The sequence below is a fragment of the Spongiactinospora sp. 9N601 genome, from assembly GCF_044326295.1.
GTDB lineage: Bacteria > Actinomycetota > Actinomycetes > Streptosporangiales > Streptosporangiaceae > Spongiactinospora > Spongiactinospora gelatinilytica.
In genome coordinates this window covers 56,934-114,604 of the sequence record NZ_JBIRBB010000001.1, presented here as the reverse complement: position 1 = coordinate 114,604, position 57,671 = coordinate 56,934, and the positions used below count along the sequence as shown (strand labels likewise).

Genomic DNA, 57,671 nt, shown 5'->3' with positions numbered 1-57,671 from the left:
GCGTGGAAGCGCTGGCCGAACTGGAGGACATGGCCGGATACGCCTGCCGCTACTACCCCGGCATCAGCCGCGCGGACATGCGCTGGGTGCTGGTCGAGGCCACCGGCCGCATCCTGCCGGAGGTCGGCGAGGAGATGGGCCGCTGGACGCTGGAGCAGCTTCGCGCCCGTGGCATCGACGTCCGCCTGGACACCCGCGTGGACACCGCCGAGCACGGCGACATCGTGCTCAGCGACGGCGGCCGGTTCCCGTCCGGCACGCTGGTGTGGACGGCGGGCGTACGGCCGCACCCGCTGATGCGCGCCACCGACCTGCCGGTGGACGACAAGGACCGGCTCAAGGTCACCCCGCGGCTCAACGTGGAGGGCAGGAACGACGTCTTCAGCGCGGGCGACTGCGCGGCCGTACCGGACCTCACCAGGCCGGGGGAGTACTGCGCGCCGAACGCCCAGCACGCCGTTCGGCAGGCGCGGCGGCTGGCCGGCAACATCATCGCCACCCTGCGCGGCACCCCGCTCGCCGACTACCGGCACGCGTACGCCGGATCGGTGGCGAGCCTGGGGCTGCACAAGGGCGTCGCCCAGATCTACGGGCACAAACTGCACGGCCCGCTCGCCTGGTTCGTCCACCGGAGCTACCACCTGTCGCGGGTCCCGACGGTCAACAAGAAGGTCCGGGTGCTGAGCGACTGGACGCTCGCGCTGTTCTTCCGCAGGGAGATCGTCTCCTTCGGCGCGATGTCCCGGCCGCGCGCCGAGTTCGAGTTCGCGGCCCGGTCCACCGTCCACGCCGGCCGCCTCAACGGTGACCTGCCCCCGACCTGACGCCCGATGACGTCCGATGACATCCGAAAGGGCCGCCCTTCCTCGATGGAAGGGCGGCCCTTTCGCGGGTCCTTCGCCTGGGGTCAGCGCCTGGCGCGGCCACGCCAGTTTCCGCCCCAGCTCCGGGCGCCCGCCGTACCCACGCCCGCCTGGTGCAGGGCCAGCAGGAGCAGGCCGAGCAGCATGAACGTGGTCGCGTTGATGCCCGCTCCGAGCTCGACCCCGACGAGGTCGAGCAACAGGCCGAGCCCGAAGACGATGGCGGCGACGACTGCCAACACGGGGTCACCTCTATTTCTGGTCGGTCAGGTGGAGCAGGTGTTCGAGCGTGGCGCGGTAGTCGCGCAGCGCCAGCCGGAGCCGCTCGGTGTCGGATTCGGCGGTGTTCGTCCACTGTTCGTGCAGCCGGTCGGCGCGCGAGTCGAGCGCCTCCCGCATCGCCGCGACCACCTCGCCGAACAGCCCGTCCGCCCGCTCCACGGCCAGCCGGGGGTCGTCCACGAAGGTCGCCTGCACGTCGCGCCAGCGCCGCTGGATCTCCGCGGCGTCCTGCCCGAACAGGTCGGCGGCGGTCAGCCCGGCGGCGGGCTGGCCGTGCTCTCCCGGTTCCGCGGGCTCGGGGATCTCACCGTCCTGCCCGGACGTGTCCGCCGGGCCCATCGCGTGCGCCCCGGGCCGCGGCTCCTCCCCGGGCACCGGCACCCCCGTGTCCTCACCCGCGGTCTCCTCGCGGCCGGGGGCCTCGAATCGGCCCGGTGGGACCTGGGTCTCCGGCTCGACGCCCTGGCGGACCTCGCCCGGGGCGTCCCCGGGCAGACCTCCGGCGTCCGCCTCGGGCCGGTACACCGGCCCCGGGCCCTCTTCCCGCCTGGCCCGCTCGGCGGCCTCCGGCGGGAGGTCGTCACGCTGCCTGGGCACCAGCGGGTCTTCCTTCTCGTCGCCCACGAGCGGGGCGTTCCTGTCGTCGTATCGCCTTTCCACGATCGTTCACCGTCCTCGTGATTCGCGGTTGGCCGTGCGCTCGGCGATGAAGTCGTCCGGCTCGGCGTGCCCCCGGCCTTCGGAATGGCCGCCGGAACGACCGCCCGCCGCGCTCGGCTGCTCCTGCTGGGGCCGTCGCTGCTGGGTCGGTACGCGGGGCCGGTCCGCGGTGCCCTCCGGGTTCCCGGTCGCCTGCCGGCCGTCTTCTGAGAGCAGTTCGTCGAACAACGCCCGGTAGTGCACCATCGCCTGGCGAAGCTCCTCCGTGGACGCCCTCTGCTTGGCGGCCCTGCCGCTGATCTCGTGTGCCTCGCGGTAGTGGTCGAGGGTGCGGCCGTGCGTGACCGAAAGGTCGGAAAGCCGCTGCTCGAACCGCTCGGTCGGGTAGCCCCGATCCCGCATCACGGAGGTGACGAGCTGGTCGGCCGCCGTCACCGCGAATCCGGGGGAGTCGACGAAGCGTTCCTGCACCTCGGCCCACTTCGCGGCATATCCCTGACGGGCCTCCGGAGTGAGTGGACGAATGTCCAGTTCGGCGACGCGTTCTTCGCGGGCGCGCAGCTCCCGCTCGGCGTCGCGCCTGCTCTCGCGCTCGGTGATGGTCCGTTCGTATTCGGGGCCGAAGCGTTCGCGCAGACGGTGCCGGCGCTGGTGCTGCAGTACGACGTAGCCGACTGCGACGATCGCCACCACCACGGCGACGACGACGGCCACCCAGATCAAGGTCTCGGTGGACATGTCCTGCCTCCGGGTCGATTTCTGCCTTCGTCCGGCGCACTGCCCTGGGGTGGAGGGTCGAAACCGGGTCAGGTCACGGGGAGGTCACGGGCGCGTAATCAATCGATCGAGGGGTAGAGGGTTCGCGCGTCGAAGTAGGAGGGAGTCCGCGATGGGCTTTGGAGCCGCGCTGACCTTCATTGCGATAGGGGCGGTGCTCGCCTTTGCCGTCCGCTGGGACGTTCCTGGCATCGATCTTCAGATGATCGGCTGGATCCTCATGGGAGTGGGCGTCGTCGCCGGAGTCATCACCCGTATGTACACCCGCAAGCCAGGTGAAGAAAGCGTCGAGATGGTGGAGCCGGACATCGTCTACACCACGGATCCCGCGCCGGAGAGCGACCCGCACCACGTCCATGTCCACGACCGCAGGCAGGCACCGGTGGAGGAGCCGCGCGGCGAGGACCCGACCCGCCCGCACCACCACCTGTACCGCGACGGACCCGCCTGACCCAACGCACAGTTCAGGCGCCCCGCGTGCCACCGGAAAGGGCCTGTCTCGCGCGGGCCAGGACGCCCGCGATGTGCGAGTCCTCGGGCGAGGCGGGCACCTCGGTGAAACCCGCCTCGGGGTCGTAGGAGACGTCGGAGCCCGCGTCGATGAGGCGCTGCGCCCAGCGCAGCGCCGTGTTCACCTTCTCCGGCGGTACGCTGCCGCCCTGCGCGACGGCCGAGAGGTTGCGCAGGTTGGTGGCGGGGCCGGACTGCACGTGCTCGCGTTTGACCGTCCACGGGATCGCGGCCCGGTGGTCGAGGGTCGGCCTGGCCAGCCCCGCGGCCCGCTTGGCCTGGAGCACGCCCGACTCCGAGACCCCGAAGTGCTCGGCGATCCGGCGCACCGTCCAGCCCTCGGCGACGAGCCGGGCCAACTCCTGCCGGTCGATCTGCGCCCTGCGCCCCGCCACGCTCGCCTCTCGTCCTTGCCCGCGACCCCGCAAAACCGCTCCCAATATAGCGAACCTTCCCGATCTCAAGTTCCCTGCTCAGGGACGGTACGCGGGCGGGCCCGCCGGTGGCCCGCGCCCTGGTGGGCGCGAGCCAGATCGGGTGCTCCGCCGCCCGTGGTAGGGTTTCTAACGCGCGCCAGGGGGAACACCTCCGCACCGCGCGGCGGGACGTGGCCTAGTTTGGTTAGGGCACTTGACTGGGGGTCAAGAGGTCGCCGGTTCGAATCCGGCCGTCCCGACGGTCACCCGGATCGTGAGCAGCGGTCCGGGTTTTTCATTTCCGGGCTCCGCCGGAGTGCGGTCACGGCTTGGCGAAGTACCGCTCGGCCCCCGGGTGCAGCGGCACCGGCGTGGTCTTCTGCGCCTCCGCCCTGACGATGTTCGCCGCCTCGGGGTGCACCTTGGTCAGGTCGGCCCGGTGGTCGAAGAGCAGCGCCGTCAGGCTGGTGGCCAGGGCGTCCGGCATCTCGGTGGAGACGATCAGCAGGTTCGGCACGGCGATGCCCGGCACGTCGGCGGGCGTGTCGTAGACCTCCTTCTTCAGCGGCGCGGCCTGGTAGACCTCCCCGTACTGCGCGCGCAGCCGGGGCAGCAGGTCGTCCAGCGGCACGAAGCGGACCTTGTCCCCCATGCTGACGGTCAGGTCGGTGACGCCGCCGGTGGGCAGCCCGCCGGACCAGAAGAACGCGTCCAGGGTGCCGTCCTTCATGCCCTGCACCGTCTCGGGCAGCGACAGCGACTGGGCCGCGATGCCGGTCCGCGGGTCGATCCCGGCGGCGGTGAGCAGCCGCCGCGCGATGACCTCGGTGCCGGAGTTGGGCGAGCCGATGGAGACCCGCTTGCCGCGCATCGCGGCCACCGAGCCGATCCCGGCGTCGGTCCGGGCGATGACGTGCGTGTGGTTGGCGTAGAGGCGGGCCAGGGCGCGGATGGGCTGCGGGCCGGAGAACCCGTTCTTGCCCTGCACGGCGTCCGCGGCGGCGTCGGCCAGGGTGAAGGCGATGTCGGAGTCGCCGCGCGCGACCCGCTGGATGTTCTCGACCGAGGCCGCGGTCGTCTCCGCGGTGGCCTGGTAGCCCGGCACGAACCTGCCGACCAGGTCGGCGTACCCGCCGCCGAGCTGATAGTAGACGCCGGTGGTGTTACCGGTGGCGATGGACAGCCGGCCGCCCTTGTAGAGGGCGGCGCCGCCCGTGCCACCCGTGCCGCCTGTACTGCCGCAGCCGGTCACGAGGAGGGCGATCACCGCGGCGATCAGCATCGGCGGGCGGAATGAGAGTTTCATCATTGTCCCTTCTGGTCGTGGTGGGCACGCCGGAGCGTGAGGTGGATCAGTACGGCGAGGCCCAGCAGCGCCAGGCCGATGGCCGCGCTCGCCGATTCGAGGTACAGCAGGAAGACCGCCGCGAGCGCGCACAGCACCCGCTCCGGCCACCGGGCCGGGCCGATCAGCCACCCGCCGGTCGCCGCCGCCAGCGCGGCCACGGCGACGGCCGAGAGCGCGAGCGCCACCAGCACGGCGGGCAGCGGGGCCCGCCACAGCAGCGCCTCCCCGGCGGGGGCGAGCACGAAGGCGAACGGCACGAGGAACGCGGGAAGCGTGTACTTCCAGGTCTGCATCATGGTCGAGAAGGCGTTGGCACCGGTCACGGCCGCCGCGGCGACCGCCGCCAGCGCGGTCGGCGGCGTGACCTCCGACAGCACCGCGTAGTAGAAGACGAACATGTTCGTCGCCTCCGGCGACACGCCCAGTGACTGGAGTGCGGGCCCGATGACCACCGCGGCGATGATGAACGACGCGGTCACCGGTACGGCGAGCCCGAGCAGCAGTACGGCCACCGCCGCCAGAACGGCCGTCAGCGCGGGGACGCCGCCCGCCAGGTCCACGATGATGCGCGAGGTCTTCAGCCCCAGCCCGGTCAGCGTGACCACCGCGACGATGATCCCGGCCGCGGCCGTCGTGGCCGCGACCGGCAGCACGCCGACCGTCCCCTCGGTCAGCGCCTGGGCGAGGCGGCGCGGCCCGAGCCTGCGGCGGCGGTCCAGGAACGACAGCACGGCGGCCATGACGGTGGCGTAGACGACGGCGCGGAACGGCGAGACGCCTGCCATCATCAGCACCACGATCGCGATCAGCGAGGAGAAGTGGTAGCCGGACCTGGCCAGCAGCCGCCAGGCGGAGGGCAGGTCCACGGCGACCGAGCGGGTGCCGTACCTGCGGGCGTCGATCTCGACGGCGAGGATGATCCCCAGGTAGTAGAGGATCGTGGGCACGACCGCGTACAGCAGCACCGTCACGTAGGAGACCTGGAGATACTCGGCGATGATGAAGGCCGCCGCGCCCAGCGTGGGCGGGGAGAGCAACGCGCCGATCCCGGCCGCGGCGAGCACCCCGCCGCCCTGCGCGGGCGGGTAGCCGGCCCGCCGCAGGATCGGCCAGGCCACGCTGCCCAGCGACACGGCCGTCGCGGTGCCGGACCCGGAGACCGTGCCCATCAGGAAACCGGCCAGTGTCACGGTACGGCCGGGGGCGGCGGTCGAGCGGCGGAAGGCCGCGAACGAGATCTCCACGAAGAACGCCCCGGCGCCGGAGTGCTCCAGCACCGCGCCGTAGATCGTGAACAGCACGATGTAGGTCGCCGCCACGTCCAGAGGGACGCCGAACAGGCCCTCGGTGCCCATGTAGAGCTGCACAAGGACGCGGTCCAGGCCGTAGCCGGGATGGCCGAGCAGCGAGTCGATCGGCAGGTTGCCGCCGAGCAGGGCGTAGCCGAGGAACATCACGCAGATGACGGGGAGGGCGAGCCCGACCGTGCGGCGGGTGGCCTCCAGCACCAGCAGCACGCACGCGCCGGCCATCACCAGGTCGAGCGTGGCGGGGTCGAAGGTGCGCCGGATGAACTCGTCGAACGACAGCAGCGGATAGGCGCACACCACGGCGGACGCGGCGGCCAGCGCCCAGTCGGCCACGCCCGGGCGGGCGATGCCGGCGTGCGCGGGGCGTACCCGGGGACGGTAGACCAGGAAGGTGAGCGGCAGGACGAGTGCCAGGAAGCTCATCCGGTACGGCAGCACCGGCACCGGGCTGAAGACCACGTACAGCGCGTACACCGACACGCCGAACGCGACCACCGACACCACCCGCGCCGGCCCCCCGCCGAGCCGCCGTGCCACCCGCTCCCCATCCTGCGCCCCCACCGTCGGGGGGACCTCGGGCTGTTCGCTGGGGGGTGCGGGGCCGGAGGGCCCAGCTGGGGCGGGACCGGCCTTTTCGTGCTGGGGAAACGTCACGGCTGCCTCCCGGCTGTCCAGGCCGCGTCGCGGCCGGCCGGCGCGGTCGCACCGGTTGCCGGAAACGTAGGCGTGACCTGGGTCACCTCAGAAGGCGTGGCGGGGTTTCTTGATGGGCGCTTAACGAAGACGCCAGGGCGCGCGCCCGGTCCCCGGGGGAGGGCCGCAGAAGTCCAGTGTTAAGCGGCCATCAAATCCGCGCCACGCCCTGGGTGGCGGCGCTTCCCGCGGCTTACCATGCCCCTATGCAAGGGAGCGCCCCACCGGGGCGGACGCGCGTGCTGGTCGTCGAAGACGATCGCGGGGTGGCCGAGGCTCTCGTCTCCGGGCTGCGCCGCCTCGGTTTGCAGGTGGTCCCCGCGCACAGCGCGGCCGAGGCGCTGGCCGCGCCCCCGGCCGACCTGGTGCTGCTGGACCTCAACCTCCCCGACGCCAAAGGCGTGGACCTGTGCCGCAGGTTGCGCGCGAAGGCGGCCGACATGGGCATCATCGCGGTGACCTGCCTCGGGGAGACCCACCACCGGATCGCGGGCCTGCACGCGGGCGCCGACGACTACGTGGTCAAGCCGTTCTCCCTCGCGGAGCTGTGCGCCCGCATGGAGGCGGTGATGCGCCGGGTGCGCCCCCGGCCGGAGGCGCCGATCGTGCTCGGCGGCCTGCGGATCGATCCGGCCATCCGCACTGTGACCAGGGACGACCGGCCGATCGGGCTGGCGCCCAAGGAGTTCGACCTGCTGCTGTGCCTGGCCCGCGCGGCCGGTGCCGTGGTACCGCGCAAGCGGCTGTTCCTGGAGGGATGGGACGCGATCGGGCAGGGGACCGGCCGCACCCTGGACGTCCACATCGCGACGCTGCGCGCCAAGCTCGGCGAGCCCCCGCTGATCGAGACGGTGCGCAGCATCGGATACCGGCTGCCCTGCCCCGGCGACTGAAGGCGACCGTGCCGGTGGCGCAGGCCCGCATCCCCCGGTGGCGTACGGCGGTCGTGCTCGCCGTACTGACCGCGATCGTCACCGCGTGCGCGAACACCGGCCTGCCCGCCGCGCCACGGGGCCCGGTCCGCATCGCGTCCGGCAGCGCCGGGGGCGTCTACGCCCTGTACGGCGGTGCGCTGGCGCACCTGGTCAGGCAGCGCTTCCCGGAGACGGCGGCCGAGCCGATCGCCACCGTCGGCAGCGTCGAGAACATCGAGCTCATCACCGCGGGCAAGGCCGAGGCCGGATTCGTGCTCGCCGACATCGCCGCCGACGCCCTCACCGGCCGGGGCGCGTTCCCCGGCGGGCGCCCCCTCGTCGCCCTGGCCCGGCTGTACGACAACTACGTGCAGCTCGTCGTACGCGCCAACGGCCCGATACGCACCCTGGCCGACCTCGCCGGGCGGCGGGTGTCGATCGGCGCCAAGGGCTCGGGCACCGCGGTCGTCAGCGAGCGCGTCCTGCGGCTCGCCGGGCTGTACGACGACGTCGTGCTCGACCACCAGGAGATCAGCCCCTCCGCGCGCGCCCTGGAGCTGGGCGAGCTGGACGCCTTCTTCTGGAGCGGCGGCCTGCCCAGCGAGGGCATCACCGGCCTGCGCGCCTCGACCGCCGTGCGGCTCATCGACCTCGGCCGGGTCGCGGGCAGGCTCACCCGGCAGTACGGCGAGCTGTACACCGAGACGACCGTGCCCGCCTCGGTGTACGGCCTGGCGGACGAGGTGGGCACCGTGAGCGTGCCCAACTACCTCGTCGTTCACCGCGACCTGCCCGAACCCGTCGCCTACTGGCTCACCAGGACCCTGTTCGAGGAACAGCCCCGGCTCGCCGAGGTGCACGACGAGGCGCGCCGCCTGGACCCGGGCGCGGCGATCATGACCTATCCGCTGGACCTGCATCCGGGGGCGGCCCGGTGGTATCGGCAGCAGCATCGCTGAGCGGCAGCCGGAGCAGCGCCTGCAATCCGCGTGGCCGCAGCGGCGTCAGCTCCAGCGACCCTCCGCTGCGCTGCGCGAGCGTGCGGGCGCCGGCCAGGCCGAGGCCGGTGCCGGGCGTGTTCTGGTGCCGGGGGCTGCGCCAGAAGCGGCCCCCGGCCTGCGTGAACTCCTCTTCGGTCAGCCCGTCGCCGCGGTCGCGCACGGCGATCGTGACCCAGCCCGCGCCGGGCTCGCCGTTCTCGGTGCCGACCGACACCTCCACGGGGGCGCCGCCGCCGAACTTCAGCGCGTTGTCCAGCAGCACGTCGAGGGCGTGGCCCGGCAGGTCGGGCAGGCACAGCGCGGTGACCCGATCGGGGGCGTCCACGGTGAGCGGGGTCGCCGCGCTCCGGTAGGCGGCCCGCCAGGCTTCGGCGCGCCGCCGTACCTCGGCGGAGACGTCGACCGGCTCCGGCCCGGCGTCGAGGGCCTCGGCCCTGGCCAGGCGCAGCAGGCCGTCCACGGTCACTCCGAGCCGGTCGGTCTCCTCCAGCGCGCGGCTGAGGTCCTCGCGGCCGTGCTCGTCGGCGGCGAACGCCTTGGCGTTCTCCAGCCGCAGCCGCAGTGCCGTCAGCGGGTTGCGCAACTGGTGGGAGGCGTTGGCGACGAACTCCCGCTGCGCCCGCGCCGCGGCGGCCAGGGCGTCGGCCATGGCGTTGAAGCTGGCCGCGAGCCTGCGCAACTCGGGCGGGCCGGCGCGGTCGGAGACGTGCGCGGCCAGCGAGCCGGAGCCGACGGCGTGCGCGGCCTCGTCGAGGTCGTGGACCGGGCGCAGCACCCACCGGACCAGCGGCACGGCCACCGCGAGGGCCACGATGACGAGCGCGAGCAGCCCGCCCGCGGCGAGGTAGCCCAGCCGTACGGCCAGCTCGCCGCGCGCCGCGCCGGTGGGGGAGACGGTCACCGCCGCGCCGAGCACGCGGTTGTCCCTGACCACCGGCTCCACCACGACGTAGGGCCGGCCGTCCCACGGCCACAGTACGTGCGGGCGCTGCGGCGGCCGGCCCGCGAGCCCCCTTTGCAGCGGGCGGGCCACCTCGGGGTCGTCGACCGCGACCGCCGGGCGCGAGGCGGCGAAGACCTTGCGGTCGGCGTCCACGACGAACGCCGGGCTGTCGTAGAGCTCGTCGTAGCGGCGCAGGTCGGCCTCAAGCCGCCGGACCCGGCCGGTGGACAGGGCCGACTCGGCGGCGTCGGCGAACCGGCCGGTGTCATCGGCCCGGCTGATGAACACCGCCTGCGAGGTCTGCTCGGCCCCGGTGATGGCGAGCGGCAGCCCGAGCGCGGCCACCAGCCCGGAGACCAGCGCGATGACGATCACCAGCAGCCGCCTGCGCACGACGCCTCACCTCGCGCCAAGCGTACGAGCCCCCAGCCCCCCGCGCACCCCCGCCGCCGCCCGCGTATCGCGGTGGGTTCCGTTGTGCATCCTCGTTGGCCGAGCGTGCGTTGCGGTCGGGTAGCCGTGCGGCCCGGTCAGGCTGCGGCGGGCGGGCCCTTGCGGACGCGGACGTCCTCGGAGACGCTGCGGAGTACCAGGCTGCGCTCGCTGCGCGGTGCGTCGCGCACATCTGAGCGCGGTGTGCCGTGCCGTGAGGTCGCCTTGACCCGGTAGGAGCCGTCGACCTCGGGGACCGTCGTGACGACCCTGCCGTGGGTGGACAGCGCGCGGACCTCGGCCGGTGGCGCGGCGAAGGACAGGTCGATGTCGCCGCTGCCGGTGCGGGCGCGTACGACGCCCGAGCGGGCCTTGACCATGGTCAGGTCGCCGTCGGCGCTGTTCATCCGCACCGTGCCCGTGGCGCTCTCGACGTGGATGTTCCCCGAGTGGGTGGTGATGTTGAGCTCGCCCGTCAGGCCGGTGACGCGTACGTCGTCGTCGCTGACGTCCACGTTCAGCTTGGGCGTGCCGGGGACGCGCACCACGTAACGCGCGCCGCAGTCGCCGAAGACCATGTTGCAGTCGGCGGCGAGAGTGAGCGTGCCGCCGCGCAGCGACCAGGTGGCCATGCCCTCCCCGGCGGCCTTGCCGCGCACCCACCGCTCGACCCGCAGGGACGACCCCGTGCCCGGGACCACATTGACCCGGACGCCCGATTTGATGGTCAGTGCCTGAGTCCGGCTGTCGAACGGGAAGTCGCGCACGTCGTGCCGCTCCTTGGCGTCCAGTTCGACCCCGCAGGACGCCAGGGCGGCCACCGCGGTGAGCGCGCCCGCCAGTACCAGAATCCTCATACCGCTGAGCATCCCGCGCGCAGCGGCCGGGCGGTATCGTCCAGCGGGCCGATCGTCCGGTCGATGGCATCGGCCGATCGGTTGATCCTCGCGAATCGCCGGTGTGGAGACCGTTATGTGTCGCCGGGCCGGTTCATCCCGGCCCGTTCGTCAGCGCGTCATCCCTGTTCCGCGAGGCGGAAGGAAGGACTGCCCTGGGCGTCCACGTCGGCGTCGAGGGACTTGGTGTCCAGGGCGTCGGCCGCAACCGGGTCCAGGAACACGCGAGCGCCTTCGACCTCGATGACCTGGTCCTGGGTGGCCGGGCCTTCAGAGATCGACAGGACCAGCGAACCCGCCTGGTCGGCCTGGGAGGCGATGCGGATCCCCGTGTCCTGCGAACCGCTCGACTGCGCGGTCAGGTCGCGGATCACCTGGACGGCGTTGTCGGTCAGCGTGAGCACTATGACTCCTCGTCAACTTGATTGAGGTACCCGACCCGCCCTGCCCGCTTCGGCCGGGCTCAATCGTTGCGGCCTCGGGAAATCTCGGTTTTTACGCTCGCCGGTCCCGCGAGGGGGCTTCAGGCGTGCTTGCTCAGCCAGCGGGCGCGGTGCCGGGAGGCCGTACGCCGGGCGTGCCGCAGCGCGTCCGCGGGCACCGGATCGTCCCGCCAGGAGTCCAGTACGGCGCGCATCTCGCTGACGAACTCCGTGCCGACCGCGGTGAGCCGCCCCGAGCCGAGCAGGACCTCCGACACCTCCGCCGCCGCGTCCCGCCACCGGGCATAACCGGCGTGCGCGTCGAAGGCCGCGCCGGGATCGCGCTCCAGTTCCCGCTGCCGCCGCCAGAAGCGGGCGATGCCGAGGTGGGCGTACGCCCCCTGGAGGAGGCCACCGGCCGGGCGCGGGTCGGGCCGCCAGGGGGCGTAGAAGCCGTCCGCCGCGGGGCCCCGCTCGATCAGGTCGAACATGTCCATCAGCGCGGCCAGCTTGACGTGCTGCACCTCGTGCGCCAGTGCCTCGGCGACCTGCACCGGCCCGGGCGGCGCGGACATGGCCAGGCAGCCGCAGGCGGCCCGCGAGGTCGCGCTGCGGTAGCCGGACGGCGGGGCGGCCAGCGGGACCAGCACGGTGAACGCCTCCGCGCACTCGGCCGCCGCCCAGCCGTGGTGGCGGGACAGGAGCAGCCAGCCCGCCTGGAGGCGTTCGTGCCAGGTGCGCAACTCGGCGAGGGGGAGCCGGGGGAGGCGTTCCAGGGCGCCGGGGAAGCGATGCGGGTCGAGGTCGTCGGCGAGCAGGTTCATCCGGTGCCCGGGGGCGCCCAGCGGCAGGCGGCGCAGGCCCTGCCAGTGGGGGGAGTCCTGGTAGGGGTCGGGCGGCAGCGCGACGTGGTGGCGGCCCGCGGACAGCCGGGCCGGTTCGCCGCCGGGGCCGTTCGCCCGGAAGGTCACGGGTCCGGGCGGGAGCCCGGCCCTGCCGAGTCCGGGGATTGTCAGGCCCTCGGGGCCCGCCGTCAGCTCCAGTTCGGCCGGGACGTGGCCGAGCGCCGCCGCGCCGGCGGTGATGGCCGCCAGGTGTCCGGGGCGCGCGTCCGGGCGGCCGTGGATCATCTCGTGCAGCGTCGTCAGGGCCCACGAACCCACGGCGGGGTTGCGCAGGACCGTCTCGGCGGCAATGGGGGCGGCCCGCCGTACGGTGTGCAGCGCGGACAACGCCGAAGCGGCCCGCCGTGCCTCCGGGTGACCGCGCTCGGCGGCCTGGTCCACCACCGCGGTGAGCAGCAGCAGATGCTTGCTGAGCCGCACGGGGGCCAGCTCCCGCAGGGCGGCGGCCCCGTCCTCCCCGCGCGCCATGGCCACCAGCGTCCGCCGCGCCAGCCGGTGCCCCTGCGCCACGCTCACGCGCCGGGGGCGCGGAGGGCCGCGATGTCGCCGGACACGCGGGTGCGGATGTGCCCGATGAGCCGGTAGAGATCGCGGCAGTACACCGACGGGTTGGCGAAGCCCGTGCCCTCCCGGTAGCGGTGCGCGTAGTGGCCGCCCCCGCAAACCCGGCCCACCGGGCAGGCCCGGCAGCCCGGGGCGAGGGCCGCCGCGCCGATCTGCCTGGCGGCGATCCCGGGCACCAGCAGCGCCGTGTCGAACGGGTCGCGGGCCACGTGCAGCCCGGTGCGCGCGGCGCCGTCGTGGACGGACTTGAGCGCGTCGGTCTGCTCGATCGTGCCATCGGTCTCCACGACGGCGACCCCCACGGGCGTGAGCCCCAGCCCTTCGGTACCGGCGTGCCCGCCGAGCAGCAGGTGGATGATCTCGTCGAAGAGCCGGATGGAGGTGGGGCGCGGCGCGGCGCCGTACCACTCCTCGAAGATCGCGGTGAGCCAGTCCGCGTACGGTGTGCCGCGCCCGTCGTCTCCGGGAGGGGGAGCGGACCAGTTGGCGTGCGGCAGCAGGAAGTCCACCACGGGCGGGGCGTGGCGCAGCAGCTCCCGGTAGACGGTGAGCGGGTCGGCGCGCACGTCGATCGTGCACAGCAGCCCGCTGAACAGCGGGCGGTACGCCGTGCCGCCCAGCCGCCGCAGGGCCGCCGCAACCGGTGCGTGGCTGCCCCGGCCCGCGGCGGTGCGCCGGCGCCCGTCGTGGACCGGCGCGGGGCCGTCCAGGCTGACGCCGACGCCGACCCCGAGGTCCTTGAACAGCCGCAGGTACGTCTCGTCCAGGCGTACGCCGTTGGTCTGGACGGTCACCGACGCGCGTACGGGCGCGCGGACGGCGGCCCGGATCTCCCGCACCAGCGTGGCCATGTGCCCGGGCGGGCACAGCAGCGGCTCGCCGCCGTGCAGCACCACCTGGACGCGCCGCAGTCCGTGACCGGTGGCGTGCTCGGCGATCCGCGCCGCTGCCTGCGCCGCCACCGCGGCGGACATCATCCTGGGCCGGTCGCGCCAGGAGCGGTCCGGCCCGGAGTAGACGTAGCAGTAGTCGCAGGCCAGGTCGCACCGGCTGTGGATCTTCAGCACGAACGTGCGGAAGGGCCGTGGCCGCCAGCCTCCGGCCAGCAGCGCCGCCACGTCGCCCGAATCAGGCCATGGCCGCGCCGCATCGATCGTGCGCCCGCCCTCGCCCCCGGGCCGGTCGGCCGGTCGGAAAAGGTCCGGCGGGGCGGGTGGCATGATCCGCACCTCACATGAGGAGGAATATGGAATGTCTAGGATCATACAGGGATGTGGTCGCCTGGGAAGCGGCTCGTTAATATAAGAACATTGATCGGAGTTATCCGGTGATATGGGATATAACACCGTATTGCCCGAGTTAATCGGAGGAAGCAGCGGCTGTGACTGACGCGGCGGAAAACGGCGACGAACTTCGGTCCGACCTGATCGACATCGGTGGCATCGATCCGGCGGCCCTCGACTCCCTGCCGCGGGACGGCGCGCTCGCCATCGCGCTGCGCCGCCTCTACCGGGACGCCCAGGAGCCGCCCGAGCTGTACTGCTCCGGCTTCGAGTCCGGCATGGACGGCTCGGATGAAACGCATGACTGATGCCCGTTCCGGGTAACTCCGCGCCGCGCCGCGCTTGGCGAACAACCGTATCCGGGTGCGCCCGAATGTGGCAGAGTGGGGGCCGGGCGGCTGTCGCCGTCCGTTGGTAGCCAAATGGGGCGGCGATGAACGGCGGATCCAATCAGCCCGGAATCATCATCACCTTCCATTCGCTGCGCGGGGGCATCGGCAGCACCATGACGCTGGCCAACGTCGCCGTCATTCTCGCGACCGCGGGAAAACGCGTCCTGGTGGCCGACACCGGGCCCTCCGCACCGGCGCTGCGGCGCTATCTGCTGAGGTTCCAGCCGGCCGCCCCCGAGCCCGGCGCCGCGCCGATCCGCCTCGACCTCGGCCCGCTCACCGATCAGGGCGGCTGCCTCGACCTCGCCGTCACCGTGGACGACGAGGCCGCGGGCCCCGCCGGATGGGGCGAGCCGGCCACCGTGCGCAAGCGGCTGCGCGACAGCGGATACGACTACGTGCTGGTCCGGGTCCCCACCCGGACGGGCGCCGCGGCGCTGCGCTGGTCGGCGATGCTGTCCGACATCGCCGTCATCGGCTTCCCGCTGAGCCCGTCGGCCATCGCCGAGGTCGCCGACGCCGTCGCCCAGATCGGCACGACGGGCGGCGTCGCGCGGGTGCTCCCGCTGCCGATGATGGTCGACCGGAGCCGCACCGCGCAGCTTGCGGCGGCCCGGCGGCGGCTGCGCGAGGAACTGGGGGAGTCCGAGCTGGTCATCGACACCGACGTGGAGATCCCCTACAGCGGCGACCACTACTTCACCGACGCGCTCGCCGTGCTCAGCGAGCCCGCGGGCGGCGGCGGCCTGCGCGACGCTTACGAGGGCGTGGCCGGGCGGATCACCGGCGGGCTGGTCACCGGCGTACGCCGCGTCTCGGTCGTCTACACCGCCCGCTACCGCGCGTGGGGGGAGTGGCTGGCCGCCCAGATCGCCGGGGCCGGCCTGCGGGTCAGGGAGATCCCGCTGCGCGGCCTCGCCGACGAGGCCCCCGACGGCCTGAGCGACGACACCCTCGTCCTGGTGGTCTCGCCCACCCGGATGAGCCTGGACGAAAGCGACCGGCTCGACGCGCTGGTCGGCCTGTGGCGCGACGGCGGGGGCGAACACGCCGAGGGCGGCCTGGTCTTCGTCAGGGTGGACGACCACACGCTCGCCGGCCCCCCCGAAGGCGTGCAGGAGCTGGACCTCCGGGGCGAGGAGGAGGCCGACATCAAGGCCGACCTGCGCCGGCGGCTGCGCATCCGCGACCCGCTGCCCGTCGGCGCCGGCGGCACGCGCTTCCCGCGCCTGCCCACGACCCACAACCTGCCCTCCGCCGAGCGCGACTTCGTCGGCCGGGAGCGGCTGCTCCTCCAGTTACGCGACCGGATGCTCGACTCGCCCGACGGGCGCTGCGTGATACACGGCGGCCCGGGAGCGGGCAAGAGCGAGCTGGCGCTGGAGTACGCCGAGCGCTTCCTCGGCGGCTACGACATCGTCTGGTGGATCCAGGCCCGCAACGAGGACAAGGCCCGCGAGGGCCTGAGCGCCCTGGCCCACCGGCTGGAGCTGTCCGAGGGCGGCGACGCGGTGGCCGCGGTGCTGCGCTATCTGACCGCCGCCGCCGAGCCGCGGTGGCTGCTCGTCTACGACGACTTCGGCCAGGACGAGGAACTGCCCGGCCTGGTCCCCGACGAGGGCGGGCACGTCATCTTCACCACCCGCACGCGGCCTCCCGCCGACCGCCCCTCCCATGTGCAGGTCGGCCCGCTGTCCCCGATGGAGAGCGCCGCGCTGCTGCGCCGCGGCGACCCGCACATCACCACCGACGACGCCCTCCAGGTGGCCGGCATGCTCGGCGGGATGCCGCTCGCGATGGAGATGGCGCGGGCCTGGCTGGCCAGGGCGGCGAGTGATCCGGGCCGCGCCCGCGTGCCGCTGCGCGACCGCGCCGCCCAGGCCGTCGCCGAGCTGCGCTTCACCTACGGCAGGGTCATGGCGGGCCTGGAGGCGGACCGCGGCGCCCGCGCCGAGCCCGGGACCACCCCCGATCCGATCGCCTCGCACGAGGCGATGGTGGGCGCCGCCCTCGCCGCCCTCGACCCGGCCGAGCTGTGGCTCATGCAGGCGTCCTCGTTCCTCAGCCTTGACGGGGCCTCCCTCGACCTGCTGCGCTCGCCCGCCTTCCTGGGCGAGCTGTACGGCGAGGGCGGGCCGTTCGCCGACCCGCTCGACATCGACGTGACGATGGAGAGCCTGCGCGGGTACGGCCTGGTCAGGATCGAGCACGGCCGCGCCGGTGCGCTGCGCACCCACCGGCTGATCCGCGACACCGTCCTGGCGTCCATGCGCGGCCCGACCCTGGAGCGCCGACGGGAGGAGGTCCTGCACGGCCTGGCCCGGTTCGCCCCCGCCGAGAACGAAGGGCCCGACGACCTGCGCGCCCGCAGGCTCGCCGAACTCAATCGGCATGTGCTCACCAGCGGCGCGGTCAAGTGCCCGCACCTGCCGGTGCGCCGCTGGGTGATCGGCCAGGTGCGCCATCTGTACCAGCTCCAGGACTACAGCGCCTGGCGGCGGGCCCGGCGGCTCGGCGAGCAGGCCCTGGCCGAATGGAGCGCGAGTCCCGACCCCTCGCTGATCCCCGAGCTGCGCGTGCAGCTCGCCAATGTGCTTCGCGAGCTGGGCGACCACACCGCCGCGGCCCGGCACGGCGAGGCCGCGCTCCGCATGCTGGTGCGCCGCGGCGAAAAGTCGGTAAGGGCGCTCGACGCCGCCATGGCGCACGGCGCGGACCTACGCGCCAAGGGCGACTTCGGGCTGGCCTACCTGCGCAGCAGCGCCGCCTGGTCCGGCTTCGAGCGGCTGCTCGGCGCGCAGAGCCCGCACACCGGGCGGGCCCTGAACAACCTCGCGGTCTCCGCCTCGCTGGCCGGCAAGCCGTACGAGGCGGAGGAGCTGGCCCGGCGCTGCCACCTCGACCGGCTGTCCCTGTACGGCGAGACCTCCCCCGCCGCCTGGGGGACCGGCTGCAACCTGGCCTACTTCATGCGCGAGCTCGGCGACGCGGCAGGCTCTCTCGACCTGCTGCGGCGCGGCCTCGGGCTGCTCGCGCCGGTCCAGGTCAAGGCGGCGGGCCCGCGCAGCCTGCTGCTCCTGCGGATCGAGTGCGGAATCGCGGTGTGCGAACGCAGGCTCGGCCGTTCCTTCGAGGCGCTGAGCCGCGACACCGAGGCGCTGGAGGAGCTGTGCGAGGTGGTCGGCGAACGGCACGCGGCGACCGTGCTGTGCTCCGCCGCCGTCGCCGCCGACCTGCACGCCGAGGGCGACCACGCGGGGGCCGTTATCCGTGCCCAGCGGGCGTTGGCCGGCTTTCGCGACGTGTTCGGCCGCGACCACCCCCATGGCTACGCGCTGCAGGCCAACCTGGGCGCCTACCTGCGCGCCGCGGGCGATGCGGAGGAGGCGGCGCGGCTGGGCGCGGAAAGCTGTGCGGTGCTGGCCGACCGGCTCGGCCCACGCCACCCCCTGACGCTCGCCGCCGAGGTCAACCACGCCAACAGCCTCGCCCCCAGGGACAGGAATCTGGCCGTCGACCGGATGGCGACCGCCCTGGAACGCCTGCTGTACTTCTACGGACCTGGCCATCCGCATGTGCGGATCTGTGAGCGCAACCTCGCCGACCTGCGCAGAGAGGGCCTCGGGGGACGGCGCGACCCCAGTCGCCGGCGTGACATCGACATCGAGGTCATGCCGTACTGAGCGGCACTGACGGAAAGGACGGAGATGACCGCGAAGGAGGACCCGCCCGCGTGCGTGATCCGGCGCTCCTCGTACGGCGGCGCCGCCTACGAGAACATCATCGCGTTGTGCGAGGACGAGTTCCGCGATCCGCAGGGCCTGCACACCGTGAGCTACTTCGACCACGGCTTCCACGGCTTCTCCGCGGACCTGTTCCACACGATGCCCGGCCGGTTCGGCGAACGCGACGCCGAGGCGGTACGCGAGGGCTACGAGAACGCGTTCCATGAGTTCGTCATCAACGTCGAGCGGATGGACCGGCTGCTCGCCGACCTGGAGACCGGCGACCTCATCCGCACGGTCGTGGAGACCTCCGACGGGGCCATCCACTGCGACTGGGTCTACTCCGGCGAGTACATCGTGGGGGCGACACTGGACACCACCGCCGTGGAGTCCATGGACCGGAAGATGTCCGCGCTGGCGACCCGGATCAGGAAGCTGGCGTTCAACCAGCCCGGCCGGATGCCCGGCGGCGACATCGAGGCGGAGCCCGCCGGGCTGGCCGAGCCGGTCACGCCCTACCTCGCGCGCGGCGAGCTGCTGGGCGAGGCCGCCGCCCGCGCGCTGCGCGAGGTCTGCGTTCCCCGGCTCACCGCGGGCGACCTGCACTACGTGGCCCTCCACGTCGACTGGGAGTTCCGCTTCTCCGCCGACGTCTTCGACAACCCTGCCCTGGACTCCTGGTTCCACCGGCTGACCAGGGACCTGCGGCGCAAGCAGTACCTGGAGGTGGCCCGGCGGCTGCAGCGCGACCTCGCGGAGCTGACGCACGCCCTGTGGAGGTTCACCCACGAGCCGTTCCGGCGCGTGGTGCTGGACGTGGAGTCCGGCGCGATCTTCGTCTACCCCTTGAACCGCAGCGGCGCCTTCCTGCTCGGCGTCACCCTGTTCCAGCCATTGGTGCCGCACGCCGAGGACCGGATGCGCGAACTGCTGCCCGACGTGGAGCGGGTGCTGGATGAAACGCCACCCTGAGGACCACCCTTTTGACGAGGTCCGTTCCGGCCTGCGGCGGCCCAGGGCGCGCCCGCGGCTCTCGCCCGCCGCGGCCCGGCTCGCGGTGGCCGTCACCGTGGTCGCCGCGGGCGCGGCGTCGGCCGGCGCGGTGCCGGGCGTCGCGCAGTCCGTCGGGTCGCCGCTCTACATGTACGCGGTGACCGCCCTGCTCTCGATCGGCCTCTACAGCAGTGCCCATGGCATCTCCCGCGAGGTCACCAAGGATCTGCGCACGGTGGTGCTCGCGGTCACCGTCGGGGTGCTGCTGAAGGCGGTCCTGATCGGCGGGGTGATGTACCTCTCCTGGCCGCGGGCGGAGGCACTGCTGCTCGGTGTGGCGGTCGCGCAGATCGACCCGCTGTCGGTGGCCGCCCTGATCGGCAGCTCGCGCATGTCGGCGCGGGCGAAGAACCTGCTGCTCGCGTGGGCGTCGTTCGACGATCCGATCACCGCGCTGCTGACCGTCTACTTCACCGCGATGTTGCTCGGCGGGCGCGGCGGTGTGGGCGCGTACCTGACGACCACCTGGGGCAACGCTCTGCTGGCCGGGGTGGTGCTGCTCGGCTGGGCGGTGGCGAAGTGGGCGGCGGGCCGGTACGACTGGCCGGTCCTGCACGACCCGCCGACCAGGCGGATCACCGGTGTGGCCGTGCTGCTGGCCGCTCTGGTGGTGGCGGTGCAGCAGTTCCTGGTGCTCGGCATCGCGCTGATCGGGCTGTTCCTGCGGCCCGGCATCGAACGCGCGCTCGGCCGGGTGCTGTCCGTCGCCTTCCTGGTCGCGGCCTTCGCGCTGGGGATGCTGCTGCCCGGCGGCGTCGAGCCGGTGCGCGGCGCGCTGCTCGGCGTGGCCGCGTACGCCGCGCAGGTCATCATCGGCGGGCTGATCCCGGCGCGCGGCCTGACCGGGGTCGAGCGGGTCTATCTCGCCCTCGGCCAGCAGAACGGCATCACCGCGATCATGCTGGCGCTGGCGCTGCTGCCCAGCGTGCCGGACGCGGTCGCCGTGATCGCCCCCGCCATCCTCACCGTGAACCTGCTGCACCTGATCGCGAACACGCTCTGGGAACGGCTCGACGCCGCAGGGCAGGAGCGCATGGCGGAAAAGATCAGCCAGGTGCGGGTGGGCGCCAAAAGGTAGAGGTGCCCGGTCGCCGGGGCCGTCACGCCCGGTTCGGCTGCTGGCTGAATCTTGCCCGCCGCATCCGGCGCGCCCCTAAAGTTATGGGCAGGCGGAGCACCCGCCGGCGCCCATTGCGATCGCCCACGCCGGTTCGCATACGAAGGCCAAGAGTCCCCGACTCAGTGCGCGCCGGCAGTTGCGCGGCCTGATCGTGCCGCCCCGATCGGTGGGATGCGTGGGGCCCGTCGGAGGGCATGATGGCCGACGATCGGCACATGGTGAGCGACGACCAGCACGACCCGTGCGGGGATCGGCGGCGAAGAGCCGTGCCCGGCAGGGCGCGCAGACGCGCCATCAGGGCCCGCGCCGCGATGTCGGGCGTCCCCTATTCGGTGGCTGCGCGCTGGCCCGAGGCCTGGCCCGGCCAGTGCGAGACACCGGCCAGCCGTGGCCGCACGATCTACCCGGCGGGCACCGACGGGCGGCGGCGCCGCCTGATCGGCCGCCGCGCCCGGCGCACCTTCCACCAGCGGGTGCAAGACGCCCGGATGGCCGCGGACCTGCCCCGCGGCCGGGCCAGGCACCTGGTCGAGCGGTTCCCGCCGGCCCGCGGCGACAGCGGCACCGGCGTGGGCCCGCTCTACCACGGCGAGGCCCGCGAAGACGTGCTCGCCTTGGCCTACTTCACCGTCGCCGCCGAGACGCGGTCCATCGTGCCCGCGCCCGGCGAGCTGGCCTGGACGGCCGAGCTGGGCGAGGAGACCGCGGTCGACACGATGTGCGCGCTGATCGACCGCATGGTCCGGCTGGCGCTCGACGCCGAGCCGGCCACACTGCGCCACCGGGCCGCCGCGGCGATCCTGGCCGGGGCCGCCCACCGCGGCTTTCGCACCCGCGACGAGGCCGCACGGCTGGCGGCGGCCATCGCCCCGCACGATCCGGCCCGCTGGGCGGAGCTGCCGTTCACCGGCGCGCGGCAGATCCTCGACGCGCTGCTCGTGGTCGCCGAAGACGGCCACGCCCCCGGCACCCGCGTGCGGATCACCAACGGCCCGCGCGCCGGGTCCGGGGCGACGATCGTGGGTGCGATGTGGGGCCTGACCGGCCCGCCGCTCGCCTACCGGGTGCATCCTGACCGCTCCCAGACGGCCATCGTCGCCGATCCCGACGATCTCGTCGTCCTCACCCGCGACAGCGGGCCGTCCGCAGTGCCCCCTCAGGAGGTGTGATGTTCGAAAGGTTCACCGATCGCGCACGGCGGGTCGTCGTCCTGGCCCACGAGGAGGCCAGGGCGCTCAACCACAGTTGCATCGGCACCGAGCACATGTTGCTCGGGCTGATCCGCGAGGGCGAAGGCGTCGCCGCCAAGGCGCTGGACGGCCTCGGCCTGGGCCATGAAGTCGTCCGGCGGCAGGTCGAGGAGATGATCGGCAAGGGCCGGTCGGCGCCGTCGGGGCACGTTCCGTTCACCCCGCGCGCCAAGAAGGTCCTTGAGCTGTCGCTCCGTGAGGCTTTGCAACTGGGCCACAGCTACATCGGCACCGAGCACATGCTGCTCGGGCTGATCCGCGAGGGCGACGGCGTGGCCGTGCAGGTGCTGGTCAGGCTGGGCGCCGATCTCGGCGCGGTACGCGAGCAGGTGCTCCGCCTGCTGCACGGCCTCCAGGCCGGCGACCCGGCCGGCGCCGGAGGCAGGGAGGAGTCCGTCCCGGCCTCATCCGCGGTGCTCGACCAGTTCGGCCGCAACCTGACCCAGGCCGCCCGCGAGGGCAAGCTCGACCCGGTCATCGGGCGCGAGAAGGAGATCGAGCGGGTCATGCAGGTGCTGTCCCGCCGTACCAAGAACAACCCGGTCCTGGTGGGCGAGCCCGGCGTGGGCAAGACCGCCGTGGTCGAGGGGCTGTCCCAGAAGATCGTCAAGGGCGAGGTGCCCGAGACGCTGAAGGACAAGCAGCTCTACACCCTCGACCTGGGCGCCCTGGTGGCCGGGTCACGTTACCGCGGTGACTTCGAGGAGCGCCTGAAGAAGGTGCTCAAGGAGATCCGCACCCGCGGTGACATCATCCTGTTCATCGACGAGCTGCACACCCTGGTCGGCGCGGGCGCCGCGGAGGGCGCGATCGACGCCGCCAGCATCCTCAAGCCGATGCTGGCCCGCGGCGAGCTCCAGACCATCGGTGCCACCACGCTCGACGAATACCGGAAATATCTGGAGAAGGACGCGGCGCTGGAGCGCCGGTTCCAGCGCATTCCGGTCGCGGAGCCGGGGCTGGGTCACACGATCGAGATCCTCAAAGGGCTGCGCGACCGCTACGAGGCCCATCACCGCGTGATCATCACCGACGGCGCGGTGGAGGCGGCGGCACGGTTCGCCGACCGCTATATCAGCGACCGGTTCCTGCCGGACAAGGCGATCGACCTGATCGACGAGGCGGGTTCGCGGATGCGCATCCGGCGGATGACCGCGCCGCCGGAGCTGCGGGAGTACGACGAGAAGATCGCTAACGTCCGTTACGACAAGGAGTCCGCGATCGACGCGCAGGACTTCGAGAAGGCCGCCGCGCTGCGCGATCGGGAGAACGAGCTTCAGCGGGGGCGCGAGCGGCGCGAGGAGGAGTGGAAGGCCGGCGACATGGACGTGGTGGCCGAGGTCACCGAGGAGCTGATCGCCGAGGTTCTGGCGACGGCCACCGGCATCCCGGTGTTCAAGCTCACCGAGGAGGAGTCCCAGCGGCTGCTGCGGATGGAAGATGAGCTGCACAAGCGGATCATCGGGCAGGACGATGCGATCAAGGGCCTGTCGCGGTCGATCCGGCGGACGCGCGCCGGGTTGAAGGACCCGCGGCGTCCGGGTGGGTCGTTCATCTTCGCCGGTCCGTCCGGTGTGGGGAAGACCGAGTTGTCCAAGGCGCTGGCGGAGTTCCTGTTCGGTGACGAGGACGCGCTGATCATGCTGGACATGTCGGAGTTCATGGAGAAGCACACGGTCTCGCGGCTGTTCGGCTCTCCTCCGGGTTATGTCGGGTATGAGGAGGGTGGCCAGCTCACCGAGAAGGTGCGGCGCAAGCCGTTCTCGGTGGTGTTGTTCGATGAGATCGAGAAGGCGCATCCGGACATCTTCAACTCGTTGTTGCAGATTCTGGAGGACGGCCGGCTGACCGACGCTCAGGGCCGGGTGGTCGACTTCAAGAACACGGTGATCATCATGACCACCAACCTGGGCACGCGGGACATCTCCAAGGGCATCGGGGTCGGGTTCGCGCGTAACAACGACGCGGAGAGCAACTACGACCGGATGAAGTCGAAGGTGCAGGAGGAGCTGAAGCAGCACTTCCGGCCGGAGTTCCTGAACCGGGTGGATGACACGGTGGTGTTCCGCCAGCTCACCAGAGACTGGGTGCTGCAGATCGTGGACCTGATGCTCGACGGGCTCGCCGAGCGGCTGAAGGACCGCGACCTCGGGCTGCGGGTCACCAAGGACGCCAAGCAGTTGCTGGCCGACCGGGGCTACGACCCGGCGATGGGCGCCCGGCCGCTGCGGCGGACCATCCAGCGCGAGCTGGAGGACACCCTGTCGGAGAAGATCCTTTACGGCGAGCTGCGCCCGGGTCAGGTCGTCAAGGTCGCCGTGAAGAACGACGCCCTCGTGATCACCAGCGAGCCCAAGCGCACCCACCGCCGCACACCGGATCCATCACTTCTCTAGCGGTTTCTGGCGTGGCCCCTCCGACCTCAAGAAGGGAGTCCGGAGTACTGGATCAACATGGCGGTCCGGTAGGGGTTCCGCCGGGTATGTCACTTTCCGCGGAGGCGGCGGTGAATGACCGCTCGTGGGCCGGTCCCGCCGCTAACCCCGGGGCCCGCCCCGCACAAGGTACTGAACCGCTGTGGCGGCGCTGTGTGTGAGGTGAATTCCCGGGGTGTGTTGGGGGAGGCGGCCTGAATCGCGCGGCAGCGCTGTGCGGTTTGTATCGAGTCATCGAACACGCTGGAGGCCGTACCGAAGCGCGCCGCTGCCCTATGCTCCGAACCCCGGGACGCCCCCTGGCATGCGGCCGTACAGACCCACGCCGACTCGTGTCACCGGGCGTCAGAGGTGTTTGACCTTGCCGGTGGCCGGGTCGCGGTGCAGGTGGATCAGGATCGGCCCGTAGGCGTACTCCGGGCGGCCGTTGGGGTGCAGGCGGGCCGGGCGCATGATGGCGCGGGCCTCGCCCAGGCAGGCGCGTAGTTCCTGGACGAGGTTGACCAGGGCGTTCGCCGGGTCGTCGGTCACGCCGGACACATGGTGGCCGGGCTCGCGGACCTCCCAGACCAGCAGCAGGGTCTCGCTGAGCGGGCGGCGGTGAGCGCACGGCTGGTTCATCGCGGGTCTCCTCGTGCGGTGAGTCGCGCGGACTCGGGGAGCGAAGTGGCGGCCATGGCCCCGGGGCACGACGGTCCGAGGCCATGGCCACGGGATCTGTGGCCGGTGGGAAGAGCCGGCCGGGACCGGCGTGTGGGGTGATCTGAGCCGGAGATCCCGTGCAGCGCTGGCTGCCCTGTCATAGTGGTCCCGTGACTCTCCGCACACCAACGGTTACCTGTCGCCGGATGGTCCGGCGACAGGATTGGCGACAGGAGGCGCGGCATGCCTGACCAGAATTCGCCTGATGTCGCCCGGTTGCTGGCCGACGAACTGCGTCGCCACCGTGGCGACACCACCCTGCGCGAGGTGGCCCAGGGGGTTCGGACTCACCACAGCGTGCTGTGGCGGTATGAACAAGGGTTGCGGATTCCGCCACGGGACACCGTTGCCCGGCTGGACGCGCTGTACGAGGCCAAGGGCGAGTTGATCCGGCTCCGTGAGGCTGCGGCTGATTTAAGGAATCAAGCTCGCAAAGGCGGTAAAAATCACGAAAACGGTGATTATGAAGATATGGAGCGCCGCCGTCTTATTCAGGCCGCCGCAGTGGGTGTCGGTCTGACCGCGATGGAAAATCATGAGCGGGTACGGCAACTTCTCTCGCTGGACCAGGACGATGACAGTCGCAGCGTGGAGGAGTGGGAGAGTACCTGCGAAGACCTGCTGCACGGGCTGCGTGTACGGCCCGCCGCCAGGATTCAGCAAGCGATCGGCATCGAGCTGGACGCCCTGCTTAGGGAACGTCAGCGAGCTTCCCCGGCGCGCAGGGAGGATCTGCTCAGGATTCAGGCGGCTCTCGCAGCCCTGTATGCAAACGCACTGGGGCGGCTGAGCGAGCATGAGGCCGCTTTGCGTTGGTGGCGTACGGCCCGCCGGGCGGCCGACGCGTCGAAGGATCAGTACTTGGCGATCGGGATCCGGGCGACCGAGGCCGGGAATGCCCTCTATGGCCAGCGATCTTCCGGCGTGGTGTTGGAGCTGACCCGGACGGCTCATGGGCTCGCCAAAGGGGTGCCGAGCTGGGGTCTGGTCTATGTACTGTGCGGGCAGGCCCGGGCGGCGACCGTACTCCAGCGTCATGACGAGGCATTGGCCGCGCTACGCAAGGCCGAGGACTTGGCCGGCGGTGCCGAACTCCCCGCGCCAAGCGTGATGCCCTCGTATTGGAATGGGGGCCAGGCCACGGAGTGGACGTCCAGCATGGTCTACGCCGGGGCGGGTGATGAGGACCGTGCGGCGCGGGCCACTGGCATGGTGATCGCCAACAACTGGGACTATCAGCATCGAGCCGCCGCGCGGCTGCACACGGCGCTCTGCACGGTGGCGAACGGCGGGATCAAGGAAGGGCTGACCGCCGCGACGGAGATCATCGGCGCCGCGCCCCCCGGTCATCGCACCAATGTGGTGACCCACACCGCCCTGATCGTGCTGAACGCTGTACCACCGGAGCACAAAGCCTCACCCGCCGCCGTAGAACTTCGTGCGACCCTCGGGATGGATGTCTGAGCGCTACCTTGGTACGGACTCGTCACTTCGCCGGAATGGTGAAAAGCGTGATGGCGGAAATGATGAGGATATGGAGCGCCGCCGTCTTATTCAGGCCGCCGCACTCGGTGTCGGTGTGACCGCAATGGACGATCATGAGCGGGTGCGGCGGCTTCTCTCGCTGGACCGGGACGATAACGGTCGCAGTGTGGAGGAGTGGGAGCGTACCTGCGGAGACCTGCGGTATTGGCTATGTACGCGGCCTGTTGACAAGGTTCGGGATGCGATCGGCGTCGAGCTGGACGCCCTGTCGAGGCAGCGCCAGTGGTCTTCTCCGGCACGCTGGGAAGATCTGCTCAGGATTCAGGCTGCTCTGGCGGCCTTGTACGCGAATGCGCTGGGGCGGTTGAGCGAGCACGAAGCCTCCCTGCGGTGGTGGCGTACGGCCCGGCAGGTGGCCGACGCGTCGAACGACCAGCACTTGGCGATCGGGATCCGGGCGACCGAGGCAGGTAATGCCCTCTACGGTCAGCGATCTCCCGGTGTCGTGTTGGAGCTGACCCGCGCCGCCCATGGGATCGCCAATGGGGTGCCGAGCTGGGGTCTGGTCTTCGTGCTCTGCGCGCAGGCCCGGGCCGCCGCCGTACTCCAGCGTCACGACGAGGCATTTGCGGCGCTCCGTCAGGCCGAGGCTCTGGTCGGCGGGGCCGAACTCCCCGTGCCCAGCGTGATGCCGTCCTACTGGAGCGACGCCTGCCCCGCCGAGTGGACCGCCAGCCTGGTCTATGCGACGGTCGGCGATGAATCCCGTTCGGCGCAGGCCAGGACAACGGTGTTCAGCCATAAGGACTACCAGTACCGTGCCGCCGCCCGGCTGCATGGGGCGTTGGCCACGGTGGCGAACGGTGGGATCAAGGAAGGGCTGGTCGCGGCGACGGAGATCATCGATGGTGTGGTGCCCGGCCACCGGACCAACACCGTCACCTACACCGCCCTACTCGTCCTGCAGACCGTTCCGCCGGAGTATCGAAGCTCGCCCGCCGCCGCAGACCTCCGCGCGGCGCTCGGCGAGGACGCCGGCCGAAAACGCGCTATCGAACAGTAAATGGACTGGCGTTTGGACATCGCTCGGCCGCAGAGTGCAACGTCGGCGAGCTGTTAAGGAGAGCGATAGTCCATGCGTGCGGTGATGAACACTGAGGACGGTATTCGTACGGTCGACGTGGAGGAGCCCGATGGCGACGGGGTTCGGCTCTCGGTCGTCAGCGCGGGGATCTGCGGGACCGATGTCAACTTCGCCGCGCGCGGCGTCACCGGCTACATATACGGCCACGAGTTCGCCGGAGTCGCCACCGACGGTCACCCCTATTTCGTCGAGCCCACCATCTACGGCGGTCGCTGCGAGGAGTGCCGCGCCGGCAACGTCCAGCGGTGTACCGAACCCGGCCACGGCAATCTCGGAGTCTTTAGCGACGGCGGGATGGCGGAAGCGGTCGTGGTCCCGGAGTACACCTTGCTGCCTCTGCCTTCCGGGTTGCACGTCAAGGACGCCTGCTTGATCGAGCCGGGCGCGGTGGCCTGGCACGGGGTACGGCGGGCACAGGTGCTGCCGGAGGAGCGGGTCTTGATCATCGGAGGTGGCGCGATCGGGCTGCTGGCGGGGGCGACCCTCCAGTGGCAGGGGCGGGATGCGGACCTGAAGGTGCGCCACGATCACCAGCGGGCCGCCGCCGAGCGACTGGGCATTGGACGGCCCACGGGTTCGTACGACGTGGTGATCGATGCCGCGGGGGGCGAGTCGAGCCTGGTCGATGCCGCCGAAGCCGCTCGCCCGGGAGGCCGGGTGGTGTCCCTGGGGGTGTACAGCGACACCATGCAGGTCCCGGGCGCGCTGAGTCTCACCAAGGAGCTCACCTATGTGAACAGCATGGCCTACGGACGTCACCATGGCATCCGTGAGACCGTGGAGGTCGCGTCCATGCTGGCCGACCGGCCGGAGCTGACAGAGACGATCATCACGCACCGGTTTCCGCTTGAGGATGCCGCCGAGGCGTTCCGCGTCGCCGCCGACCGGAAGTCCGGAGTGATCAAGGTGGTCATCGAACCCTGATCGGCGAGCGAGGCGTTCCCGGTCGGCGGAGGTTCGGCGGAGGTTCGGCGGAGGTTCGGCGGAGGTTCGGCGGAGGTTCGGCAGAGGCCAGGTCAGACCGGCTCTGTCCTGCGGCCGAAGCCGCCGGGAGGCCCCGGACGGCAGGACAAGCTCAGATGCAGACCACGATCTTTCCCCGCGTGTGTCCGCGCTCGGCGTATGCGTGCGCTTCCGCGATCTGCTCGATGGGGTACGTCCGGTCGATGCGCGGTGTGTAGCGGCCCTGCCGGCCGAGTTCGCCCGCTGCGGCGAGGAGCGTGGAGTCGTTCTCCGCGTTGGCCAGATGCACGCCCAGGCGCTGCGCGTTGGCGTGGTCGGCGACCGTCGAAACACGAGCGGCGTCGCCCACGATCGCGATGAGGTCGGTCAGGGAGCCGGAGGCCGCGGTGTCGAGCGCGATGTCGACACCGTCCGGAGCCAGAGGGGCGAGGCGCTCCGCGAGGCCGGTGCCGTAGGTGGTGGGAACGGCTCCGAGGGAGGCCAGGAACTCGTGGTTGCGTTCGCCGGCCGTCCCGATCACGGTTGCGCCCGCAGCCACCGCGATCTCGACCGCGGTACTGCCCACGCCTCCTGCCGCGCCCTCGATGAGAAGGGTGCGCCCACGCAGCGGACCGAGCGCCTTCAGCCCGCCCAATGCGGTCACGGACACCAGACCGGCGCCGGCGGCCTGCTCGTCGGTCCAGGTGGTGGGCGCGTGGGCCCAGGCCGAGAGCACGGCCAGCTCCGCCGTCGCGCCGGTCACGCCGCCCAGCCCGAAGACACGGTCGCCGATGCTCACCCCCTGTACGCCCGCCCCGATCTCATCGACCACGCCGGCGGCGTCACGCCCGGGAATGGCGGGCAGGTCCACGGGAAGCACCTCGCGCGCCGCACCGGAACGCACCTTCCAGTCGATGGGATTGACGGCGGCTGCCGCGACGCGGACACGGATCTCGCCGGGCCCGGGATGCGGGTCCGGCACCTGCTCGACCACGAGGGTCTCCACGCCGCCGTACTCGTGATACCGGACTGCGCGCATGACGTTCTGCCTTCCGCGTAGGTGAATGTTCGGCGAGCGCCGACGCGCACTACGCTAGAACCTGACGTTGGCGTCAGGTGCAAATCGGGCTGACCGCCCGGACGGAGGAGGACCGATGCGCATCGGTGAGGTCGCCGCGAAGGCGGGAGTGAGCGTCCGGGCGCTGCGCTACTACGAGGAACAGGATCTGCTCCAGGCCGATCGCAGCCCTGGCGGTCAGCGGCATTACCCCGACACCGCCGTCGGCCGGGTCCGGCTGATCCAGCAACTGTATGCCGCGGGTCTTCCGAGCAGAGTGGTCCGCCAGGTGCTGCCTTGCGTGGACTCGGGTGAGGCGGAGCCGGCACTTTTGGACCAGCTCACGGCCGAGCGTGTCCGCATCGACCAGCGGATCATCGACCTGCTCGCGGTACGCGACCGGCTCGACGACGTGATCGCCATCACGCGAAACCCTGAATCCGCCGACTGCTCTCACATGCAGTGAACCCTTTTCAACCGGCTGCTTGCACCAGGTCAGGGGTGCCTCCGTCGAGCTGGGGGCGGGTCTGATAGCCCGGCAGGACGCCTGGTCATGCGGGTACGGCATCTCGCTTACCGCCCCTGACCAGGGAGCTTGAGGATGAAAAAGGCTCAGTGAAGATCACTGCGGAAGCCGTCGTGTATCTCCCGGACGAAGCCGGCGCAGGTGGGCGAGGGCGCGTTCTACGCTCCGCTGCTGGGCACCCAGGACACCGGGCACTGCCGGATCGGTAAATCGGAGCAGCCGGCCGGTCCCGTGAATCGGTGCTGTGGCTGGCGATCATCGGTTACCCGCCGAGGCCCCCGGCCAGTCGGCGGTGGTCAGTCGATGGAGCCGCGGCTGCCGGAGAGGACCAAAGGGCGGATGTCGGCCGGGAGGCTTTCGCCGACCTTGTCCAGCACGCGTCCCGTGGTGGCCTCGCCCGCGACCTCCATCACGACCCGTACGAGGTAGGCGGCCTGCGTTTCCTTGACGCCCGCCCGGTCGGCCACGCGGCGGATGAACTCATGCCGGTCGAAGCCCATCCCGCTGCCCATGCCGCCGTGGACCTCGGTGCGTCTGAGGTTCTCCCCGATCTCGTGCGGCAGTTGCGCGGCGAGGTTGTCGGCCAGCCCTTCGGGCACTCGTTCGCCCAAGGTCTCCAGCGTGGCCCGGCAGGCGCGTTCGGCGTGCGCGCGGTCGGGCAACCGGGCTCGGGCCTGGACCTGCCCGATGAATTGGTCGTGCCGCATGATGTCCTCCTCCTCGCTGATCCATACCTTTCGAGCCCATGTATCCGGGTTAACCGCCTTCTAACCCGGCCCGATGGTCAGGCGCGGAGGCTGGCTCCGCCGTCCACCAGCAGTTCGTGCATGGTGATGTGCCGGGCGTGGTCGGAGGCCAGGAAGAGCACGGCCTCGGCGACGTCCTCCGGCAGCGCGACCCGGCCGAGCGGCACGCCGACGCGGAAGGCGGCCGGGTCGCCCGCCAGCACCGCATCGAACGCCCCCGGTTCCTCGCCGCCGGGCAGCCCGCGGAGCATCGGGGTGTCGGTGGAGCCGGGGGACACCACGTTGCAGCGCACGCCGTGCCCCGCCAGTTCCAGCCCCAGGCAGCGGGTGAACATCACGGCCGCCGCCTTGGAGGCCGCGTACGCCGCCATGCCGATCCGCGGCACCGAGGCGGCGTTGGAGCCGACCGTGACCACGACGCCCGAGCGCCGCCCGGCCATGTGCCGGGTGACCGCCCGCGACAGGTTGAACACCCCGTCGGCGTTGACCGCGAACGACAACCGCCAGGTCTCGTCGTCGGTCTCGCGTACCGAGGCCGCCCGCAGCACCCCCGCGACGTTGACCAGGATCTCGATGGGCCCCAGGTCGCGTTCGACCGCGGTGACCGTCTCCTCCACCGCGCGGGCGTCGCGCACGTCGAGGAGGTAGGAGGCGACCCCGGGCTGCGCCGACGCCTGGGTGTCGGCGGCGGCGACCTTCGCCCCCGCCCCCGCCAGCGCGGCGCACACCGCCGCCCCGATCCCTCCCGCTGCCCCGGACACCAGGGCGATCCGCCCCTCGACACCTTTCATGATCAATACTCCTTCAGCGTCTCCACTCAGAGATCAGCAGCCAGGCCAGGTACGCGCCGCCGAGCGACCCGGTCATCACCCCGACGGGGAGCTGCACGGGGGCCAGCAGCCGCTGGGCCACGAGGTCGGCGCAGACCAGCAGCAACGCCCCCATCAGGGCCGAGGTCACCAGTACCGGCCCGGACGGGCGGGCCAGGCGGAAGGCGAGCTGCGGCGCGGCGAGGGCCACGAACGGGACGGGCCCGGCGGCGACGGTCGCCATCGCGGTGAGCCCGACGGCCAGGACCATGAGCGTGAGCCGGGCGCGCTCCACCGAGATCCCGAGGGCCGCGGCGAGCTCGTCGCCCAGTTCCAGCAGGGCCAGCCGCCGTCCGGCGAGCAGCGTGACCGGGACCAGTACGGCCAGTGTCGCCACGAGCAGGTGGACCTGCCCCCAGGTCCGCCCGTTGAGGTTGCCGGTCATCCAGGTGACGGCCACGTGCGCGTCGGCGAACTCGGCGCGGGCGATCAGGTAGACGTTGAGCGCCACGAGCCCGCCGTTCACCGCGATGCCGACGAGGATCAGCCGGTAGCCCTGCACGCCGTTGCGGAAGGCCAGCAGGTAGACGGCCAGCGAGGTGAGCAGCCCGCCGGCGAGCGCGCCGCCCGCGACGGCCGCGGCGCCGCCGCCGATCACGATGATCTGGAGCAGCGCCCCGGTCGAGGCTCCCGTGGTGAACCCGATGACGTCGGGGCTGCCCATGGGGTTCCTGGTCAGGCTCTGGAAGACCGCGCCCGCCAGGGCGAGCGCCGCGCCGGTCAGCACGGCGGTGAGCACCCGGGGCAGCCGCAGGGTCAGCACGACGAACTCGTGCGCGGTCGTCCCCTGCCCGGCCAGGACCCGCAGTACGTCGGGCGGGGAGATCTGGTAGGTGCCGGTACCGACCGCGACCACGAAGGCGGCCACGAGCAGCGCCGCGACGGCGGCGGCGGTGAGCACCGAGCGGCGTTCAGCGCGCAGCACCACCCCGCCGGGCGGGCGCAGCGTGATGAAGGCGCGGCGGGAGCGCGCCGGGGCGCTCACAGCCGGGCCAGCCTTCGCCTGCGGGCCAGCGCGATGAAGACCGGCATGCCGACCAGCGCGGTGACCACCCCGGCCTCCAACTCGGCGGGCCACAGCACGAGCCGTCCGGTGATGTCGGAGACCAGTACGAGCACCGGGCCGAGCAGCGCGGCGTACAGCAGCGACCAGCGGTTGTCGGGGCCGACGAGCAGGCGGGCGGCGTGCGCCACGACCAGGCCCACGAAGCCGATCGGGCCCGCCGCGGCGGTGGCCGCGCCGCACAGCAGCGTGACGGCGATCGCGCCGAGCAGCCGGGTACGGCCGGGCCGCGCGCCGAGCGCCCGCCCGGCGTCGTCGCCGAGGGCCAGCAGGTTGAGCGGCCTGCCGAGGCTGAGCGCGAGGGCGGTGCCCACCGCCATGAACGGCGCGACCTGGACGGCGACCGACAGGTCGTGCCCGCTGAGCGCGCCCGTTCCCCAGTGCCGGAACCGCTCGAACGCCTCCGGATCGACCAGGACGAGCGCCTGCGTGGAGGAGGCGAGCGCGGCGCTGACCGCCATGCCGGCGAGCGCCAGCCGTACCGGGGTGACGCCGCCCCGCCCGGTCGAGCCGATCAGGTAGACGACCGTGGCGGCGGCGGCCGACCCGGCGAAGGAGAACCAGATGAACCCGGGCAGGTTGTGCAGCCCGAAGGGGCCGACGGCGACGGCGATGGCGACCACCGCCCCCGCCTCCACGCCGAGGATGCCGGGGTCGGCCAGCGGGTTGCGGGTCAGCGCCTGCATCAGCGCGCCGGCCAGGGCCAGCGCCGCGCCGACGCCGATCCCGAGCAGCGTGCGCGGCACCCGCATGTCGTGGACGACGAAGGCCGCGTCGGTGCCGTCCGGGTGGAGCAGGAGCCGCAGCACGTCGCCGGGCGGGATGGCCTTCGAGCCGATCGCCAGACTGGCCAGCGCCGCGAGGACCAGCAGCCCCGCGGCCAGCAGCGCGCCCCCGGCCCGGATCGCGGCCGGCCGCACGGCACGCCGCGCCCCGCCACCCCCGGCCGCGGGCGGCGCCTGCGCCAGATGCCCGGCGGTCATCCGCGGTACCCCCCGGGCAGCGGTATCTCGCCGCCGGGCGCCCACGACCACCGCAGGCACGGCGGCGCCCCACCTCCGGTCGCCGAGGGCTGTGGTGGGCGTACCGGTGGGCCGTCGCCGCGCGAGTAGGGCCGCGGCAGGGGCCCGGCCGGTGGCTCCACGATTCCGGCCGGGGGTTTCCCGGTCGTCGGGGGGCCGGGGAGGCGGGGGGTCGTGGCGGTCATTGGGGACCGTGCCCTGGGGGCAGGCAGGCCCATGCGGTCGGCGGTGTGGTCACCGGGTGTCAGTCCTCGTCGTCTTCCTCGTGGTGGTCGAGGTTCTCCACGCCGCGCTTCCAGTACCCGTCCACGTCGATGCGGTCCGGCGGCAGCCCGAACTCCTGGCGCACGTAGCGGCGGATCGGCTTGAGCGCCCCCGCCTCCCCGGCGACCCACACGAACCCCTCGCCCGCCGGTCGTTCCACCCCGCGGATCGCCTTCTCCAGCAGGTCGCCGGTGCCCGGGGCGGCGCCGTTGCGGTGCAGCCAGGTCAGCGTGACGTCGGCGGCGCTGTCGATCCGCTGCTCCTCACGGGCGTCGGGCACCTCGGCGAACGCGATGGCCCTGGCCCCCGCCGGCAGGGCCTCCAGCCACCGGCCGAGCGCGGGCAGCGCGGTCTCGTCCGCGCCGAGCAGGTACCAGTCCAGGTCGAGCGGCACCAGGATCGAGCCGCGCGGCCCGATGACCCCGATCCGCTTGCCGGGCTCGACGTTCGCGGCCCAGTGCGAACCGGGGCCGTGCCCGTGGATCACCAGGTCGATGTCGAGTTCCCGCGCCTCGGGACGGTGGTAGCGGATCGTGTAGTCGCGGAAGATCGGCCGGGGCGCGCCGGGGGGCGGCGGCTCCAGCCCGTCCGGCCCGATCAGCGGCATGACCGGCAGCTCGGCCCCCGGCTCGGGAAAGCAGAGCTTGACGTGGTCGGCGGGCGCGCCCTGCTGGAAGCCTTCCAGGTCGGGGCCGGTGAGGGTGACCCGGACGGTCACCGGGCCGAGCCGGGCCACCCGGCTGACCGTGAGCAGCCGTGGCTTGAGCGGATACTCGACGTACGTGTCGTCGGACATGCGAAACCCCTAGGCGGCGAGCTTGGAAAGGACGGCGTCGATCTGGTTGAGGATCTCGGTGACCCCCGTGTAGCTGTACTGGTAGCCGTACTTGATCGGGTAGACGTGCCCGGCCTTGGCGGCGGGCAGCAGCTTGAAGGCGTTCTGGTCGAGCAGCTTGCGCGTGGCGGCCTCGGCCTGGCCGTCGGGCGTCGCGCCGTACAGGATGGCGCCGGTGCCCGACAGCGTGGAGATCTGCTCGTAGGACAGGCGCACGCCGCGGTTGGCCCGCTCCTTGGTGGCGACCTTGGAGAAGGTCAGCCCGGCCTGCTCCATGAACAGCCCCGGCCAGGACACCGGCGAGTTGGCCACGAAGCCCTCCGGGCCGCCCTCCACGTAGTCCCAGGTCGTCTTGCGCAGGACCTCGGCGTGCCGGTCCTTGATGTCGGCGACCAGCTTGGTGTAGGCGGCGGCCTTTTGCGCGGACACGTCGGCCTTGCCCACCGTGTCGGCGATCTTCGGCAGCGCGTCGCGGACCTCGGCGGGGTTCTCGGTCACGAAGAACGCGGTCGGCGCGATGGCCGACAGCTTGTCGTAGCCGAAGTCCTCGGCCCGGCGCTGGGTGCTGATGATGAGGTCCGGCTGCAACTGCGCGAGCCGCTCGTAGTTGATGGAGGTCTCATCCGCGCCGACCACCGGGATGGCCTTCACCTTGGCCCAGTCGGCGGGCGCGTAGTCGGCCTCGACCTCCTGGAGCACGCCGACCGGCGTGATGCCGAGTTCGAGCACCGCGGCGGTGGTGTTGAGCAGCGAGACCACCCGCTGGGGCCGGGCGGGGACGGTGACCGGCCCGTTGGCCGCCTGCACCACCCGGGTGGCCGCGGAGTCGCCCGCCGTGCCGGTGGGCGCGGCCGTGTCTCCGGCGGCCCCGGTGCCGCCGGAGCCGGAGGAGCCGCAGGCGGCGGCGAGGAGCATCGCCCCCGCCGCCAGCAGGCCGGCGACGGCTCTGTGGACGAACATGTGTCTTTCTCCTTGATTCGTGTGCGGCATGGGGTCAGGGCCCGGCCACCGCGCCGGCGTGCAGCCTGATCAGGCGCGGCAGCAGTTCGACGGTGGCGGGGCGGTGGGCGATGACGAGCAGGGCGCGGTCCTTCCGCAGCCGGGCGAGCGCGGTCTCCATCCGGCGGGCGGTGACCGGGTCCACATCGGCGGTGGCCTCGTCGAGGATCAGTACGGCCGGGTCGGCGAGCACCGCCCTGACCAGGCCGATGATCTGCCGTTCCCCGCCGGACAGGTCCGAGGCGGGGGTGTCCAGCCCGTGCGGCAGGCCCGCGGCGAACTCCGCGAGCCCCAGCGCCTCGAACGCGGCCAGCATCCGCGCCCGGTCCGGTTCCCCGGGGGCCAGGGCGAGGTTGTCGCCGACCGAACCGGCCACGGTGCGCACGTCCTGCGGCACCAGCGCGATCCGCGCGCGGACCTCCTCCTCGGGTACCTCGCGCAGGTCGATCCCGCCGAAGGTGACCCGCCCGCCGTCAGGTTCGTACAGGCCGGCGAGGAGCTTCGACAGGGTGGTCTTGCCCGACCCGGTCTCGCCGACCAGGCCGGCGTGGTCGTCCTCGGCGCAGCGCACCGACACGCCGTGCAGCGCCGGTTCGCCCGCCTCGTAGCGGAAGACCACGTCCTCGGCGGCGAGTTCGCCCCGCGCGGGCAGCGTGCGGTCGCCGCGCGAGGGGGAGGCCGCCGCGGTCAGCAGGTCCAGCAGCCGGGCCAGGCCCGTGCGCATGGTCTGCACCTCCCCGGCGAGCTGCGACAGGTCGCCGAAGCCCTCGAACAGGTTCCGCGCGGCCAGGACGAACACCACGACCGCGCCGACGCTCATGTGCCCGCCCGCGGCCAGCCACGCGCCGGCCACCAGCAGCAGGCCCAGCGCCGCCCCCTCCACCAGGGAGATCGAACCGACCCGGTTCTCCACCGCTGCGGTACGGCGCTGCGCGGCCACGGCCGCCGCGTTGTCCCGGGCGAACCGGGCCATCCAGGCGGGCAGCCCGCCGGTGGACCGGAGGTCCTCCCTGGCCTCCAGCGTCTCGGTGAACGTCGCGGCCATGACCGCCTCGGCCTCGGCGTGCGCGCCGAACACCGTTCCGGCCCGCCGGGCGAACCACCGGGTGATCAGCAGGGCGGGGGGCAGGAACACGGCGGTGACGGCGAGGGTCAGCTCCCAGGAGTAGCCGAGCAGCAGCACGACCGTGAGCCCGAGGGTCAGCGTGGCGCTGACCAGGCCGGGCAGCGCCTCCCTGACGAACATCGCCAGCTCGGCGACCTCGCCGGTGGCGCGCTGGAGCAGCGCCCCGCCGCGGTGCGCCTCCAGGAAGCGCAGCGGGGCCGTGGCCAGCCGTTCGGCGACGCGTTCGCGCAGGTCCCGGACGATCCGCTCGCCCGCGTCCGCCAGGGTGGTGGCGGCCAGGCCGCCGATCACGGCAACGCCGATGACCATGGCGGCCAGCAGGGCCACCGCCGCCGCGAAGGCGCCGCCGTCCCGGGCGAGCAGCGCGTCCACCGCCGCGCCGACGGCGGGGGCGATGCCCACCAGCGCCGCGCTCTCCACGAGGCTCAGCCCCAGCGCCCCGGCCAGCCTGCCGCGGTGCGGGCGCAGGAACGGCCCGGCGCGGCGCAGCAGGCCCCGGGTGTCCGGGGCCTCGGTGAGTGCGGGCACCTCAGCCATGCCGTACCTCCTCCTGCGCAAGGTCCCGCTCCACCGGGCCGGCGGCGGAAGGGCCGGTCAGTTCCAGCACCCGGTCCGCGGCGGCGGCCACGGCCTCGCGGTGGGTGGCGAGCACGATCGTCATGCCGGGCGACCAGGCGCGCAGCCCGGCCAGCAGGCGGCGCTCGATCAGCGGATCGAGGGCGGAGGTGACATCGTCCAGGAGCAGCACCGACGGGCGGGCCAGCAGCGCGCGGGCCAGCGCGAGGCGCTGCACCTGGCCGCCGGACAGCGCGCCGCCCCGCTCGCCCGCCTCGGCGTCCAGCGGCAGGTCGATGGCGGCGGCGCGGCAGGCCCGGGTGAGTTCGGCGTCGGGAAGGTCGCGGCCGAGCCGCAGGTTGTCGCCGATCGTGCCGGACACCAGTACCGGCCGCTGCGGCACCAGCACCAGGCGGCGCGCGCACTCCTCGGCCCCGGCCGCGGTCAGCTCGACCCCGCCGTAGCGGACGCCGCCGGAAAGGGCGGTCGAGCGGCGGGCCAGCAGCCGCAGCAGCACCGACTTGCCCGACCCGGTCGGCCCGGTCACCGCCACGATCTCACCGGGGCCGACCGTGACCGACACCCGCCCGCCCGGCCGCCCGTCGGGAAGGGCGAGCACACCGTCGAACTCCAGCGCGCCGCGCTCGGGCAGCGGGACCGGGTCCGGCGGGTCGGGCAGGGCGGGACGCACGGCCAGGATCTCGGCGATCCGCCGCGCGGCCACCAGCGCCTGGCCCCGGTCGGCGAACCGGTCCACCGCCACCCGCACCGCGATCGTCACCGTGACCATCCAGGAGGTGAAGGCGACGAGCCCGCCGACGGTGAGGTCGCCGGACAGCACCGCCGTACCGCCCAGGCCGACCCCCGCGACGATGGCCAGCCGGGGGATCAGCGGCCCGGCGGCCGACCAGGCCGCCGACACGCGCGCCGCGCGCATCGTGGCCGCCGCCACCGCGGCGCTCGCCGTGTGGTGGCGGCGCACCAGCACCTGCCCGCCGCCCAGGCCGCGCACCGAGGACGCGGCGGCCAGCAGGTCCGCCACGGCGTCGGCGCGGGCCGCGTGCGCGCCGGACAGCGCGTCCAGCGCCGGCGCGAACCGGCGCGGGAACCAGACGTTGACCAGGACCAGCGGCGGCAGGCAGGCCAGCGTGACCCAGAGCAGCAGCGGATCCAGCGCGGCCAGGGCGGGCAGCACGAACGCGAACGTGGTGGCGATGACCACCCAGGTGGGCAGCCCGTGGACCCAGATCCGCACCAGGTCCGTGTCCCTGGTCGCGCGCAGCGCCAGGTCCCCCCGCCCGCCGGGGACGTCGCCGTCGCCGAGGACGGCCAGCCGGTCCGCCAGCCGGGTGCGCAGGTAGGCCCCCGCCTCGGCGTCGGCGGAGTTGGCCCACCACTGCCAGCCGGCCAGCCCGGCCCACTGCACGGCCGAGACCGCCACGACCGCGACCGCCCACCAGGCGGTGACGCCCAGGTCCCCGCGGGTGATCCCGTCGTCGATCGCCCGCTGCGCGCACAGCGGCAGCGACAGCAGCGCCACCTGGCGGACCAGGGCGGCGGCCGAGCCCGCGGCGAGCGGTCGCCACCGCGGCCGAAGGCAGCGGCGCAGCAGGGCCCGCGGGTCGGGCCCGGCGGCCCCGGGCGGGGGGACAGCGCGCAAGCCTCAGCCGCCCATCTCGGCGATGAGGCTCGCCGGGCGCATGTCGGTCCAGTGCTCTTCCACGAAGGCGAGCGCGTCCGCCCGCGACGACGGGCCGTGGACCTGCTCCCAGCCGCCGGGCGTGTCGGCGAACACCGGCCACAGCGAGTACTGCCCCTCGGTGTTCAGCAGGACCAGGAACTGCGCCTCTTCGTCGTCGAAGGGGTTGGTCATCGGGTGGTCTCCTCATCTTGTGGATCTTCTGGGTGCAGCGCGCGGTTCACGATGGGGCCGATCACCGCGAGCGCGCGCGGGGTGAGCAGTTCGGCGTGGGTGAAGTCCACGTCGTGATTGATCACGGCCCCGGACACGTGCCGCGACCAGGTCAGATGGTCACCGGTCTCGGCGCGGTCCCGGACGGCCGTGACGACCAGCAGATCGCCGTCGTAGGGGGCGTAGGTGGCGCTGAGCAGCAGTTCCATGCAGCCGCGGTGGACGCGGGCGAGGCGTTCGACCGTGGCCGCGTCGAACTCGGCGAGCAGTGGCGAGAACGCGGCCGACTCGCGCAGCCCGGCCAGGAAGTCCTCGGTCTCCGCCCTGCTCAGCCGGTCCAGTTCGGCCGCGCCGGGCCGGGGCTCCTGGCCGTCGTCCATGGGGAAGGTGTCCAGGACGCCGAGGAAGGCGACGTCCTGACCGCGTTCGCGCAGGGCGGTGGCCACGGCGTAGGCGACCTGGCCGCCGAAGGACCAGCCGAGCAGGTGATAGGGGCCGCGCGGTTGCACCTCGGCGATCCGCGCCGCGTAGTCGCGGCCCAGCTCGCGCAGGCTCTCCGGGCGGAAGTCCAGGCCGGACAACTGAGGGGCCTGGAGGCCGTGGATCGGCCTGCGCGGATCCAGGTGGGGGGCGAGCCCGCCGTACAGCCAGGCGAACCCGGCGGGCGGGTGCGCGCAGAACAGCGGCGGCAGGTCCCCGCCGGGGCGCAGCGCGATGACCGGCTCGAACCCGCCCACGCCGCCCGTGTCCAGCCGCCGCGCCAGTTCGGCGGGGGTCTGCGCGGACATCAGCGCGGACAGCTTGAGCGGCGCCCCCAGCTCCGCCCTGATCCTCGCGGCCAGCCGCATGGCCAGCAGCGAGTGGCCGCCGAGGTCGAAGAAGCCCTCCTCGGGGCCGACGTCGGGCAGTTCGAGCACGTCGGCGAAGAGCCGGCACAGCGCGGCCTCGCGCCCGTCGCGCGGCGCGCGGCGGGACCGGTCGCGGGCCCGGGCGGCGAAGCCGGGGGCCGGAAGCGCCTTGCGGTCCAGCTTGCCGTTGCCGGTGAGGGGCAGGGCGGGCAGCGTCACGAACGCCGAGGGCACCATGTACGCGGGCAGCCGCTCGCGCAGCGCCGCCGCCAGGTCGCCCGGGCCGTCCCCGGCCGGTACGACGTAGGCCACCAGGCGGGGCACCGGGCCGGGCGTGGCGACCACCGCGACCTGCCCGACGCCGGGTTCCGTGCTCAGCGCGGCCTCGACCTCGCCGGGCTCCACCCGGTGCCCGCGGATCTTCACCTGGTCGTCGGCGCGGCCCAGGAAGTCCAGGTTGCCGTCGGCCCGCCACCGGACCACATCGCCGGTGCGGTACATCCGCTCGCCGTCGCCGAAGGGATCGGCCACGAACCGCCCGGCGGTCAGGCCGGGCCGGTGCAGGTAGCCGCGGGCCAGCCCGGCGCCGGTGACGTACAGCTCGCCCGCCACGCCCACCGGCACCGGGCGGAGCCGGTCGTCGAGCACGTAGACGCGGGTGTTCCAGATCGGCCGCCCGACGATGGGCGTGACGCTGTCGGCGGTGCCGCCGCCCAGGGTGTTGATGGTGTACTCGGTCGGGCCGTACAGGTTGTAGCCGAGCGTGCCCTCGGTGGTGCGCAGCCGGTCCCACAGGGCCTGGCCGACGGCCTCGCCGCCGAGCAGCACCAGCGGTGGCACGTGCCCGTCGAGCAGGCCGTGCTCGATGAGCTGCTGCGCGTAGGAGGGGGTCACGTTGACCACGTCGATGGCGTGGTCGGCGCAGTACGCGGTGAGCGCCTGCGGGTCGCGGCGCATCTCCTCGGAGAGGACGTGCACCTCGTGCCCCTCCACCAGCCACAGCAGCTCCTCCCACGACATGTCGAAGGAGAAGGAGACCGTGTGCGCGATCCGCAGCCGCCGCCCGGCGTCCGCCACGACCGGCCCGAAGATCTCCGCCCGGTGGTTGAACTGCATGTTGGTCAGCCCCGCGTACGGCACCACGACGCCCTTCGGCCGCCCGGTGGACCCCGAGGTGTAGATCACGTAGGCCGGGTGGCTCAGCGGGAACTCAAGGCCCAGGTCATCGCCCGGCAGGTGGTCGAGGTCGCGCAGCTCGGCGGGGGTGAGCACGCACACCGGGCGGGTCTCGGCGATCATCTCCTCGGCGCGGGCCGGGGGCAGGTCCAGGTCCAGCGGCAGGTACGCCGCGCCGGTCTTGAGCACCGCGAACAGCGCCGCCACCATGTCGGCCGAGCGGGGCAGCGCGAGCGCCACCACCTGCTCCGGGTGCGCCCCCCTGGCCACCAGCATGCGGGCGATGCGGTTGGCGCGGGCGTTGAGTTCGGCGAAGGTGTGCCGCTCGGCGCCGAAGACCAGCGCCACCTCCCGCGGCGTGCGGGCCGCCTGCTCTTCGAGCAGCCCGGCGACCGTCCTGGCGGGCAGCGGGTTCGCGGTGTCGTTCCAGTCGGTCAGCAGCAGCCGCCGCTCGTCCGGGCCGAGCGGGTCCAGCCGGCCCACCGGTAGCGAGACGTCGGCCGCGATCTGTTCGAGCAGCCGCACGTACCGGGCCAGCATCGCCTCGGCCAGCGGCCGGTCGAACACGTCCGGGCGGAAGGCCAGCGACACCCGCAGCGGATCGTCGGGGGTGACCACGAGGGTCAGCGGGTAGTGCGTGCCGTCCACGCCGTCCATGGCGGCGATGCCGTACCTCTCGGTGATCCGGGCCCGCTCCTCCTCGTCCGCGCCGAAGTTGCGCAGCACGTACAGCGTGTCGAAGAGCCGGCCGAGCCCGGCGGTCCGCTGGATCTCGCCCAGCCCGAGGTGGTCGTGCGGCAGCACGTCCGCCCTGGCCCGTTGCAGGCGGGTGAGCAGGCCGAGCAGCGGCTCGTCGGGGTCGAGCGCCACGCGCACCGGCACGGTGTTGAGGAACAGCCCGATGGTGGACTCGACGCCGGGGATGTCGGCGGGCCGCCCGGAGACCGTCGCGCCGAACACCACGTCGGAGCGGCCGGTGGCCCCGGCCAGGACCATGCCCCAGGCGGCGGCCAGCAGCGTGTGCAGGGTGAGCCGGTTCGCGCGGGCCCGGGCGAGCAGGGCCCGGCCCAGCTCGGCGGGCGGTTCGGCGAGCACCGCCTCGGGGATGACGGCGGTCAGGCCGCCCGCGCCGTCGTCGGGGGCCAGCAGGGTGGGCTCGGCGAGCCCGTCGAGCGCGGTGCGCCACGCCTGCCTGGCGGCGTCCTCGTCCTGCCGCGACAGCCAGGCCAGATAGTCCCGGTACGGCGCGGCGGGTCCCGGCTCCTCGCCCTCGTACAACGCGAACAGCTCGCGCAGGAACAGGCCCTCCGACCACCCGTCCCACAGGATGTGGTGGTGGATCATGACCAGCAGGCAGCGGTCCTCGGCCAGCTCGACCAGGGTGAACCTGACCAGCGGGGGCCGGTCCAGGGCGAAGCGCGTGGCCCGGTCGGCGGCCAGCAGGCGGGCCACGGCGGCCCGCTGCGCCGGGTCGGCGACGAAGTCCAGGTCGATGCCCGCCTCCGGCGCGTCGCCGGCCGGTTCGCCCGCGAGGCCGGTGAGGTCCACGACGGTCAGCGGCAGCTCGGCGGCGCGCGGCACGAACTGCACCGGCCGGTCGAACCCGTCGTGCCGGAACCCGGCGCGTAGGTTGGGGTGCCGCTCGGTGAGCCCGCGCCAGGCCGCGCGCAGCCGGTCGGGGTCGAGCGCGCGCCGCAGGGCCAGGACGTTCTGCACGGTGTAGACGTCCAGCCCGCCCTCGTCCGCGCCCGCGTGGAACAGCAGCCCCTCCTGTAGCGGGGCGAGCGGCAGCACGTCGGCGGTCCCCGGCGGCAGCGCGTCGATCCGCTCCTGGGTGATCGAGACGAGCGGCAGGTCCGAGGGGGTGAGCGGGTCGCCGCCGGCGATGCCGGCCGCCAGTTCGGCGAGTGCCTCATGGAAGCGTCCGGCCAGGGCCGTCAGCTCGGGTTCGGCCAGGGCGGTGGAGGTGAAGGTGACGCGCAGTTCGGGGCCTTCGGGGAGGTCGTGGGTGACGGCGTCCACCTCCAGCCGGTACGGCGAGGCGACCGGGTCGGCGGGCAGCGGCTCGGCGGCGACGCCGAAGTCCTCGGCCCGGCCCGCGGCGAACCGGCCCAGGTAGTTGAACAGGATCTCCGGGCGGGGGGCGGCGGCGAGCAGGGCGGAGGTCTGCGGGTTGAGGTGGCGCAGCAGGCCGTACCCGAGGCCGCCGCGCGGCACCGTGGCCAGGTCCTCCCTGATCCGCCTGAGCGCGGCCAGCGGTTCGCGCGCGCCTCCGGAGTCCACGCGGACCGGATGCACCGCGGTCAGCCACCCGACCGTGCGCGACAGGTCCAGCCGGTCGTGCCCGCGCCCGTGCCCCTCCAGGTCCACGACCAGCGGGCCATCGGCGGGCAGGGCCAGGGCGAGGGCGGTGAGCAGGAACGCGTTCATCCCGGCCCGCGAGCCCAGCAGCCCACGGGTCGTCGCGGTGCCCACGGCGCTCTCCCGCACGGCGGGCGTCCGCGCGTCCGTGGAGGGTGGGAGGTGGTGGGCGCCGGGGGCGAGGGTGGAGAGCCAGTGGTCGAGTTCGGCGAGTGCGGCGGGCTCCTGGGCCTCGGCGGTGAGGCGGCGGGCCCAGCGGGCGTACGGCACGGGAACGGGGGTGAGCGTCCCGCCGCGCAGCAGGGTGGCCAGCTCCGGCAGCAGTACCCGCCAGGACACCCCGTCCACCACCAGGTGGTGGGCCACCACCAGCAGCCGTCCGGGCGCGTCGCCGAGGTCGAACCAGACGACCTGGAGCATGCGGCCCGCGCCGGGGTCGAGCCGGTCCACCGCCGCGCGGTATTCGCCGGCGAGGTCGGCCAGGCCGCTCACCCGGCGCACCTCGGCGGGCACCGGGTCGGCGATCTCGGCCGACCAGACGGCCGGATGCGGCCGGGACAGCCGCAGCCGCAGCGCGTCGTGGCGGCGCTGGAGCGCGTCGAAGGCGGCGGCCACCGCCTCCGCGCCCAGGCCGGGGGGCACCTGGAGCAGCCGCGCCTGGTGGAAGTCCCGCACCGGGACGCCCTGCTCGCGCAGCCAGTGGACCACGGGCAGCAGCGGGACCGGGCCCTCCAGCGGCTCGGCGGTGCTCTCGCCGGGGCTCTCGGCGGGGGCCTGCCGCCCACGGGCGACGGCGGCCAGACCGGCCGGGGTCGGGTGCTCGAACACCTCCTTGGCGGTGATCTCCAGCCCGGCGTCCCGGATACGCGCGACCAGGGAGATCGACATGATGCTGTCGCCACCGAGCCCGAAGAAGTCGTCGTCGGGGCCGACCGATTCCAGCCCGAGGATCTCCGCGAACGCCGCCACGAACGGATTCCCCGCGCCCTCCACCCTGGTGGCGGGTGATGTGGCGGGGGGTGTGGGGAGGGCGCGGCGATCGAGTTTGCCGCTGGTGGTGAGCGGGAGGGTGTCCAGGGAGAGGATCACGGCGGGTACGGCGGGCGCGGGCAGCCGGGTCGTCAACTCCTGGCGCAGCGCGGCCGGGTCCGCGCCGGCGGCCACGATGTAGCCGATCAGCCGGCCGTCCACCGCCGCCGCGGCGGCGTCGCGGACGCCCGGCAGGGCGCGCAGCGCGGTCTCCACCTCGCCCAGCTCGATCCGGTGCCCGCGGATCTTCACCTGGTCGTCGGTCCTGGCCAGGAACTCAAGCGCGCCGTCACGGCGCATCCGGACCAGGTCACCGGTGCGGTACATGCGCTCGCCGCCGCCGAACGGGTCGGCGACGAACCGCGTGGCGGTCAGGCCGGGCCGGTTCAGGTAGCCCCGGGCGAGCTGGCGGCCGGAGATGTACAGCTCGCCCGGCACGCCCACCGGCACCTGCCGCAGCGCGGCGTCCAGCACGTACAGGCGGGTGTTCCACACCGGCCGCCCGATCGGCACGCCGGGCCCGCCGGGGTCACCCTCGTACGGCTGCGCCGACACGTCCACCGCCGCCTCGGTCGGCCCGTACAGGTTGTGCAGCGGCACGTCCAGGGCCGCGCGGAAGGCGGCGGCCAGATCGGCGGGCAGCGCCTCGCCGGAGCAGAGCACCCGGCGCAGCCCCGAGCAGCCGGGCACGCCGGGGTCGGTGAGGAACCCGCGCAGCATGGACGGCACGAAGTGCGCCGTGGTGACGGCGTGCTCCCGGATCAGCCGGGTCAGCTCGGCCGGGTCGCGGTGCGCGCCGGGCGGGGCGAGCACCACCGCCGCCCCCGCGCACAGCGGCCAGAAGAACTCCCACACCGACACGTCGAAGCTCGCCGGGGTCTTCTGCAGCACCCGGTCATCGGAGGTCAGCCCGTACTCGGCCTGAGTCCAGGCCAGCCGGTTGACGATCGCCCGGTGCTCGACGACGACGGCCTTCGGAGCGCCGGTCGAGCCCGAGGTGTAGATCACGTACGCCGGGTGGGCCGGACCGGACCGATCCTCGAAGGACGCCTCCCCGGACTCCCACGCCGCGCGCACGTCCTCGGCGGTGAGGACCAGCACGGGCCTGGCGTCGGCCAGCATGAACTCCCGGCGCGCGGCGGGCAGCTCGGCGTCGATCGGCAGGTAGGCCGCCCCCGTCTTCAGCACCGCGAGCAGCGCGGTCATGAGCTCGGCCGATCGCGGGATCGCGATGGCCACGATGGTCTCCGGCCCCGCGCCCGCCTCGGCCAGGGCCCGCGCCACCCGCCCGGCCCTGCGTTCCAGCTCCGCGTAGGTCAGCGTGAGGCCGTCAGGCGCGACGATGGCCGTCGCGGCCGGGGCGCGCGCGGCCCGCGCGGCGATGAGCCGGCCGACCGTGCCCTCCGGCACATCCCGCGCGGTCGCGCCGACCTGGGCGATCAGGTCCCGCTCGGCAGGGGACAGCACGTCGACGGCGCCGGCCCGCAGCCCGGGATCGGCGGTCACCTGGCGCAGCAGGTGGATCAGCCGGTCGGCGAGCAGCCCGGCGGTCTCCTCGTCGTACAGGTCGCGGGCGTGGATGACCGACAGGTGGGTGGCCTCGCTGTCGTCCACGGCGGTGAAGGCCAGGTCGAACCGGGCGTGCACGCTGAGGTCGGGTTCCACCTCGCCGAGCGGGGACGGCCCGCCCGCGCGGTGGTACTGCGTGAGCACCTGGAAGAGCGGGTGGCGCGCCAGGGACCTGGCGGGCGCGGCGATCTCGACCAGCTTCTCGAAGGGCAGGTCCTGGTGGGCCAGCGCGGCCAGCTCGGTCTCGCGCACCCGTTCCAGCAGTTCGGTGAAGGCCGGGTCGCCGCTCACGTCGGCGCGCAGCACGAGCGTGTTGACGAAGCAGCCCATGGCGTCGTCGAGCGCGTCGTCGGGGCGCCCGGCGACCGGTACGCCGAGCGGGACGTCGGTGCCGCCACCGAGGCGGCACAGCAGCACGGCGACGGCGGCCTGAAGGACCATGAAGGGGGTCGTGCCGGTGGACCGGGCCAGGGCGGCGACGCCCTGATGGACCTCGCCGGGCAGGCGTCGCCGCACGGTGCCGCCCCGGTAGGACGGGACCTGCGGGCGCGGCCGGTCGGCGGTCAGCGGGAGTTCGGCGGGGATTCCGGCGAGCGCCTCCCGCCAGAACTCCGTCAGCGCCGTGGTGTCCTGCCCGGCCCGCCACAGGGCATAGTCGGCGTACTGGACCGGCGGCCGGTCCCACGCGGGGGCGCGGCCCTGCCTCCTGGCCTCGTACGCCGTGGCCAGGTCGCGCAGGAAGACCCCCTCCGACCACTGGTCGGAGGCGATGTGGTGGAAGACCGCCGACAGCGTGGCCGCGCCGCCGGGCCTGCGGAACAGGGTCGCCCGCAGCGGCGGTTCGGCGGCCAGGTCGAAGGCGTGCGCCTCGGCGCGGGCCAGCGCGGCGGGCAGCTCCCCGGCACCGGCATCGGCCGTCTCGAACGGCGGGACGGCGTCGGTGACCCGCTGGTACGGCGTGCCGCCCTCGTCGGGGTAGACCGTGCGCAGGACCTCGTGCCGGGCCGTCACGTCGGCGAACGCGGCCCGCAGCGCCGCCTCCTCCACCCCCGGCCGCAGCCGCAGCCGCAGCGGGATGTTGTAGACCGGGCTCGGGCCCTCCAGCTTGAACAGGAACCACAGCCGGCGCTGCGCGTCCGACAGCGGCACCCGCGATGGCCGGGCCACCGGGACGATGGCCGCCGCCCCGCTCCCGGCGGACCCCCGGCCCAGGCGGGAGGTCAGCCGTGCCGCCGTACGCGACTCGAACAGGTCCCTGATCCCGACCGGCGCGCCGAGCAGCCTGCGCAGCCGGTTGACCGCGCGGGCGGCCAGCAGCGAGTGCCCGCCGAGGCCGAAGAAGTCATCGCCGGGGCCGATCCCCGGCACGCCGAGCAGGTCGGCGAACACCCCGCGGACGATCTCCTCGCGCTCGTCCCGCGCGGCCCTGCTCGCCGTGGCCGCCTGGGGCGCGGGCAGCGCGGCCCGGTCCAGCTTGCCGTGCACGTTGATCGGCAACTCGTCCATCCGGACCACCGCCGGGACCATGTACGGCGGCAGCCCCAGCGTCCCCGGGTCGATCTCGGAGGCCGAGACGACGTAGGCCACCAGCCGGTCGTCCGCCACGACCACCGCCGCCCGCGTGACGCCGGGCAGCGCGAGCAGCGCCGCCTCGACCTCGCCCGGCTCGATCCGGTAGCCGCGCAGCTTGACCTGGTCGTCGGCGCGGCCCAGGAACTCCATCGTGCCGTCGGCCCGCCACCTGGCCACGTCGCCGGTGCGGTACATGCGCTCGCCGCCGCCGAAGGGGTCGGCCACGAACCGGGCGGCGGTCAGGCCCGGCCGGTTCAGGTAGCCTCTGGCGATCCCGGTTCCCGCGAGGTACAGCTCCCCGGGCACGCCGGGCGGGACCGGGCGCAGCCCGCCGTCCAGGACGTAGGCCCGGGTGTTGGCGATCGGCCGGCCGATCACCGGGTCCTCGCTCGCGGCCAGTCGCGAGCCGAACGCGTCCACGGTGAACTCCGTCGGCCCGTAGAAGTCGTGCGTGAGGAGTCCGGAGGTCTCCCGCAGCCGCCGCCACAGCGCCTTCGGCACGGCCTCGCCGCCGAGCAGCACGAGCCGCGGGACGTGCGGGCCGGACAGCAGGCCGTACTCCACGAGCTGCGCGGCGAACGACGGCGTCACGTCCAGTGTGTCGATCCGGTGCCGCCGCACCAGCTCGACCGTGGCCTCCGCGTCGCGCCGGGTCTCCTCGCCGAACAGGTGCAGCTCATGACCGCACAGCAGCCACAGCAACTGCTCCCAGGAGGAGTCGAAGGAGAAGGACGCGGTGTGCGCGGCGCGCAGCCGGCGGCCCCCCGCGGCGGCCACGGCGTCGGCGAAGATCGTGTCCCTGTGGTCGCGGTAGAGGTTCATCAGCCCGGCGTGCTCGATCTGCACGCCCTTGGGGCGGCCGGTCGAGCCGGAGGTGTAGATGACCGCCGCCCGGTGCCGCGGGTCCCTGGCCACCGCGGGATCGGCGGTCTCGCCCTCGTCGGTGCCGGGCAGCTTGGTCAAGACCAGCAGCGGATCGGCGTCGGCGAGCATGAGCCGCCGCCGTTCCTCCGGATAGTCCAGGTCCACCGGCAGGTACGCGGCCCCGGTCTTGAGCACCGCCAGCAGCGCCACCACCAGGTCGGCGGTGCGCGGCAGGGCCAGCGCGACCAGGCGTTCCGGCCCGGCCCCGAGCGCGATCAGGGCGTGGGCGACCCGGTTGGCCCGGCGGTTCAGCTCGGCGAAGGTCAGCGAGCCGTCCTCGGTGACCAGCGCGGTGGCCTCCGGCGTCGCCGACGCCGTGGCCTCGAACACGTCGGCCACGGTGCCGCCGGGCACCTCGGCGGCGGTGTCGATCCACTCGCCGAGCAGCCGCTCGCGCTCCCCGGGCAGCAGCACGCCGATCCGGCCGGCCGGCTCGCCCGCGGCGATGCCCGCGAGGACCAGGGCCAGCCGGTCGGCGAACGCCTGGGCGCGCTCCCGGTCGTACAGGTCCGCCCGGTACTCCAGCACCAGCCCGAGATCGTCGCCGCCCAGCCCGAGCACCGGGTCGCCCGCGGGCAGCGCGAGCAGGGTCAGCGCGTAGTGGGTGTAGCCCCGGTTGCCCGCGCCGGTGACGCGCAGGTCGCCGGACTCCGCGGTGCCCGCGGGGTAGTTCTCGAACACCAGCAGCGTGTCGAACAGCGGGTTCATCCCGGTGAGCGCCTGGATCTCGGCCAGCCCGAGGAACTGGTGGCCGAGCAGGCGGGCCTGCTCGGCCTGCACCCGGGCGAGCGCCGCCCCAACAGGCTCGCCCGGGGCGATCCGCACCCGCACCGGCACGGTGTTGCTGAACAGGCCGATCATGCCCTCGACGCCGTCCAGTTCGGCGGGGCGGCCGGAGACGGTCGCGCCGAACACGACGTCGTCGCGCCCGGTGAGCCGGGCCAGCAGCAGGCCCCAGGCGTACTGGAAGATCGTGTTCAGCGTCAGCCCGTGCGCGCGGGCCAGCTCCCGCAGGCCGTCCGCGACACCCTTCGGCAGGCGGACCCGCAGGTCGGCGGGGGTGGCCGGAGTGCGGGCCCGGCCTCCTCCGCCGAGCAGCGTGGGGGACGCAAGCCCGGCCAGCGCCGCCCGCCACGCCTCGGCGTCGGCCGCCCGGTCCCGCCCGGCGAGCCAGGCGAGGTAGCGCCGGTACGGCGGGGCGGCCGTCGCGGGCGCCCCGGACACCAGCTCGCGCACGATGAGCGGGGTGGACCAGCCGTCCGCCACCAGGTGATGGCTCACGATCAGCAGCCGGTGGCGGCCGGGGGCCTGCCGTACCAGGACACAGCGCACCAGCGGCGGCGCGCTCACGTCGAAGCGGCGGGCCAGCTCCTCGCGTTCCAGGTCGGCCAGGCGCTCGGGCGCGTCGCTCAGGTCCACCTCCCGCCAGGGCAGCTCCACCTGGGCCGGGACGACCTGCACCGGCCGGTCCAGGTCGCCGGTCACGAACGCGGCGCGCAGCGCGTCGTGCCTGGCCAGCAGCGCCTCCATCCGGGAGCGCAGCCCGCCCGCGGGGCCGTCCACGTCCAGCCAGGTGACCGAGGTGTAGACGTCGGTCTCGTCGTGGGCGGCGTGGAACAGCAGCCCTTCCTGGAGCGGCGACAGCGGCAGGACGTCCGCGGTGCCCGGCGGCAGGCGGTCGATCTGGTCCTGGGTGAGGGACACCAGCGGCAGATCGGAGGGGATCAGCGCGCCGGGGGCCGCGGCCACGGCGGCGAGCGCGGCGGCCCACCGCCCGGTGACGCCGGCGAGGTCGGCCGTCCCGTCCGGGGAGGCCCAGTGGACGGCCAGGCGCGGCCCGTCCGGCTCGTCGTGCAGGAAGGCGTTGACCGTGAGCGCGTACGGCGTGGCGGGCTCTCCCGCGGCCGAGAAGGCCGCCCCGGCGGCGAACCGCCCGAGGTAGTTGAACAGGATCCGCGGCTCGGCGAGCCCGCGCAGCCGGCCGCGCAGGTGCCGCAGCACCCCGTAGCCGACGCCGCGCGACGGGACGCCGCGCACGGCCTCCTTGACCCGGCGAAGCACCTGATCGGGGGTGGCCGCGCCGGTCAGGTCCGCCCGCACCGGGTGCTCCGCGGTGAACCAGCCGACCGTCCGGCTCAGGTCCAGCCGGTCGTCCAGGTCGCGGCCGTGTCCTTCGGCCTGGACCAGCAGGTCCTCACCGCCGACGGTCAGGGCCAGCGCGGCGAGCAGCAGTTCGTCCGGCCTGGCCCGGCAGCGGGCGGCGGCGGCCAGCAGGTCGCGGGTGAGATCGGCGGGGGCGTGGGTGACCAGCGTGGCATCGGGATCACCACCCGCCGCCGTCGTGGGAACCGGCGGGGCGGGCCGGTCGAGCAGCGCGGCCCAGTACGCCTCCTCGCCGGCGAAGTCCCGCTCGGCGAGCGTCCGGGCCCAGGTGCGCAGCGAGGTGCCGGCCGGCTCCAGCGGCCGGCCCGCCAGCGCGGCGCGCAGGTCCGGCAGCAGGATGCGCCACGACACGCCGTCCACGGCCAGGTGGTGGACGGTCACGGTGAGCCGCCCGGGTCCGAGGGTGAAGGCGGCCATCCGCCCGGCGGCCGGGTCGATCAGGCCGGGCGGGCCGACGAGGTCGCGGGGGCGCGCCTCGTGCGGCGGCGGGACCAGCAGCGACCAGTCGGGCAGCAGCCGGGCGCGCAGCGCGTCGTGCGCGGCCAGCAGCGCCCGCACGGCTCCGGCGAGGCGGTCCTCGCCGAGGCCGGCCGGGACGTCCAGGGTGACGGAGTGCGTGTAGGCGGGCGGCGTGCGGCCGGGCCCGGCCGCCTCGCGCAGCCAGGCCACCGGCGGGGTCACCGGGACGACGCCGGTGCCGTCGTCGGCCTGGCGGGCGGGCACCGCCTCGGCGACGGCCGCCAGCGCCGCCACGGTACGCCGCTCGAACACCTGCCTGGGCGTGATCAGCAGGCCCGCCTTGCGCGCCCTGCCGCACATCTGGATGGACAGGATGCTGTCCCCGCCCAGCTCGAAGAAGTTGTCGTCGATGCCGACGCCGGGCAGGCCGAGGACTTCGGCGGCGACCCCGCACAGCGCGGCCTCCACCTCGTCGCGCGGCGCGCGGCCCCCGGCGGTGAACTCGGGGGCGGGCAGTGCGGCGCGGTCCAGCTTCCCGTGCGGGGTGAGCGGAAGTTCGCCGATCGCCACGACGGCGGCGGGCACCAGCGCGGCGGGCAGCCCGGCGGCGAGCGCGCCGCGTATCTCGGCGGGGTCGAGCCCCGCGCCGGTGACGTAGCCGACCAGCAGCCCGTCGCGCAGCGCGGCGGCTGCGCCGGTCACGCCGGGCACCCGTGCCAGGGCGGCCTCGACCTCGCCCGGCTCGATGCGGTGGCCGCGTACCTTGACCTGGTCGTCGGCGCGGCCGAGGTATTCGAGCGCGCCGTCCGGCCGCCGCCTGGCCAGGTCGCCGGTGCGGTACATGCGCTCGCCCGGGCGGAAGGGGTCGGCGGCGAACCGCGCGGCGGTACGGCCGGGGTCGTTCAGGTAGCCCCGGGCCAGGCCGGTTCCGGCCAGGTACAGCTCGCCGGTCACGCCAGGCGGCACCGGGGCGAGCCGCCCGTCCAGCACGTACGCGCGGGCCCCGGTCACCGGGCGGCCGATGACCGGTGTGGGGCCGTCGGCCAGGTCGGCGGTCAGGGCGTCCACGGTGAACTCGGTCGGGCCGTACACGTTGCGGGCGGCCAGCCCGGGGATCTCGCGCAGCCGCCGCCACAGCCCCTCGGGGACGGCCTCGCCGCCGAGCAGTACCAGCCCCGGCCGCCCCGGCCCTTCCAGCACGCCGGCCTCGGCCAGGCGGACGGCCAGCGAGGGCGTCACGTCGATCACGTCCACCCCGGTGTAGCAGGCGGGGTCGCGGCGTTGGTGCTCGTCCAGGATGACCAGCTCGTGCCCCGACACCAGCCACAGGAACGGCTCCCAGGCCGAGTCGAAGGACAGCGCGTAGGAGTGCGCCACCCTGCGCCGCGCGCCTGCGGCGTGCAGCCCGGCGTTGTGGTGCCGCCACAGGGCCGACAGCGAGCCGTGGGTGACGGCGACGGCCTTCGGCGTGCCGGTGGACCCTGAGGTGTAGAGCACGTACGCCAGGGACGCGGGCGGCGGGTCGGCGGGCGGCACGGCAGCCGCGGATCCGGCCGCCTCGGCCTCGGTGAGCGTGCCGGGCGTGACGACGAGCACGGGCGCGGCGTCGGCGAGCATCACCGCCCGCCGGTCGGCGGGCAGGTCCTCGGTCAGCGTGAGCTGGGCCGCGCCCGACTTCAGCGCGGCGAGCTGCGCGACGATCATGCCGGTGCCGCGCGGCAGGTCCAGGGCCACGATCCGCTCGGGGCCCGCGCCGCGCCCGGCGAGCAGTCCGGCCAGCCGGTCGGAGGTCTCGTCCAGTTCGGCGAAGGTCAGCGCGCCCGCGCCGTCGCGCACCGCCACGGCGGCGGGCGTCAGCCGGGCCTGGGCGCGGAACGCCGCGGCGATCGAAGGCCCGGGGGCGGCGTCGCCGCCCGAGGCGTCCGCGATGGCCCGCTCCCGCTCCCCGGCGGTGGCCAGCGGTACGCCGGCCAGCGGCCGGGCGGGGTCGCCCGCGAGCGCGGCGGCGAAGGCCGCGAACCGCTCGCCGTGCGCGGCCAGGTCGTCCTCGGAGCAGGTGCCGGCGTTGCCGTCCAGTTCGAGGGTCAGCTCGTCGCCGGGGGACTTGTAGAAGGAGAACTCCAGGTCGTCCACCGGCCCCGCGGCCAGGTTGCGGACCACGCCGGGCACGCCCGCGAACGACAGCTCGTAGTCGAACGCCTTGACGTTGACCGAAGGGCCGTGCAGCCGCCGCCCGGGCTCGGTGCGGCCGAGGTCGCGCTGGAGGTCCTCGCCGCGGTAGCGCTGGTGCGCGCGGGCCTCGGCGATCTCGGCGGCGGCCCGGCGGATGAGCGTCGCGAAGGTGTCGTCCGGCCCGGCGGCGAGCCGCAGCGGAAGTACGTTGACCGCCATGCCCGGCGAGCGCATCGCCGGGCCGCCGAACCGCCCCGCGAACGGCATGCCGAGCACGATGTCGGTGAGGCCGGTCATCCGGTGGACATAGGCCGCGGTGACCGCGGTGACCGCGTCGGCCCAGGTCGCGCCCGCCTCCTTGGCCACGCGCAGCAGTGCGTCGCCGGGGAAGGACGCCGTGTGCCGGACGAAGCCGTAGGCCGGTTCGCCGGGCGCGAGCACCGGAACCTGCGGCGCTCCGGCCAGTTTGGCGGCCCACCACTCGCGGTCGCGCTCGTACCGCTCCGACGCCCGGTACTCCCGCTCCTGGCCGGGGATCGCCGTGAACGGCCCGAACGGGCCGTCACCGGGGTCGCGGCCGGCGGCGAGGGCGGTGTAGACGGCCGCCACCCGCTTGGCGATCATCGCGACGGTGTAGCCGTCCACCGCGATGTGGTGGTAGCGCATGTACCACAGCCAGGACTCCGGCCCGGTCCGGTAGAGGGCCCCGGCGAACAGCGGGCCGTCGACCGGGTCCACCGGCCGGGCCAGGTCCGCCCGCATGGCCGCGAGCGCCTGCCCGCGCGGCAGCTCCAGCACCGGCAGCGGCCACCCGCCGCGATCCGCTTCGAGCGCCTGCCACGGCCCGCCGGGGGCGTCCATGATCCGCACGTGCAGTGCCTGCGCCTCGCCGACGGTGGTTCGCACCGCGCGCTCGAACAGGGCCGGGTCCATCCGGCCGGTGAGCTCGACGTAGTGACCCACGTTGTAGCGGGGGTCGGCCGGATCGAGCCGCTGGGCGTACCAGACGCCGAGCTGGCCTCCGGTGAGCGGGAGCACCTCTGTGGAGGGGGACAACGAGACCTCTTCCTGCTGTTCCTGCTGCGGGGCCTAGGCGCGGGCGGGCGTCGTCATCGGGCCTGCTCCCGCCGCCCGCCGACCAGCCGGTACCAATCCGACAGGGTGGGCCGTTCGGCCAGCTCGACGAACGTGGTCTCGACCCCGGCCGCGCGCCAGCGTTCGACCAGGGTCATCACCCGGATCGAGTCGAGGCCGCGGTCGAGCAGGTTCTCGTCCTCCGGGATGTCGGCGGCGGGCGCGGACAGCACTTCGGCCACGTCCTCGCGGACGCGTTCGGGGGTCAACGACACGTTCGATCGCCACCTTCGCGGGCTGAAAGGAATATAGCTAAGGTAAGGCAAGCCTTACCTAACATTCACGGGACCGGCCCCGAAGTCAAGAGGTGAAATCTTGTGAAGCACGACACTTTGCCGGGGGCTTGACATAGGCGATTTATCACTAAAGATTAGGTATGCCTTACCTTAGTTGATCAACGGCCATGGGTCGGCCACCGCCGACGCGCAGGCCGTTCCCCCAGACCCCCGAAAGGGTCAGACCTTGACCATCTCCTATGAGCCGGTCACCGCGTCCGAGTTGCTCGGCGAGTATCGTCCCGGTCATTCCTCGCTGTTCTCCTCGCCGCAGCACACCCTGCTGGCGCAGGGCGTCGGCGACGTGGTCGGCCCGGCGGGCACCCTGCGTGCCCTTTCGGAGCAGGTACGGCTCCAGGGCAGGCTCGTTCTCGGCGCCGTGCCGTTCGATGACCCCGCCTCCGCCCACCTCGTGATGCCCGAGCGGGTCCGGTGGGCCGATCCCTTCATCGCCCGTCCGGTGACCCCGGACGGCCAGCCCCGGCCGTGGCGGGTCACCCCCGTCCCCGGCCCCGACGATCACCTCGCGGGGGTACGGCGGGCCCTGCGCCTGCTGGACCAGGGCCGGTTGGACAAGGTCGTGCTGGCCCGATCGCTGGAACTGTCCCATCCCGACCCGCCGGACGTCACCACCATGGTGGCCCGCCTGGCCGCCCGCGACCCCGACGGGCACGTCTTCGCCGTCCCGCTGCCCGGCCGCCGCACGCTGGTCGGCGCGAGCCCGGAACTGCTGGTCTCGCGTACCGGGCCGATCGTCGTGGCCGGTCCGATGGCGGGCTCGGCCGCGCGCAGCGCCGACCCCGCCGAAGACCGGCGGCGCGCCGCGGCCCTGCTCTGCTCTGCCAAGGACCAGCGTGAGCACGCCCTGGTGACCCAGGCGGTGGCCGACGCCCTGGCGCCGTTCTGCCGGGCCCTCAGCGTGCCCGACGAACCCTCGCTGAGCTGCACCTCGACCATGTGGCACCTGTCCAGCCGGATCACCGGACGGCTCGCCGACCCCGACACCACCGCGCTCGCCCTGGCCGTGGCCATGCACCCCACGCCCGCGGTGTGCGGTACCCCGACCGCGGACGCCCGCGCCGCCATCGCCGAGATCGAGCCCTTCGACCGGGGCTTCTACACCGGCATGGTGGGCTGGTGCGACGCGTCGGGCGACGGCGAGTGGGCCGTCACCATCCGCTGCGCCGAACTGAGCGAGGACGGGATACGGCTGTTCGCGGGCGGCGGCATCGTGCCCGGCTCGGTGCCGGAGGACGAACTCGCCGAGACCACCGCCAAGTTCCGCACCCTGATGCACGCCCTCGGCCTCGACGAACGGGCCGCCCTGGCCGCCTCCACGGGGGAGTGAGAGGACCGCGATGGACGTCGTTCCCTACCCGCCGGAGTTCGCCGCCAGGTACCGCGCCGCCGGGTACTGGCGCGGGGAGACCTTCGGCGGGATGCTCCGCGACCTCGCCGCCGCGCACGGCGAGCGGACCGCCCTGGCCGGCGACGGCGAGCGGTGGAGCTACCGGCGGCTCGACGAGCGCGCCGACCGGCTCGCCGCCGGCCTGACCCGCCTCGGGGTCCGCCCCGGCGACCGGGTCGTGGTCCACCTGCCCAACCGGCCGTCGTTCTACGAGGTGTGCTTCGCCCTGTTCCGGATCGGGGCCCTGCCGGTCTTCGCGCTGCCCGCCCACCGGGCGGCGGAGATCGGCTACTTCTGCGAGTTCACCGAGGCCGTGGCGTACATCGCGCCCGACAGGCACGCCGGCTTCGACCACAGGGAACTGGCCGCCGGGCTGAAGGTGCCCAACGTGCTCGTGGACGGCGACCCCGGGCCGTTCCTCGCCCTGGACGAACTCCGCGCCGCCGACCCCCTCCCGCCGCGGCCCGGCCCCGGGCCCGGCGACGTCGCCTTCCTGCAGTTGTCCGGCGGCAGCACCGGCGTGCCCAAACTGATCCCGCGCACCCACGACGACTACATCTACAGCTTCCGGGCCAGCGCGGAGATCTGCGGCCTTTCCGAGCGGTCGGTCTACCTGTGCGCGCTGCCCGCCGCGCACAACTTCCCGATGAGCTCGCCCGGCGTGTTCGGCACCATGTCGGTGGGCGGCACGTCGGTCCTCGCCCCGCACCCCGGGCCCGACGTCTGCTTCCCGCTGATCGAGGCCGAGCGGGTGACGATCACCGGCCTGGTGCCGCCGATGGCGCTGCTGTGGGCGGACTCGGCCGGCCGTACCCGGCACGACCTGTCCAGCCTGGAGATCCTCCAGGTGGGCGGGGCCAAGTTCACCGAGGAGGCGGCCCGCAGGGTCGGCGGGGTGTTCGACTGCGTCTTGCAGCAGGTGTTCGGCATGGCCGAGGGCCTGGTCAACTACACCCGGCCGGACGACCCCCTGGAGATCGCGCTCACCACGCAGGGCCGCCCGATATCGCCGGACGACGAGATCCGCGTGGTGGACGACCAGGACGCCCCGGTCCCCGACGGCGAGCCCGGCCACCTGCTCACCCGCGGGCCGTACACCATCCGCGGCTACTACCGCGCCGCCGAGCACAACGCGACGGC

At 73.6% G+C, this 57,671-nt stretch carries 40 protein-coding genes and 1 tRNA gene (2 of these 41 cut by a window edge); 17 read left to right on the top strand and 24 right to left on the bottom strand.

The genetic code is table 11. From position 1 onward, the window contains the following. Nucleotides 1-824 carry the 3' portion of an NAD(P)/FAD-dependent oxidoreductase gene (locus ACH34R_RS00450; protein WP_397559283.1) on the top strand. The gene continues 544 nt to the left of window position 1, outside the view, so 824 of the gene's 1,368 nt are visible here — the last part of the coding sequence; its start codon lies beyond the left edge, outside the window; the stop codon is at nucleotides 822-824. 83 nt (nucleotides 825-907) lie between these two features. Here the strand turns inward: ACH34R_RS00450 and ACH34R_RS00445 are convergent, their stop codons facing one another. Genes ACH34R_RS00445 through ACH34R_RS00435 form a run of 3 tightly spaced genes read right to left on the bottom strand, consistent with a single transcriptional unit; the run spans nucleotide 908 to nucleotide 2,543 of the window. Then, nucleotides 908-1,105, bottom strand: a complete 198-nt coding sequence (locus tag ACH34R_RS00445) for a hypothetical protein (RefSeq protein ID WP_397559281.1) — start codon at nucleotides 1,103-1,105, stop codon at nucleotides 908-910. Nucleotides 1,106-1,115: 10 nt separating this feature from the next. Then, nucleotides 1,116-1,805: a hypothetical protein gene (locus tag ACH34R_RS00440; protein ID WP_397559280.1), complete on the bottom strand. Its 690-nt coding sequence runs from the start codon at nucleotides 1,803-1,805 to the stop codon at nucleotides 1,116-1,118. A 6-nt stretch (nucleotides 1,806-1,811) separates the two neighbouring features. Continuing rightward, the gene (locus tag ACH34R_RS00435) at nucleotides 1,812-2,543 is read right to left on the bottom strand and encodes a hypothetical protein (RefSeq protein ID WP_397559279.1); all 732 of its coding nucleotides are present in this window, start codon (nucleotides 2,541-2,543) and stop codon (nucleotides 1,812-1,814) included. 151 nt (nucleotides 2,544-2,694) lie between these two features. On the opposite strand from ACH34R_RS00435, the gene ACH34R_RS00430 reads away from it, so the two are divergent. Then, a complete protein-coding gene (locus ACH34R_RS00430; protein ID WP_397559278.1) occupies nucleotides 2,695-3,033 on the top strand; it encodes a DUF6458 family protein in 339 nt (112 codons plus the stop codon). A 13-nt stretch (nucleotides 3,034-3,046) separates the two neighbouring features. Here the strand turns inward: ACH34R_RS00430 and ACH34R_RS00425 are convergent, their stop codons facing one another. Further along, nucleotides 3,047-3,487 (bottom strand): helix-turn-helix domain-containing protein, encoded by a 441-nt coding sequence (locus ACH34R_RS00425; RefSeq protein ID WP_397559276.1) that lies wholly within the window; start codon nucleotides 3,485-3,487, stop codon nucleotides 3,047-3,049. A 206-nt stretch (nucleotides 3,488-3,693) separates the two neighbouring features. Between ACH34R_RS00425 and ACH34R_RS00420 the strand changes: the two genes are divergently transcribed. Beyond that, nucleotides 3,694-3,768 (top strand) — tRNA-Pro (locus tag ACH34R_RS00420). Nucleotides 3,769-3,830: 62 nt separating this feature from the next. Here ACH34R_RS00420 and ACH34R_RS00415 read toward each other — a convergent pair. Beyond that, nucleotides 3,831-4,817 (bottom strand): TAXI family TRAP transporter solute-binding subunit, encoded by a 987-nt coding sequence (locus tag ACH34R_RS00415; RefSeq protein ID WP_397559275.1) that lies wholly within the window; start codon nucleotides 4,815-4,817, stop codon nucleotides 3,831-3,833. After that, nucleotides 4,814-6,703 (bottom strand): TRAP transporter permease, encoded by a 1,890-nt coding sequence (locus ACH34R_RS00410; protein WP_397559274.1) that lies wholly within the window; start codon nucleotides 6,701-6,703, stop codon nucleotides 4,814-4,816. Before ACH34R_RS00410 ends, ACH34R_RS00415 begins: the two co-directional genes overlap by 4 nt. A 362-nt stretch (nucleotides 6,704-7,065) precedes the next feature. Here ACH34R_RS00410 and ACH34R_RS00405 point away from each other — a divergent pair, with 362 nt between their 5' ends. Next, nucleotides 7,066-7,752, top strand: coding sequence for a response regulator transcription factor (locus ACH34R_RS00405; protein WP_397559273.1), 687 nt, complete (start codon nucleotides 7,066-7,068; stop codon nucleotides 7,750-7,752). A gap of 8 nt (nucleotides 7,753-7,760) precedes the next feature. Beyond that, the gene (locus ACH34R_RS00400) at nucleotides 7,761-8,732 is read left to right on the top strand and encodes a TAXI family TRAP transporter solute-binding subunit (RefSeq protein ID WP_397559272.1); all 972 of its coding nucleotides are present in this window, start codon (nucleotides 7,761-7,763) and stop codon (nucleotides 8,730-8,732) included. Here ACH34R_RS00400 and ACH34R_RS00395 read toward each other — a convergent pair. From ACH34R_RS00395 to ACH34R_RS00375, 5 genes are all read right to left on the bottom strand, one after another. Continuing rightward, nucleotides 8,668-10,110: an ATP-binding protein gene (locus tag ACH34R_RS00395; protein WP_397559271.1), complete on the bottom strand. Its 1,443-nt coding sequence runs from the start codon at nucleotides 10,108-10,110 to the stop codon at nucleotides 8,668-8,670. The genes ACH34R_RS00400 and ACH34R_RS00395 overlap by 65 nt on opposite strands. A gap of 137 nt (nucleotides 10,111-10,247) precedes the next feature. Beyond that, complete coding sequence (locus ACH34R_RS00390) at nucleotides 10,248-11,006, bottom strand: DUF4097 family beta strand repeat-containing protein (protein WP_397559270.1); 759 nt, start codon at nucleotides 11,004-11,006, stop codon at nucleotides 10,248-10,250. A gap of 158 nt (nucleotides 11,007-11,164) precedes the next feature. Beyond that, entirely contained in the window at nucleotides 11,165-11,449 is a 285-nt protein-coding gene (locus tag ACH34R_RS00385) for a Fe-S cluster assembly protein HesB (protein WP_111172100.1), read from the bottom strand. A 119-nt stretch (nucleotides 11,450-11,568) separates the two neighbouring features. After that, on the bottom strand, nucleotides 11,569-12,888 hold the full coding sequence (locus ACH34R_RS00380) for an HEXXH motif domain-containing protein (protein ID WP_397559269.1): 1,320 nt from the start codon (nucleotides 12,886-12,888) through the stop codon (nucleotides 11,569-11,571). Beyond that, nucleotides 12,885-14,156 carry an FxsB family cyclophane-forming radical SAM/SPASM peptide maturase gene (locus tag ACH34R_RS00375; RefSeq protein ID WP_397559268.1) on the bottom strand — a complete coding sequence of 424 codons (1,272 nt, stop codon included), beginning with the start codon at nucleotides 14,154-14,156 and terminating at the stop codon, nucleotides 12,885-12,887. Before ACH34R_RS00375 ends, ACH34R_RS00380 begins: the two co-directional genes overlap by 4 nt. Nucleotides 14,157-14,317: 161 nt before the next feature. On the opposite strand from ACH34R_RS00375, the gene ACH34R_RS00370 reads away from it, so the two are divergent. The 6 genes from ACH34R_RS00370 to ACH34R_RS00345 all read left to right on the top strand — a co-directional run bounded on the left by ACH34R_RS00370 (nucleotide 14,318) and on the right by ACH34R_RS00345 (nucleotide 24,155). After that, nucleotides 14,318-14,527, top strand: coding sequence for a hypothetical protein (locus tag ACH34R_RS00370; RefSeq protein ID WP_111168541.1), 210 nt, complete (start codon nucleotides 14,318-14,320; stop codon nucleotides 14,525-14,527). 125 nt (nucleotides 14,528-14,652) lie between these two features. Continuing rightward, on the top strand, nucleotides 14,653-18,294 hold the full coding sequence (fxsT, locus tag ACH34R_RS00365) for an FxSxx-COOH system tetratricopeptide repeat protein (RefSeq protein WP_397559267.1): 3,642 nt from the start codon (nucleotides 14,653-14,655) through the stop codon (nucleotides 18,292-18,294). A gap of 24 nt (nucleotides 18,295-18,318) precedes the next feature. Beyond that, complete coding sequence (locus ACH34R_RS00360) at nucleotides 18,319-19,308, top strand: hypothetical protein (RefSeq protein ID WP_397559266.1); 990 nt, start codon at nucleotides 18,319-18,321, stop codon at nucleotides 19,306-19,308. After that, on the top strand, nucleotides 19,292-20,467 hold the full coding sequence (locus ACH34R_RS00355; RefSeq protein WP_397559265.1) for a hypothetical protein: 1,176 nt from the start codon (nucleotides 19,292-19,294) through the stop codon (nucleotides 20,465-20,467). Before ACH34R_RS00360 ends, ACH34R_RS00355 begins: the two co-directional genes overlap by 17 nt. 236 nt (nucleotides 20,468-20,703) lie before the next feature. Beyond that, nucleotides 20,704-21,678 (top strand): hypothetical protein, encoded by a 975-nt coding sequence (locus ACH34R_RS00350; RefSeq protein WP_397559264.1) that lies wholly within the window; start codon nucleotides 20,704-20,706, stop codon nucleotides 21,676-21,678. Further along, a complete protein-coding gene (locus ACH34R_RS00345) occupies nucleotides 21,678-24,155 on the top strand; it encodes an ATP-dependent Clp protease ATP-binding subunit (RefSeq protein WP_397559263.1) in 2,478 nt (825 codons plus the stop codon). The genes ACH34R_RS00350 and ACH34R_RS00345 overlap by 1 nt, the downstream gene beginning before the upstream one ends. A 384-nt stretch (nucleotides 24,156-24,539) precedes the next feature. On the opposite strand, the gene ACH34R_RS00340 is transcribed toward ACH34R_RS00345, so the two are convergent. After that, nucleotides 24,540-24,815 (bottom strand): hypothetical protein, encoded by a 276-nt coding sequence (locus ACH34R_RS00340; RefSeq protein ID WP_397559262.1) that lies wholly within the window; start codon nucleotides 24,813-24,815, stop codon nucleotides 24,540-24,542. Between the two features lie 264 nt (nucleotides 24,816-25,079). On the opposite strand from ACH34R_RS00340, the gene ACH34R_RS00335 reads away from it, so the two are divergent. The 3 genes from ACH34R_RS00335 to ACH34R_RS00325 all read left to right on the top strand — a co-directional run bounded on the left by ACH34R_RS00335 (nucleotide 25,080) and on the right by ACH34R_RS00325 (nucleotide 28,449). Beyond that, nucleotides 25,080-26,360, top strand: coding sequence for a helix-turn-helix domain-containing protein (locus tag ACH34R_RS00335; RefSeq protein WP_397559261.1), 1,281 nt, complete (start codon nucleotides 25,080-25,082; stop codon nucleotides 26,358-26,360). A gap of 70 nt (nucleotides 26,361-26,430) precedes the next feature. After that, nucleotides 26,431-27,444 (top strand): hypothetical protein, encoded by a 1,014-nt coding sequence (locus ACH34R_RS00330; RefSeq protein ID WP_397559260.1) that lies wholly within the window; start codon nucleotides 26,431-26,433, stop codon nucleotides 27,442-27,444. Between the two features lie 72 nt (nucleotides 27,445-27,516). Next, nucleotides 27,517-28,449 carry a zinc-binding dehydrogenase gene (locus tag ACH34R_RS00325; RefSeq protein WP_397559259.1) on the top strand — a complete coding sequence of 311 codons (933 nt, stop codon included), beginning with the start codon at nucleotides 27,517-27,519 and terminating at the stop codon, nucleotides 28,447-28,449. Nucleotides 28,450-28,600: 151 nt separating this feature from the next. Here the strand turns inward: ACH34R_RS00325 and ACH34R_RS00320 are convergent, their stop codons facing one another. Continuing rightward, nucleotides 28,601-29,506, bottom strand: coding sequence for an NADP-dependent oxidoreductase (locus ACH34R_RS00320; protein ID WP_397559258.1), 906 nt, complete (start codon nucleotides 29,504-29,506; stop codon nucleotides 28,601-28,603). Between the two features lie 115 nt (nucleotides 29,507-29,621). On the opposite strand from ACH34R_RS00320, the gene ACH34R_RS00315 reads away from it, so the two are divergent. Further along, on the top strand, nucleotides 29,622-29,990 hold the full coding sequence (locus tag ACH34R_RS00315) for a MerR family transcriptional regulator (RefSeq protein ID WP_397559257.1): 369 nt from the start codon (nucleotides 29,622-29,624) through the stop codon (nucleotides 29,988-29,990). A gap of 356 nt (nucleotides 29,991-30,346) precedes the next feature. On the opposite strand, the gene ACH34R_RS00310 is transcribed toward ACH34R_RS00315, so the two are convergent. From ACH34R_RS00310 to ACH34R_RS00260, 11 genes are all read right to left on the bottom strand, one after another. After that, complete coding sequence (locus tag ACH34R_RS00310) at nucleotides 30,347-30,757, bottom strand: DUF2267 domain-containing protein (RefSeq protein ID WP_397559256.1); 411 nt, start codon at nucleotides 30,755-30,757, stop codon at nucleotides 30,347-30,349. A gap of 77 nt (nucleotides 30,758-30,834) precedes the next feature. Further along, nucleotides 30,835-31,587: a 2,3-dihydro-2,3-dihydroxybenzoate dehydrogenase gene (locus ACH34R_RS00305; protein ID WP_397559255.1), complete on the bottom strand. Its 753-nt coding sequence runs from the start codon at nucleotides 31,585-31,587 to the stop codon at nucleotides 30,835-30,837. Nucleotides 31,588-31,600: 13 nt separating this feature from the next. Next, nucleotides 31,601-32,650, bottom strand: coding sequence for a FecCD family ABC transporter permease (locus ACH34R_RS00300; protein WP_397559253.1), 1,050 nt, complete (start codon nucleotides 32,648-32,650; stop codon nucleotides 31,601-31,603). Then, on the bottom strand, nucleotides 32,647-33,711 hold the full coding sequence (locus ACH34R_RS00295; protein WP_397559252.1) for a FecCD family ABC transporter permease: 1,065 nt from the start codon (nucleotides 33,709-33,711) through the stop codon (nucleotides 32,647-32,649). Before ACH34R_RS00295 ends, ACH34R_RS00300 begins: the two co-directional genes overlap by 4 nt. Nucleotides 33,712-33,994: 283 nt before the next feature. Further along, on the bottom strand, nucleotides 33,995-34,810 hold the full coding sequence (locus ACH34R_RS00290; RefSeq protein ID WP_397559251.1) for a siderophore-interacting protein: 816 nt from the start codon (nucleotides 34,808-34,810) through the stop codon (nucleotides 33,995-33,997). A 9-nt stretch (nucleotides 34,811-34,819) separates the two neighbouring features. Beyond that, on the bottom strand, nucleotides 34,820-35,809 hold the full coding sequence (locus ACH34R_RS00285) for an ABC transporter substrate-binding protein (protein ID WP_397559250.1): 990 nt from the start codon (nucleotides 35,807-35,809) through the stop codon (nucleotides 34,820-34,822). Nucleotides 35,810-35,843: 34 nt separating this feature from the next. Further along, complete coding sequence (locus tag ACH34R_RS00280) at nucleotides 35,844-37,511, bottom strand: ABC transporter ATP-binding protein (protein ID WP_397559248.1); 1,668 nt, start codon at nucleotides 37,509-37,511, stop codon at nucleotides 35,844-35,846. Further along, on the bottom strand, nucleotides 37,504-39,189 hold the full coding sequence (locus tag ACH34R_RS00275; RefSeq protein WP_397559247.1) for an ATP-binding cassette domain-containing protein: 1,686 nt from the start codon (nucleotides 39,187-39,189) through the stop codon (nucleotides 37,504-37,506). Before ACH34R_RS00275 ends, ACH34R_RS00280 begins: the two co-directional genes overlap by 8 nt. A gap of 3 nt (nucleotides 39,190-39,192) precedes the next feature. Continuing rightward, entirely contained in the window at nucleotides 39,193-39,402 is a 210-nt protein-coding gene (locus ACH34R_RS00270) for an MbtH family protein (protein ID WP_111170739.1), read from the bottom strand. Further along, nucleotides 39,399-54,770, bottom strand: coding sequence for an amino acid adenylation domain-containing protein (locus tag ACH34R_RS00265; protein WP_397559246.1), 15,372 nt, complete (start codon nucleotides 54,768-54,770; stop codon nucleotides 39,399-39,401). The genes ACH34R_RS00270 and ACH34R_RS00265 overlap by 4 nt, the downstream gene beginning before the upstream one ends. 53 nt (nucleotides 54,771-54,823) lie before the next feature. Beyond that, a complete protein-coding gene (locus ACH34R_RS00260) occupies nucleotides 54,824-55,063 on the bottom strand; it encodes a phosphopantetheine-binding protein (protein ID WP_397559245.1) in 240 nt (79 codons plus the stop codon). A 247-nt stretch (nucleotides 55,064-55,310) separates the two neighbouring features. On the opposite strand from ACH34R_RS00260, the gene ACH34R_RS00255 reads away from it, so the two are divergent. Together ACH34R_RS00255 and ACH34R_RS00250 are read left to right on the top strand one after the other, a co-directional pair. Beyond that, nucleotides 55,311-56,471 (top strand): isochorismate synthase, encoded by a 1,161-nt coding sequence (locus ACH34R_RS00255; RefSeq protein ID WP_397559244.1) that lies wholly within the window; start codon nucleotides 55,311-55,313, stop codon nucleotides 56,469-56,471. 10 nt (nucleotides 56,472-56,481) lie between these two features. Continuing rightward, nucleotides 56,482-57,671: the 5' portion of a (2,3-dihydroxybenzoyl)adenylate synthase gene (locus ACH34R_RS00250; RefSeq protein WP_397559243.1), read on the top strand. It continues 382 nt past the right edge of the window; only the first 1,190 of its 1,572 coding nucleotides appear in the window; its start codon is at nucleotides 56,482-56,484; the stop codon falls past the right edge of the window.

Excerpts from the sequence above, each read along its gene's own strand:
- ACH34R_RS00435 (WP_397559279.1), bottom strand. The coding sequence starts at position 2,543 with ATGTCCACCGAGACCTTGATCTGGGTGGCCGTCGTCGTCGCCGTGGTG.
- ACH34R_RS00430 (WP_397559278.1), top strand. The coding sequence starts at position 2,695 with ATGGGCTTTGGAGCCGCGCTGACCTTCATTGCGATAGGGGCGGTGCTC.
- ACH34R_RS00415 (WP_397559275.1), bottom strand. The coding sequence starts at position 4,817 with ATGATGAAACTCTCATTCCGCCCGCCGATGCTGATCGCCGCGGTGATC.
- ACH34R_RS00405 (WP_397559273.1), top strand. The coding sequence starts at position 7,066 with ATGCAAGGGAGCGCCCCACCGGGGCGGACGCGCGTGCTGGTCGTCGAA.
- ACH34R_RS00390 (WP_397559270.1), bottom strand. The coding sequence starts at position 11,006 with ATGAGGATTCTGGTACTGGCGGGCGCGCTCACCGCGGTGGCCGCCCTG.
- ACH34R_RS00375 (WP_397559268.1), bottom strand. The coding sequence starts at position 14,156 with ATGCCACCCGCCCCGCCGGACCTTTTCCGACCGGCCGACCGGCCCGGG.
- fxsT (WP_397559267.1), top strand. The coding sequence starts at position 14,653 with ATGAACGGCGGATCCAATCAGCCCGGAATCATCATCACCTTCCATTCG.
- ACH34R_RS00360 (WP_397559266.1), top strand. The coding sequence starts at position 18,319 with ATGACCGCGAAGGAGGACCCGCCCGCGTGCGTGATCCGGCGCTCCTCG.
- ACH34R_RS00355 (WP_397559265.1), top strand. The coding sequence starts at position 19,292 with ATGAAACGCCACCCTGAGGACCACCCTTTTGACGAGGTCCGTTCCGGC.
- ACH34R_RS00350 (WP_397559264.1), top strand. The coding sequence starts at position 20,704 with ATGATGGCCGACGATCGGCACATGGTGAGCGACGACCAGCACGACCCG.
- ACH34R_RS00345 (WP_397559263.1), top strand. The coding sequence starts at position 21,678 with ATGTTCGAAAGGTTCACCGATCGCGCACGGCGGGTCGTCGTCCTGGCC.
- ACH34R_RS00340 (WP_397559262.1), bottom strand. The coding sequence starts at position 24,815 with ATGAACCAGCCGTGCGCTCACCGCCGCCCGCTCAGCGAGACCCTGCTG.
- ACH34R_RS00335 (WP_397559261.1), top strand. The coding sequence starts at position 25,080 with ATGCCTGACCAGAATTCGCCTGATGTCGCCCGGTTGCTGGCCGACGAA.
- ACH34R_RS00330 (WP_397559260.1), top strand. The coding sequence starts at position 26,431 with ATGGAGCGCCGCCGTCTTATTCAGGCCGCCGCACTCGGTGTCGGTGTG.
- ACH34R_RS00325 (WP_397559259.1), top strand. The coding sequence starts at position 27,517 with ATGCGTGCGGTGATGAACACTGAGGACGGTATTCGTACGGTCGACGTG.
- ACH34R_RS00320 (WP_397559258.1), bottom strand. The coding sequence starts at position 29,506 with ATGCGCGCAGTCCGGTATCACGAGTACGGCGGCGTGGAGACCCTCGTG.
- ACH34R_RS00315 (WP_397559257.1), top strand. The coding sequence starts at position 29,622 with ATGCGCATCGGTGAGGTCGCCGCGAAGGCGGGAGTGAGCGTCCGGGCG.
- ACH34R_RS00310 (WP_397559256.1), bottom strand. The coding sequence starts at position 30,757 with ATGCGGCACGACCAATTCATCGGGCAGGTCCAGGCCCGAGCCCGGTTG.
- ACH34R_RS00305 (WP_397559255.1), bottom strand. The coding sequence starts at position 31,587 with ATGAAAGGTGTCGAGGGGCGGATCGCCCTGGTGTCCGGGGCAGCGGGA.
- ACH34R_RS00295 (WP_397559252.1), bottom strand. The coding sequence starts at position 33,711 with ATGACCGCCGGGCATCTGGCGCAGGCGCCGCCCGCGGCCGGGGGTGGC.
- ACH34R_RS00290 (WP_397559251.1), bottom strand. The coding sequence starts at position 34,810 with ATGTCCGACGACACGTACGTCGAGTATCCGCTCAAGCCACGGCTGCTC.
- ACH34R_RS00285 (WP_397559250.1), bottom strand. The coding sequence starts at position 35,809 with ATGTTCGTCCACAGAGCCGTCGCCGGCCTGCTGGCGGCGGGGGCGATG.
- ACH34R_RS00280 (WP_397559248.1), bottom strand. The coding sequence starts at position 37,511 with ATGGCTGAGGTGCCCGCACTCACCGAGGCCCCGGACACCCGGGGCCTG.
- ACH34R_RS00270 (WP_111170739.1), bottom strand. The coding sequence starts at position 39,402 with ATGACCAACCCCTTCGACGACGAAGAGGCGCAGTTCCTGGTCCTGCTG.